51 protein-coding genes and 1 pseudogene (2 of these 52 running past the window's edge) are annotated in these 57671 nt (G+C 30.7%); 37 read left to right on the top strand and 15 right to left on the bottom strand.

Annotated elements, in window-relative coordinates:
* On the bottom strand, positions 1–48 hold the beginning of the coding sequence (locus AC2GW8_RS11860) for a hypothetical protein (RefSeq protein ID WP_440880083.1). It extends 327 nt beyond the left edge of the window; only the first 48 of its 375 coding nucleotides appear in the window; it begins with the start codon at positions 46–48; the stop codon falls past the left edge of the window.
* Between the two features lie 138 nt (positions 49–186).
* Between AC2GW8_RS11860 and AC2GW8_RS11855 the strand changes: the two genes are divergently transcribed.
* The 7 genes from AC2GW8_RS11855 (at position 187) to AC2GW8_RS11825 (ending at position 4609) form a co-directional block, all read left to right on the top strand.
* Entirely contained in the window at positions 187–378 is a 192-nt protein-coding gene (locus AC2GW8_RS11855) for a hypothetical protein (RefSeq protein ID WP_440880082.1), read from the top strand.
* Positions 379–481: 103 nt separating this feature from the next.
* On the top strand, positions 482–1432 hold the full coding sequence (locus tag AC2GW8_RS11850; protein ID WP_440880081.1) for a recombinase family protein: 951 nt from the start codon (positions 482–484) through the stop codon (positions 1430–1432).
* Between the two features lie 530 nt (positions 1433–1962).
* Complete coding sequence (locus AC2GW8_RS11845; RefSeq protein ID WP_440880080.1) at positions 1963–2277, top strand: DUF7222 domain-containing protein; 315 nt, start codon at positions 1963–1965, stop codon at positions 2275–2277.
* 267 nt (positions 2278–2544) lie between these two features.
* Positions 2545–2787, top strand: coding sequence for a JAB domain-containing protein (locus tag AC2GW8_RS11840; RefSeq protein ID WP_440880079.1), 243 nt, complete (start codon positions 2545–2547; stop codon positions 2785–2787).
* Positions 2788–2894: 107 nt separating this feature from the next.
* A complete protein-coding gene (locus AC2GW8_RS11835; RefSeq protein ID WP_440880078.1) occupies positions 2895–3428 on the top strand; it encodes a hypothetical protein in 534 nt (177 codons plus the stop codon).
* A gap of 245 nt (positions 3429–3673) precedes the next feature.
* Positions 3674–4243: a hypothetical protein gene (locus AC2GW8_RS11830; RefSeq protein ID WP_440880077.1), complete on the top strand. Its 570-nt coding sequence runs from the start codon at positions 3674–3676 to the stop codon at positions 4241–4243.
* A gap of 147 nt (positions 4244–4390) precedes the next feature.
* Positions 4391–4609, top strand: coding sequence for a hypothetical protein (locus AC2GW8_RS11825; RefSeq protein ID WP_440880076.1), 219 nt, complete (start codon positions 4391–4393; stop codon positions 4607–4609).
* Here the strand turns inward: AC2GW8_RS11825 and AC2GW8_RS11820 are convergent.
* The gene (locus AC2GW8_RS11820; RefSeq protein ID WP_440880075.1) at positions 4599–4778 is read right to left on the bottom strand and encodes a hypothetical protein; all 180 of its coding nucleotides are present in this window, start codon (positions 4776–4778) and stop codon (positions 4599–4601) included. The genes AC2GW8_RS11825 and AC2GW8_RS11820 overlap by 11 nt on opposite strands.
* A gap of 280 nt (positions 4779–5058) precedes the next feature.
* Here AC2GW8_RS11820 and AC2GW8_RS11815 point away from each other — a divergent pair, with 280 nt between their 5' ends.
* Entirely contained in the window at positions 5059–5814 is a 756-nt protein-coding gene (locus AC2GW8_RS11815) for a ThiF family adenylyltransferase (protein WP_440880074.1), read from the top strand.
* On the opposite strand, the gene AC2GW8_RS11810 is transcribed toward AC2GW8_RS11815, so the two are convergent.
* Positions 5811–6569 (bottom strand): response regulator transcription factor, encoded by a 759-nt coding sequence (locus AC2GW8_RS11810; RefSeq protein ID WP_440880073.1) that lies wholly within the window; start codon positions 6567–6569, stop codon positions 5811–5813. The two genes, AC2GW8_RS11815 and AC2GW8_RS11810, sit on opposite strands and share 4 nt — an antisense overlap.
* A 166-nt stretch (positions 6570–6735) precedes the next feature.
* On the opposite strand from AC2GW8_RS11810, the gene AC2GW8_RS11805 reads away from it, so the two are divergent.
* From AC2GW8_RS11805 to AC2GW8_RS11750, 12 genes are all read left to right on the top strand, one after another.
* The gene (locus tag AC2GW8_RS11805) at positions 6736–7386 is read left to right on the top strand and encodes a hypothetical protein (protein WP_440880072.1); all 651 of its coding nucleotides are present in this window, start codon (positions 6736–6738) and stop codon (positions 7384–7386) included.
* An 84-nt stretch (positions 7387–7470) separates the two neighbouring features.
* On the top strand, positions 7471–8310 hold the full coding sequence (locus AC2GW8_RS11800) for a hypothetical protein (RefSeq protein WP_440880071.1): 840 nt from the start codon (positions 7471–7473) through the stop codon (positions 8308–8310).
* Positions 8310–9224: an aminoglycoside 6-adenylyltransferase gene (locus AC2GW8_RS11795; RefSeq protein WP_440880070.1), complete on the top strand. Its 915-nt coding sequence runs from the start codon at positions 8310–8312 to the stop codon at positions 9222–9224. Before AC2GW8_RS11800 ends, AC2GW8_RS11795 begins: the two co-directional genes overlap by 1 nt.
* Positions 9225–10559 (top strand): MATE family efflux transporter, encoded by a 1335-nt coding sequence (locus AC2GW8_RS11790; RefSeq protein WP_440880069.1) that lies wholly within the window; start codon positions 9225–9227, stop codon positions 10557–10559.
* Positions 10560–10636: 77 nt separating this feature from the next.
* Positions 10637–14749, top strand: coding sequence for an amino acid adenylation domain-containing protein (locus AC2GW8_RS11785; protein ID WP_440880068.1), 4113 nt, complete (start codon positions 10637–10639; stop codon positions 14747–14749).
* Complete coding sequence (locus AC2GW8_RS11780; protein WP_440880067.1) at positions 14742–15683, top strand: pseudouridine-5'-phosphate glycosidase; 942 nt, start codon at positions 14742–14744, stop codon at positions 15681–15683. Before AC2GW8_RS11785 ends, AC2GW8_RS11780 begins: the two co-directional genes overlap by 8 nt.
* Positions 15683–17590 (top strand): uracil phosphoribosyltransferase, encoded by a 1908-nt coding sequence (upp, locus tag AC2GW8_RS11775; RefSeq protein WP_440880066.1) that lies wholly within the window; start codon positions 15683–15685, stop codon positions 17588–17590. Before AC2GW8_RS11780 ends, upp begins: the two co-directional genes overlap by 1 nt.
* A 21-nt stretch (positions 17591–17611) precedes the next feature.
* Positions 17612–18238, top strand: coding sequence for an HD domain-containing protein (locus AC2GW8_RS11770; RefSeq protein ID WP_440880065.1), 627 nt, complete (start codon positions 17612–17614; stop codon positions 18236–18238).
* Positions 18239–20614: a TonB-dependent receptor gene (locus AC2GW8_RS11765; protein WP_440880064.1), complete on the top strand. Its 2376-nt coding sequence runs from the start codon at positions 18239–18241 to the stop codon at positions 20612–20614.
* 23 nt (positions 20615–20637) lie between these two features.
* Entirely contained in the window at positions 20638–22929 is a 2292-nt protein-coding gene (locus tag AC2GW8_RS11760; protein ID WP_440880063.1) for a penicillin acylase family protein, read from the top strand.
* Positions 22930–22938: 9 nt separating this feature from the next.
* The gene (locus tag AC2GW8_RS11755; protein WP_440880062.1) at positions 22939–23310 is read left to right on the top strand and encodes a hypothetical protein; all 372 of its coding nucleotides are present in this window, start codon (positions 22939–22941) and stop codon (positions 23308–23310) included.
* Positions 23311–23442: 132 nt separating this feature from the next.
* A complete protein-coding gene (locus AC2GW8_RS11750; protein WP_440880061.1) occupies positions 23443–24000 on the top strand; it encodes a 4'-phosphopantetheinyl transferase family protein in 558 nt (185 codons plus the stop codon).
* A gap of 23 nt (positions 24001–24023) precedes the next feature.
* On the opposite strand, the pseudogene AC2GW8_RS11745 reads toward AC2GW8_RS11750, so the two are convergent.
* Both AC2GW8_RS11745 and AC2GW8_RS11740 read right to left on the bottom strand, forming a co-directional pair.
* Positions 24024–24596, bottom strand: a pseudogene (locus AC2GW8_RS11745) (type IV secretory system conjugative DNA transfer family protein); the annotation flags it as partial.
* 18 nt (positions 24597–24614) lie between these two features.
* Positions 24615–24770 (bottom strand): hypothetical protein, encoded by a 156-nt coding sequence (locus AC2GW8_RS11740; RefSeq protein WP_440880060.1) that lies wholly within the window; start codon positions 24768–24770, stop codon positions 24615–24617.
* Positions 24771–25443: 673 nt separating this feature from the next.
* Between AC2GW8_RS11740 and AC2GW8_RS11735 the strand changes: the two genes are divergently transcribed.
* The 9 genes from AC2GW8_RS11735 (at position 25444) to AC2GW8_RS11695 (ending at position 38608) form a co-directional block, all read left to right on the top strand.
* Positions 25444–26565 carry an alpha-xenorhabdolysin family binary toxin subunit A gene (locus AC2GW8_RS11735; RefSeq protein ID WP_440880059.1) on the top strand — a complete coding sequence of 374 codons (1122 nt, stop codon included), beginning with the start codon at positions 25444–25446 and terminating at the stop codon, positions 26563–26565.
* Positions 26566–26575: 10 nt separating this feature from the next.
* Positions 26576–29035: a hypothetical protein gene (locus AC2GW8_RS11730; protein ID WP_440880058.1), complete on the top strand. Its 2460-nt coding sequence runs from the start codon at positions 26576–26578 to the stop codon at positions 29033–29035.
* On the top strand, positions 29025–29723 hold the full coding sequence (locus AC2GW8_RS11725; RefSeq protein WP_440880057.1) for a hypothetical protein: 699 nt from the start codon (positions 29025–29027) through the stop codon (positions 29721–29723). Before AC2GW8_RS11730 ends, AC2GW8_RS11725 begins: the two co-directional genes overlap by 11 nt.
* A 10-nt stretch (positions 29724–29733) precedes the next feature.
* A complete protein-coding gene (locus tag AC2GW8_RS11720) occupies positions 29734–30372 on the top strand; it encodes a hypothetical protein (protein WP_440880056.1) in 639 nt (212 codons plus the stop codon).
* A 426-nt stretch (positions 30373–30798) separates the two neighbouring features.
* A complete protein-coding gene (locus AC2GW8_RS11715; protein ID WP_440880055.1) occupies positions 30799–31554 on the top strand; it encodes a porin family protein in 756 nt (251 codons plus the stop codon).
* 13 nt (positions 31555–31567) lie between these two features.
* Positions 31568–33307, top strand: a complete 1740-nt coding sequence (locus tag AC2GW8_RS11710) for a S41 family peptidase (RefSeq protein WP_440880054.1) — start codon at positions 31568–31570, stop codon at positions 33305–33307.
* A 159-nt stretch (positions 33308–33466) separates the two neighbouring features.
* Positions 33467–34150 carry a DUF4377 domain-containing protein gene (locus tag AC2GW8_RS11705; RefSeq protein ID WP_440880053.1) on the top strand — a complete coding sequence of 228 codons (684 nt, stop codon included), beginning with the start codon at positions 33467–33469 and terminating at the stop codon, positions 34148–34150.
* A gap of 328 nt (positions 34151–34478) precedes the next feature.
* A complete protein-coding gene (locus tag AC2GW8_RS11700) occupies positions 34479–38153 on the top strand; it encodes a metallophosphoesterase (RefSeq protein ID WP_440880052.1) in 3675 nt (1224 codons plus the stop codon).
* Between the two features lie 83 nt (positions 38154–38236).
* Positions 38237–38608, top strand: coding sequence for a DUF423 domain-containing protein (locus AC2GW8_RS11695; protein ID WP_440880051.1), 372 nt, complete (start codon positions 38237–38239; stop codon positions 38606–38608).
* Here AC2GW8_RS11695 and AC2GW8_RS11690 read toward each other — a convergent pair.
* The 6 genes from AC2GW8_RS11690 to AC2GW8_RS11665 form a co-directional block, all read right to left on the bottom strand.
* Positions 38592–39452 (bottom strand): hypothetical protein, encoded by an 861-nt coding sequence (locus tag AC2GW8_RS11690; protein ID WP_440880050.1) that lies wholly within the window; start codon positions 39450–39452, stop codon positions 38592–38594. The genes AC2GW8_RS11695 and AC2GW8_RS11690 overlap by 17 nt on opposite strands.
* A gap of 974 nt (positions 39453–40426) precedes the next feature.
* Entirely contained in the window at positions 40427–41221 is a 795-nt protein-coding gene (locus AC2GW8_RS11685) for a TPM domain-containing protein (RefSeq protein ID WP_440880049.1), read from the bottom strand.
* A 6-nt stretch (positions 41222–41227) separates the two neighbouring features.
* A complete protein-coding gene (locus AC2GW8_RS11680; protein ID WP_440880048.1) occupies positions 41228–41665 on the bottom strand; it encodes a TPM domain-containing protein in 438 nt (145 codons plus the stop codon).
* A gap of 5 nt (positions 41666–41670) precedes the next feature.
* Positions 41671–42255 carry a LemA family protein gene (locus AC2GW8_RS11675; RefSeq protein WP_440880047.1) on the bottom strand — a complete coding sequence of 195 codons (585 nt, stop codon included), beginning with the start codon at positions 42253–42255 and terminating at the stop codon, positions 41671–41673.
* A 20-nt stretch (positions 42256–42275) separates the two neighbouring features.
* Positions 42276–42605 (bottom strand): MerR family transcriptional regulator, encoded by a 330-nt coding sequence (locus tag AC2GW8_RS11670; protein ID WP_440880046.1) that lies wholly within the window; start codon positions 42603–42605, stop codon positions 42276–42278.
* A gap of 4 nt (positions 42606–42609) precedes the next feature.
* Entirely contained in the window at positions 42610–43578 is a 969-nt protein-coding gene (locus AC2GW8_RS11665; protein WP_440880045.1) for a M23 family metallopeptidase, read from the bottom strand.
* A 156-nt stretch (positions 43579–43734) separates the two neighbouring features.
* Here AC2GW8_RS11665 and alaS point away from each other — a divergent pair, with 156 nt between their 5' ends.
* Both alaS and AC2GW8_RS11655 read left to right on the top strand, forming a co-directional pair.
* Positions 43735–46347 (top strand): alanine--tRNA ligase, encoded by a 2613-nt coding sequence (gene alaS / locus AC2GW8_RS11660; RefSeq protein WP_440882216.1) that lies wholly within the window; start codon positions 43735–43737, stop codon positions 46345–46347.
* Positions 46348–46448: 101 nt separating this feature from the next.
* The gene (locus AC2GW8_RS11655) at positions 46449–47399 is read left to right on the top strand and encodes a GSCFA domain-containing protein (RefSeq protein WP_440880044.1); all 951 of its coding nucleotides are present in this window, start codon (positions 46449–46451) and stop codon (positions 47397–47399) included.
* Positions 47400–47645: 246 nt separating this feature from the next.
* Here the strand turns inward: AC2GW8_RS11655 and AC2GW8_RS11650 are convergent, their stop codons facing one another.
* The gene (locus AC2GW8_RS11650) at positions 47646–47921 is read right to left on the bottom strand and encodes a rhodanese-like domain-containing protein (protein ID WP_440880043.1); all 276 of its coding nucleotides are present in this window, start codon (positions 47919–47921) and stop codon (positions 47646–47648) included.
* Positions 47922–47955: 34 nt separating this feature from the next.
* Positions 47956–49710 (bottom strand): aromatic amino acid hydroxylase, encoded by a 1755-nt coding sequence (locus tag AC2GW8_RS11645; protein WP_440880042.1) that lies wholly within the window; start codon positions 49708–49710, stop codon positions 47956–47958.
* A 416-nt stretch (positions 49711–50126) separates the two neighbouring features.
* On the opposite strand from AC2GW8_RS11645, the gene gpmI reads away from it, so the two are divergent.
* From gpmI to AC2GW8_RS11615, 6 genes are all read left to right on the top strand, one after another.
* Positions 50127–51644: a 2,3-bisphosphoglycerate-independent phosphoglycerate mutase gene (gene gpmI / locus AC2GW8_RS11640; RefSeq protein ID WP_440880041.1), complete on the top strand. Its 1518-nt coding sequence runs from the start codon at positions 50127–50129 to the stop codon at positions 51642–51644.
* Between the two features lie 17 nt (positions 51645–51661).
* A complete protein-coding gene (locus AC2GW8_RS11635; protein WP_440880040.1) occupies positions 51662–52192 on the top strand; it encodes a TlpA family protein disulfide reductase in 531 nt (176 codons plus the stop codon).
* Between the two features lie 30 nt (positions 52193–52222).
* A complete protein-coding gene (gene map / locus AC2GW8_RS11630; RefSeq protein WP_440880039.1) occupies positions 52223–53041 on the top strand; it encodes a type I methionyl aminopeptidase in 819 nt (272 codons plus the stop codon).
* A 1-nt stretch (position 53042) separates the two neighbouring features.
* On the top strand, positions 53043–53813 hold the full coding sequence (locus AC2GW8_RS11625) for a class I SAM-dependent methyltransferase (RefSeq protein WP_440880038.1): 771 nt from the start codon (positions 53043–53045) through the stop codon (positions 53811–53813).
* A gap of 210 nt (positions 53814–54023) precedes the next feature.
* A complete protein-coding gene (locus AC2GW8_RS11620) occupies positions 54024–54701 on the top strand; it encodes an HAD family hydrolase (RefSeq protein ID WP_440880037.1) in 678 nt (225 codons plus the stop codon).
* Positions 54702–55203: 502 nt separating this feature from the next.
* Positions 55204–55980 carry a nuclear transport factor 2 family protein gene (locus tag AC2GW8_RS11615; protein WP_440880036.1) on the top strand — a complete coding sequence of 259 codons (777 nt, stop codon included), beginning with the start codon at positions 55204–55206 and terminating at the stop codon, positions 55978–55980.
* On the opposite strand, the gene AC2GW8_RS11610 is transcribed toward AC2GW8_RS11615, so the two are convergent.
* Both AC2GW8_RS11610 and AC2GW8_RS11605 read right to left on the bottom strand, forming a co-directional pair.
* Complete coding sequence (locus AC2GW8_RS11610; RefSeq protein WP_440880035.1) at positions 55948–57423, bottom strand: FAD-binding protein; 1476 nt, start codon at positions 57421–57423, stop codon at positions 55948–55950. The two genes, AC2GW8_RS11615 and AC2GW8_RS11610, sit on opposite strands and share 33 nt — an antisense overlap.
* A protein-coding gene (locus tag AC2GW8_RS11605; protein ID WP_440880034.1) for a TauD/TfdA dioxygenase family protein crosses the window boundary here: on the bottom strand, positions 57423–57671 show its 3' portion. The gene runs 588 nt beyond the window's last position; the window shows 249 of its 837 coding nt (coding positions 589–837); the start codon falls outside the window, past its right edge; its stop codon occupies positions 57423–57425. The genes AC2GW8_RS11610 and AC2GW8_RS11605 overlap by 1 nt, the downstream gene beginning before the upstream one ends.

Here is a 57671-nt window from a genome sequence, read left to right as displayed (position 1 = left end):
GTCTTGATACAAATCATCAAAACTTGGTGCACTCCAATAATCTATCATATTAAAAATTGATTAAGAACTAATACCTAAGTTATAACATCGGATATACCTTTTAAAAGGATTTAAATTGTACAATTTTCTTTTGGTGAAAATGACCAGTTACCTGTATGAGTTTAATCTCGTTATTTTATTTTTTTGATGCCTATACAACTTCCACGTAAAGCACTAACTGATTTTATAAAACTGTATAAAGAAGAGTTTGATATTGACTTAACAGAAAAACAAGCGAAAGAAGAACTATCAGATTTATTATACATCTATGCTTTTTCCGAAGGGAAAAATCATGTATTAAATGCTATTAGTTCTTTACAAATTAAAAATAGAGAATAAACTTTACATGCTTCCCCATTAACTATAGCCAAAAACGAGGATTCTGCCAATGATAGTTTATTTGGGAAGCCAGAATCTTCCTTTTTATTGCTTATAAAACTCTATGAATACTATTGATTATAAAAACATACGTTTCTGCCTCTATTTACGAAAATCTCAAAGTAGAGAAGATAGGCAAATTGCATCTTTAGAATCTCAAATACGAGAACTCAAGGAGTTTGATCAGAAAATGAATTTTAAAATTTATAGTATTTATGAAGATGCTGCTTCGGCGCATATTCCAAATAATCGACACGCCTTTACACAAATGCTCTCCTACCTTAAAAAAAGTTCAATTAACGGAATATTAACATGGAAATCAGACCGTCTCTCACGTAACATGATTGACGGTGGCTATTTGATACATCAATTACAAACAGAAACTTTCCAGTTAATACAAACACCGTATTCACGGTATTTGCCAACAGATAATATGCTACCTCTTATTATTGAAATGAGAATGGCAAATCAACACAGTTTAGATTTATCTAAAAATGTGAAACGGAGGAATAAGATTAAAATACAAAATGGAGGATTTTGTAATATGGCTCCTATCGGTTACAAAAATTGTAAGGAAACAAAAACAGTTATCAAAGATTCCGATCGATTTGATAAAGTGCAACAGCTTTTTTATTACTATTTATCAAGGAAATATAGCTTGTCTCAATTAAGTAAACTCTGTAAGGACACGCTTCACTTAAAAGGAATCTTTAGCAATAAACCATTAAGTCTTTCTAGTATACAAAAAGTATTTACCAACCCATTTTATTACGGAAAGGTATATAATGGCTCTCATGAACAACGAGGGAATCACCCACAAATGATTAATTTTAGTCAGTTTGAAAAAATTCAGAAACTATTACAACAATCAGGAAGAAGAAGTGCTACCAATTGTAGTTTTGCTTATACAGGGATGCTTCACTGCGGAGAATGTGGAGCGGGGATTACTGCCGAAGAAAAAGTAAAATATAAATGTCCTACATGCAACAAAAAACAAACAGCGAAACACCCTTGAAAATGTTCCTGTGGTTATCAAATCACAAAAAAAGATATTGCTACAGTCAAGCGATATATCTATTACCATTGTTCTAAATCGAAGCAAAAATGCACTCGAAAATATCTAAATGCAACAAAATTAGTTAGCTTCGAACCCTGTTTTGATAGACGAAAAATTGCAAGTTGAAGCCAAAAAACCGTATTTGACCTTGCAATATATCCGAAATCATAAAAGTCTCCATATCGAACCCCCAAAAAACCACTCTGCAAAAGACCTAAAAGGTGATTTAAAGACTTGCTATACTATGTGGCTGGCGCTCGTGGAGGATTTTGGAACTTTTTTATAAGTATGCTTATTTTTCTTTTTTATAGTGGTGTTTTTGTGAATTTACAGTACAAGTGGTCGGTTACTTAAACTGCAAGGCTATCCCAAGCAATATCACTTTACAAGAATTTTCTCGGCATAAGAGTTATTCCAATTCCTTCTTGTCAAGATGATTGCTTTTGGGATGAAATAGCCTTGTGTAATAACCTTTAACCACTTGTATGATGAAAACACAAACAGCCCAATTTTTAGTAAAAGAAAAATTAGAAGCGATTATTCAAAATGAGTCCAACACTATCAAAGCTCAAGTAGCCAAAGAAGCCTTGGATTACACCTGTGAATATATTGTCAGCTTTTTTGAGTATTTATTCCGTTATGGATGTATCTCCGGTATGGTTACTTCTTTAGTTTATTATGTAGATACACATCAGTTTTATGATACGCACTATAATGAAATTGAACGTATTCGAGAAAACTATGAAGAATTCACAGAGTATCCATTAAGCATTCAAGGCGATTTAAAAAACTTTTTAGCCTGATTTTCTTTTGAACAAACTGCTTATGATGAATTGGCAAATGAATTAGGACTTGAAATATAGTCCTTTTTTGGAGTTTATAAAGAATCTACTTCATCACGACATGCATAATGGAGTTCATTTTCATAAGCATAGTTTCTTATTTGACAAAGTTAATCTTCAAGAAAAAATAACAAAGATTTTCTCGACATAAGCTCTTATTTCAATTGCTCTTTGCTGTTTTTTCTTTTCGATTTGAGAGTGTCAAATAATTAAAACTATTTGATACTTATGAAAACTTCAGCCTTACCATTATTTTCTATCGGAGAAGTAACACTGTCATACCAAAAAAGACAACCATCCCCATTTCAAAAAATTGCAAGTTCAAGCGATGCAGATACATGTTTTAGAGCAATATATCTATGCGAACAGATCAATTATCGTGAACATATGTATGTTTTGTACCTTAATAATTCAAATGAAGTTTTAGGGGGGTATCAATTATTAAGCATAGGTGGAATAACCGTTACGTAAGCGGAAGTGCAGATGCTATAAAAGAAGTAGATAAAGATGGTAAGACATTAAGATTAACCAATACAGTAAATAAAAGATTGTTTATTCCGAATAAAACCCGAACGGAATTGGATGCATTTTTAGCTAAGAAAAATGTTTTAGGAATTACCGCCTGTGAAGTGGGTACGGCAAATGATGTAAATAGTATTTTTGGAAGGGGTATTAAAGGATGTGATGCACAATGTGTGATTACGCCAAATTATGGAGAAAAATGTGTGGTGAAATCTGGATTTACAGGAGAACGATTAGCAACACAAGGACTATGGATTGATAGAACTACAAATTTTGATTGGAATACGCAAGGAATGATTAATTATCAAGGAGATGAAGACAACCATTATTATACTGGAAATGCCAGTAACAAAACTGAAAAACGGCGTTGTAATCCTGCTAATGGTTACAATGTAGGAAACTATGGATACAGACCCACCGCTACAGGATGGCATCTATTTAAATGTGAAAAGTGGGATTGTTTTTTTTTGGGGGGGGTAATTATTGTTAGAGACATAAAACCTTTATCGCCAATCCCTCTAAAAGTCTTTATGAAAATGACAGTTACAAAGAATAGGGATATGGTTATCGATATACCAGACAACTCGTAACCTACTCAGGTAGTTACATAAGTTGGTGTGAAAACAGTAATAATGAAGGATTAGCCAACAATACAAATACTATTGCCGATTTACTAATTCCTTCGGCTGAAGCAGAGGGAATATACAACACACCGTTATCTCCATTAATTTAAGATTCTGAAGGGTATGAGTGTCAAAAGCCATGTAGTGATTACAACTATTACAGAGATCCAAGTGAGACTCCAAGAACCATTGATGAATGTGGAACGGGAACAGTGAATACTAGCAATACGCAGTTAGGAATTTGCTTCTCAGGGTCTATGTGTAACTCGCAGAATAATAATATTTCAAACTGTACCAATTATAATAGTAACTGTCAGGTGGTAAATGAAGGTTCAGTGTCATACACCTATACAGATACTTGTACTTTTGATTGGGATGTCTATACCAGTTCATATACAGATGCCAATGGTTGGAATACCTATAGTAATTTTTCAGGAACACAATATCGTTCAGTAAGTTGCAAAGATGAAGATAACAATTACGCCAGTCACGATAAGTGTGATTCCAATACGAAACCTACTTCTAGTCAGGCGTATACTGCTTTTCGTTGGATAAATGACGATTACTATTCTGGATGTACTGCAAAATATAATGATTTACATTTTTCACAAAACAAACAAGAAACAAACCCTCTTACTTTCATTTTATATAGTGGAGTTGCCGATGCTAAGGATATATATCATCAAATGATTGCTCCTGTAGATGGAACTTATACCGTTTATGGAACAGAATACAAAAAAGCCTACTGCTATAAACTTATGAATACACACAAACCAAAGTAGCAGATAGCTATTGTTCAGGACAATCCAAATATGGATCTTCTAGATCTTTTAGTAGGACGTGTCAAAGTTCTACTGGAGGGCAATGGTAATCAAAATCAGGTAAAGAAATTAATTCCAATAATAAGTCGAACGATAGCATAACCTAAAATGGATATGGCAGTCCCCATACCAAACCAGAATAATCCTTCCTTAGTTTTATCTAGTAAATCAGGATTAAACTCATTAAAAAAGAATAACAATCCTATACAAATAAGTAACGATGTTCCGAATAAAAATAGAAGCACTAAGAAGATGTTGGTTGAGGCGGGGAGCAATTTATTAAGTATATATTTCGCTCCTTCTCCTTCATCTTTTTCTATTTTTTAGTGTTGGGTCCAGGTAACAGCCCTAGTGTATTTCCAACAGGCGGTATTCGGGGTTTTCGAGGATTTTCTTTTTGTTGTGCATATACAATAGGCATTTGATAAGAAGAAATGTTAGGTGTCAAACTTACCATAAGAGCTAACAGATACAAACTTAATTTAAAATACTTCATTGTTGAGTAATCAAAGCGATCAGAAGAGTCATAGCATGTTTGTAAGCAAAAATCTAAGAAATTTATAATTTGTAAGGTTTAGATTTAAAACAAGTAAGCGTGTTGACGGAAACAGTAAAACTGAAGTTTCCGTTACCAACACGCTGACTTGTAAGGGGAATTTCCCCTTAACCCCTTTTAGCGGAATTTTTTCAAGAACTACTAAAATCTACCTTTTAGTGTAGTAATATATTATTATTTTCAATCTAAATTTGATTTGAATAAAACGTTCAAATTAAAGATGGAAGTTAGATATAGTCGGAATAGAATATATGTTAAACCAGAAGAACAAGCACTAATTAAAAATTACCCTATTTTATTAGGAGGGTCTGGAATTGGTAGTGTTATAGCAGAGTGTGCTTTACGCTTTGGTTTTGAGAATATAACTATAATAGATGGAGATTATGTTGAAAATTCAAATTTAAATAGGCAAAATTACGTAGAAGATGACATTAATATAGATAAGGTAGATGCAATTAAAAAAAGATTGTTATCAATTAATAATAAGGCTAATATAAATGTGTATAATTGTTTCTTAACAACAGAAAATGTTGAAAGTTATATTGATAGGCATAAAATAGCTATTAATGCTTTAGACTTCACTTCAGATGTTCCATTACTTTTTGATGAAGTTTGCCAAAGAAAAAATATTCCTGTTTTACATCCTTATAATTTAGGTTGGGGAGGATTAGTAACAGTAATATCTCCAAAAGGTTTATCATTAAAAGCTATTGCAAAAAAAGGACAAAAAATCAATGAACTTCGAGTAGTTGAATACATTTCTAGCTATTTGAAATTCTGGAGAACATCACAATTCTGGATTGATGAGGTATTGCATGAGTACTTAAATGAAAAAGAAAAGTTGTCTCCTCCGCAATTATCTATTGGTTCATGGATAGTGGCAAGTATGTGTACACATCTTCTTTTTAAAATAGCAACAAATAAAGAGTATAAACGATTTCCAGAATTTTATTTTTCCTCTATTAATGCTGATTAGATTAATTTATTATTGGTGGCGTATACAATGGCTTCCGAAATATTAGTAACTTCTAATTTTTCAAATAATTTTCTTCTATGAAACTTAACAGTATCTGGAGACACATACATAGGTTCAGCCATTTCATTAATTGTATATCCTCTTACAGAGAATTTTAAAATTTCTTTTTCTCGATTAGAGAGCTCAACTTTCTCTTCAGTTTTCCAAAAATCACCTTTTAAATCATATTTAAAAATTTTATTTGCTCCTTTTTTATATATTTTAATATTTCCAGAATTTTGTTCGTTGGAAAGAGAAATAATACAAATCGCTTTCCAAATTTTCCCTTCATCCGTTAAGAAAATAGGAGTTAATTTTTGATTAATCAAAAATGTTTTTCCTTCTTGATTTTTTAAATGGAAATCATACGAAATAGAATGGAATATTCTTTCTTTTAATGGTATGTTTTCATAAAAATTAAAGCCAACTGTATTTATTTTAAGTAATAGTTCTACATCCTCAGGAATAACATAATTGAAGTAAAAAAGGTATCCCATTTCTTGCACTTCTTCAGCAGTATGTCCACATAGAAAAAGAGGATTTTCAGAAACATATTCGAATCCTTTTTTTTCATAATCTATTACATAGATACTTTTATAGGTAGCTCTAGCAAAGGCTTTAATTGTTTCTAAATAATTAGCCGTTTGCTTGCGTTCATTCCTAGAAATGTTGGTCACGGTATTTCGTGAAGAAAAAAAATCATTAACATCTGCCATAGCTCAAATGGTTAAAATTCAAATGTAGTCATTTTAAACTAAAATGAGGAGTCTTTATTTAATAAAAAATAGAGTTTTAATTACATTTTTATTACTACTGCTACTACTAATTTGTGTAGTGCTTTGTAAGAGGCAACTATATAGTTTTGTAGCAAAAAAATATACTATGACCTTTACAAGTTACTTAGAAGAATTATCTATAAATGAAATATATAACCTATCAAAATTTGTAGTTGAGGAGAATTTTAATCATCACATAAATAAAGACAGCTTTAAAAGCATTAAAAAAGATATTAAATCTGTTTACGAGGAAGAGATTGAATATATACAAAATTCCAAAATATTTGTTAGCAGAAATAGTTCAGGAAAAATTACTGGGTCTATTAGGGTTTTAAGATGGAACTTTATAGATAAGCTGCCAATACAGAGTTTGTTTGGAATAAATCCATTACTAACTATCGAGGATAAGCCTTTTAATGATATATGGCATATTGGTAGGTTTGCTATTAAAAAAGGAATAAAAGATACCAATCTGTTTAAAAAGTTAATGGTTTGTGCCATCTCTCCAGTGTGTAGTCATGCTGAAAATATTGCTTTTGCAGAATGTGATAGCAAATTATTAAGAGTTATGTCTTTATTCGGAATAAAAACTAAAATAGTCGGTAAATCAATTAATTACTTGGGTTCTGAAACTATCCCTGTAAGCTTTTCATATACTGGTCTTATAGCATTTTATGAAGAGAATAAATACTTAATATCTAATCAAGACCTTCTTGAAAAACAATTCTCATTAAAAACTACACTTTTGTGTAGCTGATGCTTTGTGGTAATTAACCAACTTTGCGTTTGGCATAAATTATTGAATTGTTATAGGTTTTTAACATAAAAAGATTAAAATAATATGAATTTTTTTAAAGTTTTTACAACTCGCTTACTTTTTGTTTTTATTCTACGGTTTCTAATTTATGGCATATCATTAATTCCATTTTGTTATGTATTAGTATCTTATGAAAACACAATAAATAAAATACTATTACTTATAGTGACATTATTACTGGCTCCTATTTTAATTATTTTTTTAACAGGCTTAACATATTACCTAACACCAAAGGTTGTTCCTGGAGCTTATAAAATCTTCTCTATACCTTTTATAAAATGGTTGCTAAAAGACCTTACAGCCAATATTGTTACTACTTCTAAGTTTCTTAATGATATTGCTAATAGAGTAGATTTTATAAAGATTATTTATTATAGACTGCTAGGAGTTACTAATATAAAAACAATGATTATTGCGTCTGATGTGCTTATTATGGATCCTAATAAATTTACGTTTGGTAAAAATATTTTTATTGGAACTTCTACATTAATTAGTGGGCACTTTATTAAAAATAGAAAACTAGTTTTAACTATGGGAGAATTCGGCGATAATGTTCAAATAGGAGCTTGTTGTAAGATTGCTCAAGGCGTAAAGATTGGTAAAAATAGTATTATTGGATTTGGAGTAAATATTGGAGTAGATTGTATTATTGGAGAAAATGTAATTATTCATGATGCTACTTCCTTAGACGAATATTCAGTAATTGGAGACAATACTGTTGTTGGAAAAAAATGTTTGATTGGAAGAAAAACACATATTGGGAAAAAATGCAGGGTAGGACATTATTCATCTGTAGGATCAAAATTAAATATAGGTGACCATGCAGATATCCCTGAATTAAGTACAATTAAAACTGATATGTAATGGTAGAAGAAATTAAACATTTTGCCAAAAAAAATGAGGACATCTGTGCTATTATTTCCTTTGGGTCTCTACATAATGGAGATCTTAGTAATAGTGATGAGTTTTCAGATCTCGATTTATTTGTATTTACAACAGCGCCAGAAAAGTATTTAAACTCTGAAAATATAAAGTGGTTATACGATTTTGGGAATCCTCTTTCCGTACTGGTAATTAATAACCCCGTTGAAAAAAACATGATTAATAGGGTAATGCTAGATAATTACTTCTCATTCGATATTATTCCGATTAGTTACAAGAAGTTTAGTATGGTGAAGTTTTTCTTTCTTTTGAAACAATTTAAACTAACAGGATTATTAAAAAATAAAGGAACTATTATTCATGAGCTTAAAACATTTTATTCGTATCTAAGCAGAGGATATACGATTCTTTATGATAAAAAAAACATAACTGAATTAATTTTTAAAATAAAAACTACATATAAAGAAGATGTTGAAGATTTAGATATTTCAAAAATAGCTTTTGAAGAATGTTATCATGATTTCTGGCAAAATGCGTTTAAATTTTTAGGGAAAATTATTAGAAATGAAGTGTATTATGGAATCGTTAGAATAGATGATGTTTTAAAGAAAAGGTTAATAAAAATGCTAGAATGGGAGGCAAAATTATATTATAAATATAAAGGAGATACATATTTTGATGGAAAAAAAGTAAGTGAATGGGTTTCTGCCGAAACAATGAACGATTTAAAGAAGACAACCTTTAATTTTAATCAAAGGGAAAACATAAATACGCTTCGTAATCACATTGAAATATTCCAAAAAGCTTCAAAAAATGTTGCTGCAATAAAGCATTATAGTCGCAGTGAAAATCTAGAGAAAAAAATTATTGAAAAACTAAACGAATATTCTTTATAAATGAAACAAGTTAAGAATACACTCGCCATTGCTTTTCCAATTATTTTAGGACAGTTAGGTTTTACATTACTAGGATTTATAGACAATGTAATGGTTGGTAAACTGGGAGCTTCATCCTTAGCAGCTATATCACTATCAAACAGTTTTATTTTTATAGGATTAGCCATTGGAATAGGGTTTTCTATTATGATAACACCTTTAGTATCTAACGCCTTAGGTGAAAAAAATTATGATAAAATCTCAAAATTATTTTATAATGGTTTATTGCTTTGTACATCATTAGGGATTGTATTATTTCTTTGTATATGGAACTCAAAATATATTATCTATAATTCGAAGCAATCAGCTGAAGTTGTAAAACTCGCTATTCCTTATTTAGAAATAGTGGCGTTGTCGTTAATTCCTTCTATGATTTTTCAAGGGTTAAAGCAATTTATCGATGGATTATCCAAAACAAAATATCCTATGTTTTGTATCATCATAGCGAACTTGATAAATATTTTTTTAAACTACGCATTAATTTTTGGAGCTTTTGGATTTCCAAAATTAGGGGTATATGGTGCTGGATTAGGAACTTTTATATCTAGGATTATAATGTTGGCATTAGCGATACTATTTATTTTAAAAATAGAAAGTATAAGACAGTATATTAAAAGGTTAAATATTAACGAATTAAATATAACTACTATACTAAGTGTAACCAAAACAGGGGCTTTTTCTAGTATTCAAATACTTTTTAAAATAAGCCTTTTCTCTGCTGCAATATTGCTTTCGGGAATTTTAGGGGAAAACTTTCAAGCAGCAAACCAAATTATTTTAAGCTTGTCAGGACTATTATTTGTAGTTCCTTTAGGAATTGCAACAGCCAGTTCAATACGAATTTCAAAAATGATTGGAGAGAAAAACAAAAATGAGATTCAACTCATTTCTTGGTCTTCCTTAAAGATTATCATAAGCTTAGAGATCCTATTCTTTATAATATTATACCTATGTAAAGATTTATTACCATTAATTTATATAAATGATATTACAGTTGTCCAAATGGCTTCTAAAGCAATAATTTTGTTAGCTATATTTCACTTTTTCGATGGGATAGAAGTCGTTGTATTAGGGTTTTTAAAAGGATTCAATGATACAAAAACTCCAGCTACTTTATGTTTTTTATCTTATTGGGTAATTGGGTTCTCTATTTCTTATTTCACTTATGAATCTTATGGAATGAAAGGTATATGGAGTGGATTAATAATTGGAGTTTTATCTTCGACGATTGTTTTATTGATGAGATATAGAAATGTTTACAATATGTTTTTAAAAGGAGGAAAAGTAATGAAATAAATTTATAAAAGCTCTAAATACTTCAATTAAATCAATATATCTCCAAAAGGAGGAAATAATAAAAAATAAAAAAAGCAATGAGTAAAGAAATATGTCTTACCAATTTACTTTTAAATTATGGCAATGCTAATGCTAGTAAAATTTCTATCATTCAAAATCAAAAAGCGCTAACTTACACTGAGCTTATAGAAAAAAGCAAAGCATTAGCCAATTATTTATACTATATAGGAGCTCCTAATAAACAGTGTATAGGAATATATCTAGAATCATCATTAGAGTTAATGATAGGGGTTTGGGGAGTCTTATTTTCCAATAATGCGTATTTGCCTTTAGCTACTGAATATCCTGAAGCACGTATTAAATATATGATTCAGGATAGCAATACAAAATACATTATTACTAAAGAATCATTAAAATCTGATTTGCAAAATTTAACTTCAAAGAATATTACAATTGTTACTTTAGAAGAAATTGAAATACACACGAAAAAAAAATTAAGCGAATTCACTTTTTTAAACCAAACTCAACCTGAAAATTTAGCATACGTAATATATACTTCTGGAAGTACTGGAGCTCCAAAAGGCGTAATGATTCAACATAAAGCTATTGTAAATCAAATGCAATGGATAAAAGAAGCATATGCTCTTGAGAATAAAATTATACTACAAAAAACACCTATTAGTTTTGATGCTGCACAATGGGAAATCTTAGCCATAGCATGCGGATGTACTGTAGTTATAGGAGAAGAAGGCATCCACAGGGATCCTGAAAGGATTATTGATAAAATTAAAACGCATAAGGTAACTACCTTACAATGCGTCCCTACATTATTACGAGCCCTACTTCACTATGATGAGTTTAAAGAATGTACTTCGCTTACGCAAATATTTAGTGGCGGGGAAGCGTTGTCTAAAAAATTAGCACTTCAATTTATGGACACATTCCCTATATGTGATTTAGTTAATTTATATGGACCAACAGAATGTACTATTAACGCATCATCATATAAGGTGAGTCCAGCAATTAAAAATGAATCTTTTCATACCATTCCTATAGGTACCCCTGTAGCAAATACGAAATTCTATATTTTAAACGAAAATAAAGAGCGAATTTTTAATAATGAGATTGGAGAATTATACATAGAAGGAATACAATTAGCTAAAGGATATTTCAATAAACCTGAAGAAACTACAGAAAAATTTATAGCAAATCCATTTTCAGAAAATAAACAATCAAAATTATATAAAACAGGCGATAGAGCGTTTTGGAATAAAGATGGAACTGTACAATTCATAGGAAGAGTAGATAATCAAATAAAATTAAGAGGGTATAGAATAGAACTCGATGAAATCAGAACAGTTATCGAAAAACATAGCTGGGTTAAAAATGCTTTAGTAACAGTTAAGAAAAATCCAACAACAAGGATTAAAAACCTTATGGCATTTATTGAACTTGATGCAAATGAAGCAGCATTAATGGATCAAGGAAATCACGGGAATCACCATCAATCCAAGAAAAACAAATTACAAATCAAAGCCCAATTATCTAATTTAGGATGTAGACCGTATGAAGAAAACGAAGAAAAAAATATAAAACTATTTTTTAAAGATGCTTCTGTTGAGCAAAAAAGATTCACATTCTCGCGAAAAACATATAGGTTTTATAATGGAGGAGATGTTTCAAAACAACAAGTGATCAATTTATTAAAAACACCACAAAAAGAGCAAAAAATAAAAAGCTTAGCATCATTACAATTTAATGAACTAAGTTCTTTTTTAAGGTATTTTGGACAGTTCAAAAGTAAAGAACGCTTATTGCCAAAATACAGTTATGCTTCACCTGGAGCATTATATGCAACACAAATGTATCTTGAAATACACAATATTTGCGGTTTATCTTGTGGGATATATTATTATCATCCTATTCATCACGAGCTAATTCAAATAAGAAAAATCCAACCAAAAAATTATGCACAAATACAGATACATTTTTTAGGAAAGAAAAGTGCTATCGAGCCTGTTTATAAAAACAATATACAAGAGGTCTTAGAAATAGAGGTAGGACATATGCTAGGTGTTTTTGAAAAAATACTACCTAAATATGGATTATATGTAAATGAAGGCTCTTTTAATCCTAAAATCAAACCCTCTTTAAATTGTTTAGATGAAGATTACTATTTAGGTACTTTTAATATCGTTCCTAATTCCTCTTATACAAATAAAGATGAGGTTTCTATATATGTACAAACACATTTAAATACAATTAAAGACTTAGAAAAAGGATTGTATTCATATACTAACAATGCATTAAAATTTCTTTCTAAAGATATTATATTAAAAAAAGAAGTAATTGCTATAAATCAAGAAGTCTATGAAAGAGCAAGCATAGGAATTTCAATGGTAAGTACAGCAAAAAAATCTTGGAAAAAATTTATTGTACTAGGAAAGAAACTACAGCATTTACAAATGAATCCCTTGTATTTTGGGTTTATGTCTTCTGGCTACAGTTCAAAATCTGGTAATAATCTTCCTTCAGCTAATAAAATAAATAGGATTTTAGAGGAATTAAAGCAGCCTCTAGGAGAATCTTATTTCTGTATTGGAGGGCTTATTAATAATGACCAAATGAATTCACAAAATATGAATGAAGATATTGTTCATATGAAGGGACCTGAAGAAATGTTAAAAGAAGACCTAATGAATACACTTCCCCATTATATGATACCTAACAACCTTATCATATTAGATAAATTGCCTCATACTCCCAATGGGAAATTAGATATGAAAGCAATAAATTTTAAAGCAGATGAATATCTAAAGCATCATAAAAGAGCTATTATTCTTCCCAAAAATAGAACTGAAAAAATGATTGCGAAAATCTGGAAAGAAATCATGGAGGTAGAAGAACTTTCAATTCAAGATGATTTTTTTGAATTTGGAGGAAACTCATTATCAGCTGTTGCGCTTCTCAATAAAATTAATAAAGCTTTTGAAATGACGCTTCCGATGCAAATATTATTTGAATATTCTACGATTGAAAAACTAGCAAGAAAAATTAACGATAAGAAAATAATTAGCCTATCTAGACTAATCCCTTTACAAGAAAAAGGTCATGAATCTCCAATTTTTTGCTGGCCTGGACTAGGAGGATATACATTAAATTTGAAGCCCATGGCATTAAAAATGGGAAAACATCAACCTTTCTACGGAATACAAGCTTTAGGAATAAACAAAGGAGAAAAACCGTATAGTGCTATTTCGTGTATGGCAAAAAAAGATGTAGAAGAAATTCTTAAAAAACAACCTGAAGGCCCATATACACTTTTTGGATTTTCATTTGGTGCTCGAGTCGCTTTTGAAACATGTTATCAATTAGAAAAATTAGGAAAGCATGTAGAGAATTTAATTTTAATAGCCCCTGGGTCTCCCAAAATATGGAGTGAAAAAGAAACAGTAAATAGCCATCAGCCATCCTTTAAAAATCCAGCTTTTGTAACAATTTTATTTTCGGTTTTTGCTGGAAAAATTAATGACCAAAACCTTAAAAAATGTTTAACTACAATAAAAAATCAAAACGATTTTACAACTTTTATCTGCAACACATTTAAATATCTATCAAAAGAGTTAGTTACTAGAATTACAGAAATTGTGAAGCTAACATATGAGTTTAAATACAATTTTAAAGAGCTTAAAGAACGTAAAGTTAAAGCACCTATAACCATATTAAAAGCCAGAGGAGATGATTATTCTTTCTTAGAAGAATCTCCTTTCTTTACCGAAAGAAAACCAAATATAATACACTTAAGCGGAGATCATTACACTATTTTAAAAGAACCTTATATAGAAGAGTTAATTACTGCTATAAATACTAGTATAAAAACAAATATTACAGAAAATACTACACTCAATAGATTGAACAATAAAACGAAATATACCATGCCACATATCGATATAAAGCACTTTCCCGTTGAAATTGATAAGGAAAGAAAAGCGCACTTTATAAAAAAAATTACACAACTAATTACCGAAACATTTTCTTGTGATGAAGATGTAGTATCATTAGCTATTCAACCGATTTCTCCTAGTGAGTGGGATGCATTAGTTTATGAAAAAGAAATTGTAGCTAAACAAATGTGGTTAGAAAAATACCCAAACTATGGATCATTAAAAAGCAAAAAAAATCATGAATAAAAATTATAATATTCCTTTAAAATTTAGTGAAGAAGTAGCTGATGCTTTACACGATGGAAGTCCTATTGTTGCTTTAGAATCTAATGTAATTACTCATGGATTACCATATCCAGATAATGCCTTAACAGCAAAAAAAGTTGAAGAAGCAGTAAGAAAAGGAGGAGCTATTCCAGCAACCATAGGAATAAAAGATGGAGAGATATTAATTGGAATGTCTTTTAATGAAATAGAACAATTTTCCAAGGCTAAAAATATTCCAAAAATAGGTAATAGAGACATTTCAATTTTGCTTGCCCAGAGAAATAGTGGAGCAACTACTGTAGCTTCAACTATTATGATAGCAGAATTAGCAAATATTAATTTTTTTGCTTCAGCAGGTATAGGAGGGGTTCATAGAGGGGCGGAACAAACGATGGATATTTCGGCAGATCTTATGCAATTTACTAAGTCGAAAGTAGCAATGGTATGTGCTGGAGCTAAAAACATATTAGATCTAGGTTTAACAATGGAATATCTTGAAACACATGGAGTACCTATTATTTCATATCAATCTGATTACTTTCCTGCATTTTACTGTAAATCAAGTGGGTTTAAAAGCCCTCATAGAATAGATAACATAACAAAAATAGCAGATGTTATACAAATGCATTGGGCTTTTGGGAACAAAAATAGCATGCTTATTACAAAATCAATTAATGACGAAGATGCTATTGACGAAAGAGAAGTAGAAGATATTTTAAATAAAGCTATTATAAATGCAGAAAAAAAGAAGATTTCAGGTAATGCTATTACAAAATATTTGATGCAAATTATTGATAGAGAAACTCAAGGAAGAACAGCAAGAGCAAACGCGTCTGTACTTATTAGTAATGCAGAGTTTGCTGGGAATTTAGCTTCTGTATATGTAAGTATAACTAAAGAGGCTGTTTTATAATGAAAAATAAAGAAGAAATAAGATTGTCTAAAACCGTTGAAACATTGTTAAATGATGAACAATATCACATAGAGTTTAATGGTCATCTAACTAATCATTCTAAACATGCTGTAATTGCTTTGGCAGGTTTAAATACTAGCGATGAAAAAATTCAATCTTATTATGATAATCATGCAAAAGAGACAGCATATGGTTATGGATTAGAGCTATCTAGGCCATCTTTACATAAAATTACCCATGATAATTGGAAAAAATATCTTGGTAAACGTACTAGTTTTTCTTCATATGTGAGTTTTTTCAAAAGAGAAGAAGAAGAATTAGGGATGATAATACTGCTACAAAAATATTTGCCTGTATTACTTTCTGGTTGGGTAGGAGCTTTTACTCATGCAACTATCCATACTGGTTGGGGAATAAGTGTAAGAAATAGATGTATGATCATAGAAGGTTTAGCTTATATGGCGTATACTTATGTAAACTGTAATGCTACCAATATGCAGTTTGATAAAAAGACCACAGCTACTTCTCCAATTGATTCTATTTTAGGAATAGCTAGATATTGGAAAGAGAATACCAAGGAATTACAAAATTGGGTTAAAGATTCTCAAGATGAAACAATTTCTGATACAGCAAAATATATGCATAGAGAGCTAAAAAGATCTGGATTGCAGTACCGAATAGCTTGTATGGTAGGAAAAGGACATCCATTAATATATGAAACACCAGGATGGTTAATAGAAAAAGGTTCATCGACATTGTGGGAAGAATTATATTATATGGTTACAATACTCTATTTATCTGCTCCTGGTGACTTTGTAATACTTCATCTGATAACGTCATTGCATGCAATGGAAAATATAGCAGAGGTTTTACCAGAAGAACATCAGAAGGACGTGATTAAGCAATTTTGGATAGGGATTTTAGGAATTCTTTTTTCTAAAGGAAACTTTCCTAAAGAAAAAAAAATAGAATCATTGCATAATCTGTATAAAGAAGAATTTGATCAAGTTTTTTATGATTGTTTTTCAAATAAGGAATGGGGAAGAATAATTATAAGAGCAATAGAGGAGGAAGAAGAACATAATCCAAAATTGGTATATGTATTAAAAAAAGTATGGGAAAAAAGTAATAAAAAAAGCCTGTATAGAAATGCTGCAGCTCAATTTACGCAAACACCCGAACTACCTCCATCATTTCAGGAAAAATCTATAGATGAAAATGATATTGTAGCCTATTACCAAGATCAAAAAAAAGTTTCAACTATTAATGAAAACTTATTTCTTCTCAACCAGAGTAAGTATCTTAAATTACTACATACCAATATTAGAGATAAAAGCATAAAAAAAGTAGATTTCCTTTTTTATGCTAAGCAAGTAATTAATAAGCTTATAGAAAAAAGTATTGATTTACTTCCAGTTGAAGAGAAAAATGTAACAACCCCTGTAGGTGAAACTTATGAAGGATTAAGAGTGTCAAATAATGTTTGTGGAGTTTCAATTATGAGAGCTGGCGAAAGTATGGAAATATCTCTCAGAGAAATTATAAGAGATGCATCTATTGGAAAAATCTTAATTCAAAGAGATAAAATAACAAAACTTCCTCATTTATATTATACTGCACTACCTAATAACATATCTAACAGCAATGTGCTTTTAATGGATCCAATGTTAGCAACAGGAGGAACAGCATTAGTAGCAATTAATGTATTATTAGAACATGGTGTGAAAGAGGATAAAATTATTTTTGTAAACCTTTTAACAGTTCCAAAAGGAATTCATACAATACATAAAAAGTATCCAAAAGTTAAAATAGTAACCTCAGCAATCGATAAGAATTTAAATAAAGAAGCATACATGATTCCTGGAATAGGTGATTTTGGAGATCGTTATTTCGGAACAGATATTTAATCGTTAAAATTAAACAAGAAAATGATACATACACTAGAAGCTAATAGCCTTGAAAATATTATTCAATTTATAGTTGAAATTGATAAGTTAAAGGCTGTTACTAGAAAAGTAAAACCTTTACATTGTGAAAATAGGTATGAAAATTCAGCAGAACATAGTTGGCAATTAGCTGTTTTTGTTTTGTCAGTAGAACAATATTGCCCATCAAATATAGACATTTTAAGAGTTGTGAAGATGGTGTTATTACATGATATTGGAGAAATCGACACTGGTGATACTATGTTTTTTGTAGAAGGAGGATGGAAGGAAAGAAAAGAAAAAGAATTGCAAGCGGTGAATAGAATTTTTGGAATCTTACCAGAACCCATTAGAACTAACTTTATAGAATTATGGGAAGAATTTGAATTTGGAAATACTAAAGAATCACAATTAGCCAATGCACTAGACAGAGCAATGCCAGTGATTTTGAATTTAGAAAATGAAGGGCAGAGTTGGAAAGAAAATAATATAAGCTATGAAACAGTTATTAGTAAAATTGAAAAACCTATAAAAACAGGTTTTCCTCAATTATGGGATTACTTAAGCAATAGAATAGCAATAGCAAAAAAAAGAGGATACTTTAAAAGTAATAATCAAGTAGTAAATTAGATGAGGTTTAAGTGTTTTATATTCTTATTGTTATCGCATATGTTGCATGCACAATTTGAAGTAAAAGGAAAGGTGATAGATCAAAATGGAAATCCGTTACCATATGTAAATATTCTTTTATTAGAAGACGAAAATGAAAGTATGATAAAAGGAGAAATAACAGATGATTCTGGCAATTTCATTATTAAAAATATTAGATCAGATAATTATATTTTGAAAATAAGTTTTATAGGTTTTCAAGAGTTAGTAAAATCTATAAATATTAATAAGAATATTCACTTAGAAACATTGATGCTTAATGAAGAGGTAGAAAATTTAGAAGAAGTAGTAATTACATCGAAAAAACCTATTTTTCAGCAAAAGGTAGATCGTTTGGTAGTGAATGTTAAAGGTACTTTAGTGGCAGAATCAGGTACAGCAATTGATGTGTTACAAAGATTACCAGGTTTAAATGTAAGTTCAGACGGAAATACTCTAACGTTAAATGGAAAAGAAGAAGTAGGGATTCTTTTAAATGGAAGGTTAACGAGAGTTCCTATAGAATCTTTATTACAAATGCTAAGTTCTACTAATGCAAAAGACATTGACTCTATTGAAATTATTAGTAATCCACCTTCTAAGTATGATGCTGAATTTACAGGAGGGTTAATTAATATAAAACAAGGTAAGAAACAAAGTATCGGAACCAATGGGAGTATAATGGCTGGAATAGGTTATGGAAGAAGTGATAAGGAAAGATTTGGATTTAATTTTAACCATCGAAAATCCAATATTAATTTCTACGGAAATTTTAATTTTAATAGAAATAATTCACCTAGAACGCTTAACAATGTAACTCGGTTAACATCTGATGCCAACCCTCTTAGTAGCTCAACTAAAAGTAGTAGAAAACCTATTATTACAGGTTATGCAGGAGCATTAGGGTTTGATTACTACCTTTCTGAAAAGATAATTTTAGGGCTTTTAGTAAATGGAAATACAAGTCTCTTTAAACAAGAAGTTTCAGCAACCAATTTTTTTAACGAGAATAATCAAACAGTTGTTACAAATATTCTTAATAATGAAAATAGTGTTAGGGATTTAATTATCACAAATTTTAATACAACTATACAGATGGATGATACTCAAAATTTAAACTTTGATATTGATTATTTAAATTATTATAGTGAGAACCCAACAGATTATAATAACGTTTACCGAAATAGTGATGATGAGATTATTTTTAATGAATTTGTTACAGCATCAAAAGAAACTCCAGTCGATATTTGGATAGGAAAATTCGACTATACTAAGGATTTAGAAAAATTTCAGTTAGAGTTTGGAGGGAAATACACAAACTCATTTTTAAAAAATGGTGTAGATGTAAAAGATTTGGTAAATAATAATTTAATAATAAATGAAGAATTGAGTGAAAAGTCAACTCTTAAAGAACATATCATAGCAGCATATTCTTCTGTAAATTTGACAATAAATGATAATACTAAACTTAATATAGGTTTACGATTTGAATCTTCAAGTCAGGATTTAAAACTCGAAAATCAAGGAACCGTTTTAGACAACAGACTAAACGAATTTTTCCCAAGTTTATTCCTATCTAAAAAAATAAAAGAACATCATGAAATTCAGTTTTCCTATGGAAGGAGAATTACCCGACCAACCTATTTTGATTTAGCTCCGTTTTTATTGTTTTTAGACCCTAATACATTTTTCAATGGTAATATAGAATTGAAGCCTTCTTTTAGCAATAGTGTTTTATTGAATTATAAATACAAGAAATACTTATTAGGGCTTAATTATACGAGAACTACTAACGGAATGGCTCGAGTACAGCCTGTATTTTTAGAGGATACCAACCAACAAGTTTTAACAACACTTAATATTGATCAAATAAATACCTTTTCGGTCAACATATCAGCACCTATTAAAATAAATGATTGGTGGAATATTCGTAACAATGTGGAAACATCTTTTCAAAATCAAAAAAATGATGGAGAAAACAGGAACGATTTTTATTATGTAATTAAATCAAGTCAAAATTTTCAGTTAACAGAAACAATGAAAATGGAACTGTTTGCTCTGTATAATTCTAACAGAGTTTCAGGGGTTAGAGAAATTCATGATTTTCAAAGAGTAAATTTAATTGCTGAAAAAAACATAGAAAGTTGGAATAGTAAAATTCAATTTGGATTCAATAACATTTTTGGTAAAAAATTCGGTTTTGAATCTCTAGATAATGATTTTTATTCAAGAGTAAATTATGATTTTGAACCTAGAGTAGTCACAGTAACATTTACCTATAATTTTGGTAACTCTAAAATTAAAAAACAGCGTAAAAGAGAAATGGGGTCGAGTGAAATTAAAAAAAGAATTAAATAACTCCTACATAAAAACAATTAATATTGACTACACTTAAAATTTGGAAAAAAGTTGGTATACTAATCGTATGCTTGGTATGGATTTTATTAACCTCCTATAAGTTTACTCCTATAAATAGTATAGGGGAATTACTTTCGTACAAATCGGGTTTATTATCGATACCCACTGAAGAAAAAAACCAGATAAAAATACCTAGATTAGCAAATGTTGAAATATTTGTTGATACAATTGGAATTCCACATATATATGCGAATGATGAAAAAGGGTTAGCATATGGTCTTGGTTATATGCACGCCAAAGACAGGTATTTTCAAATGGAACTTACTACAAGAATGGTTTTAGGAGAACTATCAGAAGTTTTTGGGGCTAAAACATTTGGATCTGATTCATTTTGGAAACCTTATCAGTTCCAAAAAAAAGCTGTTGAATTACTTAATGAATATAAAATTACCAATAAAGAGGTTTATGATTATATCATTTCTTATGCAAAAGGTATTAATAACTATCTAGATCAAAATGAGTTAAATGATCCTTTATATAAAATATTTGATACTACTCCTAGAAAATGGAAACCAGAATATTGTTTGTTAATTTCTTGGTATTTAAGTAAAAATCTAACATACCATGATTTTGATAAGGAACAACAGGAGGTTTTTGATAAGCTTCCTGAAGAAATTATTGATGTCTTTTTTCCCTTGCATCCCGAAAATTTGATTACGATATTACCTCAATCAGCACGATATAAAGTTCAAAGTGAAAGAAATAAAACAATTACAAAAAAATATAGTATAACTAAAAAAGTAACAATAAAAGATGATATAGGTAGTAATAATTGGGTAATTCATAAAACAAAAACTAAAAACAAGTATGCTATTATAGCTAATGATCCACATTTGTTTTTAACACTACCTAATACATTTTACGAAGCTCATTTGGTTAGTAATGACAGAAAGTTATATGGTTATACAGTGCCAGGTTCTCCACTGATAGTCAGTGGTCATAATGATCAAGTTTCTTGGGGTGTTACCAATGGTTCATGGGATCTTATAGACAGGTATCTTCTGAAAGTAAAAGAAGATAGTTTGTACTTATATGACGGTAAATGGATACCTTTTAAGAAAAAGTATTACCAAATTTCTATAAAAGGAAAACAACCTAAACGAATTACTGAACAGTTTACTATACACGGAAAAGTAATTAAAGAAGATAGTATTTACTACGCTCAAAAATGGTATCCATCTGAAAAAAGTTATTCTTTCAGATCAATTTATAATGTTAACAAAAGTAAAAATTGGTATACTTTTAAAGAAGCATTAAGAGAATATGATTATCCTCCTCAAAATTTTGTTTTTTCTGATACTAATGACACTATTGGAATTGTTTGTGCTGGTCAATCAATGACTAATAATCTTTTTTATAAAGGAGGGCTTTTAGATGGAGTTAAAAAAATAAAAAATAATGTAAAATTAGACACATTATGGAAAAACGTAAATCCTGAAAAAGGCTATCTTTTTTCGGCCAACCAACAACCTATTCAAAATGACTATTATTTTGGATATTATTGGTTTAAAAATGATTATAGAGTGAGACGTATAAATTCTTTATTAAAAAATAATAGTTCTTGGGATTTAACAACTAGCATGAAAATGCAAATGGATAATGTAGATGTTGCTTATAAAGAATATATTGAACTTACTAAAAATTATACAATTCTCAATTCATATCAATATATTATTGATGGGTTAAGTCAATGGAATGGAGAAATTTCTAGCGAACAACAATTTTCAAAAACTTATAAAATACTTAAAGAGGCTACAAATATAGAAATTGAAAACTATACAATTAATAAGTTGGGGGTACAACAAATTAGTTCTTTAAGATGCTTTTTAGAGTATTTAAATAATGAAAATAAACTTTCTGCAGAACAAAATCTGAAAAAAACTATTGTAAACACCATTTTCAAGAAAACGGATTCAATTTTAAACATAGAAAAGAGAGGGGTTTCTGATGACTTTTTAATTATTCCGAACATCTCTTTTTTACCTGGATTTGGGAAAAAAGTAACAGGTATTGAAGGGAATAATAATACTATAAATTTAAATTCAAAGGCACATTCATCTTTCAGGTCTGTTTTTCAAATGGAAGAAGGTAATATTATAGGCTTTAGCGTTATAGCTGGTGGACAGAGCGGAAAAATAAACTCAAAGCATTATCTAGATCAACTAGAAAGTTGGAAGAAAGGAGTGTATCATCAAACACAGTTTGTAAATAATCCGAAAGAATTAAAAAAAATCGCATATAAAATAAACCTATAACCTCAACAAATGATAAAGAAGTTAATAAAGGATATACCATTGTTGCTAGCAACATTACCCCAAATCATTTTCAATAATTATGGGTGGATTATAGCGATTACTATACTCGTTGGTTTTTCCAGTGCTTTTTTAATTGAAAATAGAAACATTTTTAGAAAAATTATTTGTTATCAGTTTATTGTTTTTAGTATAGTTTTTCTTTTTGAAAAAGAAAATATCTATTACATAGATATGATATTTGATAATTTTTCTTTACCCAAATTATTAAGTTCCATTATTTTTATTCTTTTTAATTTATTGAATATCGTTGTATTATTTTACTCAGGAAGGTCTGTATATTATATAATATTTGACACGTACAATCTTTTTAATAAAAACTAATTACATCAACTTAGAATTTTGTTTTATTTAATTTATTCTTACGTTAAGAAAAAAAAAAGTAACATACTATTTAATAATTATTTTAATTATTGTTCGATTGAGGATCAGAAAAGGCTATTAAACTTTAAATGCTTGAAGAGATCTCAACAATTTATTATAGGAAGAAAGTTGTTATATGAAGGTATAAGACAAATAAAGGAAGTGAATAATAGTTATTATATAAGAGAGAATATTAAGGTTACTAGTTATAATAAACCATATTTTAAAAATAAAGAAGTTGGGTTTAATATTTCTCACTCAAATGATATTGTTGTTTGTCTTATGTCAGATACTTTATACAATATTGGAATTGACATTGAGTTCATAAAAAATATAAATTATGAAGATTTTGAAAAGCATATGCTTGATGAAGAGTATAAAGAAATTAAAAATTCTTCGAATAGTAATATTGCTTTTTATGAATATTGGACTAAGAAAGAGTCTGTTGTAAAGGCTAGTGGAGAAGGAATTTATATACCTTTTAATTCATTTAGAATAAGTAATAATTGTACAAGTGTTAATAATAAAGATTTTTTGATAAGAAAGATTGAGTTAAGCGAAAATTATATTTGTCATTTGGCATATAAAATAAAAAAGTCTATTGATTTAAGTAAAGAAGAAAAAATAATCATTAGAAAAGTAGACTTTTAGAAGGAATGTAATTAATCTTTTGTTCATCTTTTCAAATTATACTGCTTAAACCAAGGTTTTAATGTCAAGATAGTTGGATTCTGATTTCCATGAAGAAAGAGTAGTTGGTTGGATTTTAACGTAAGTATTTCCTGTGCACGGAGCAGTAATTTTCCATACACATTATCACCCTCTACTATGGTTGTATTTACGATAAGATTTTGAGCCCATAAAGCCACTTCTGGGCTTACTCCAGGGTAAATAATGCGGCTTACACAATTATAAAGTACCGTTTTAATAGCCGATGAACCTAGCTTTTCTAGCTGTGAAAAATCCTGAATTACAATCACAATAGAACATTGTTTTTTACGAAGCACTACAAGGTAGTTTTCAATATCAAAATACATAGCGTTAAACTCTTCAAAAATAAACTGAATGGGTAAATACGGTTGTCCTGCTACTTTGGGTTTCATGGCGAACTCTAGTAATTGTTTAATTAGAATACTCAAAACAAATTTTAACTTCGGCATTCGCTGTTCCTCACAATGTATGAACAGAGCTGTAGAGCGAGATCGCAACTGCTGAAGATTTAAACTGTCTTTTTCTAAAACATAACGTAATACAGGAGTATTGAGCTACTCTAAAGCCGACTTTAAGAACATAATAATAGATTGGAAGGTTTTTTCTTCCGAAGCCCCCATTAGCGATAGATATTCATCAAAATACTCCTCTGGTAAAAAACGTCCCATAAAATCATTAACTTCTGGTTGACTTACTTTTAGCTTATTCACAATTTTGATAACACTAATTATGTTTTTAGGATACATATTCTGCTCGGGATGTAGTGATGCAACTATAATAAGTTTTAATCACAATGCTTTGGAATTCTTACAAAATGGATCTTTAGCCGCATTTCCTTAAGATAGGTCTAAAAACAAGGCGATAAAATCCGAAATCCCATATTCAGGATAAAAATGTTCAAAGAAATTGTATTGTAAGCCACCAGTGGTATCTAACGAAATTCCTTTGATGACAAATCCTTGTTTTTGTAGCCAATATTTAGAAGTTTCATAATGCTCATGATTTGGGTCTGCACAAACAAAAGAATGATTGGCTCTTTTCTTAAAAATCCCGATTGTATTAAAACAGATTTCCCACCACCTGCAGGACTGTTCCCGCTACCAAAAGAAAAAAAGCTTCACGGAGATGTGAAGCTTTTTTATTACTTGAGATTAATAAGAAAACTCATTTCTTCTTATTAAAAACTCGTACTAGCATTAAACACACTCAAGCTCCAATTTACTACTTTCAAAGTATAAAATTAAATAGAAATCACTTTAGAACTTTATTTTAGAGAAGAGGATTTTACTCTTCTGATTTATCCGAACAAAAGACAACTACTCTTTCTTTTTTCGAATAAATAGATAACTAAAACTAAATCATTAACTTAAAAACTAAATTAAAATGATAACCACACAATTAAGCATAGGACCAGGAGGAATCGCAGAACCATCTCAAGAAGGAGGACCTGCTTTCGCCTTATCATCAAGCGAATGGTATTCAATTCAAGCTTACGTAACAGATGCATTAAGCAAAGAAATAATGCCACACACTATTACTGACTTTAGAGCGTATCTAGGATCATGTGCTCCAGAAAATTTAAGTGATTTTGAACCTTTAATAAAGGCTTATGACGATATCTTTAACCATGTAACTACCTGGAATGAAGACACATTTCCTAAAAGCATATCTTTAGCATCAGATATCGTTTCTTATGCAAGTCAAGCAGAAACATACTACGCACCACTTATCCCTTTAGCAGATGCGCTAACAGAAAATCCAGATGACGAGAAGTCAAAAGAGAAATTAACTGCAATTTTAGATGTATTAATTAAACAAACAGACAGTTACCGCGCACAAGCAGAAGAAGTATCTAAGCAAATAAGAGAGTTTGCTAATCAAACTAAACAGGACAGTATTACTCTTTCAGGACCAGATGGAGAATCAGGACTCTACAAATATTACAACGAAGAATATGGAGAGACAAGTGAAGACGTAAAACGACTTACCAAAGAAATTGAAGATCAAAAAGCGATCTTAGATGCCGCAAACAAAGAATATGATCATGACGTAGTTGTAGCTGCAACATCTCCTTCATATGCTTGGGTTTTTCCTATAGGAACAATTGCAGCTTCTGTTGTAGCTGGCCTCTATGGAGACAAAGCCACTAAAGCACTCAAAAGAGCAAAAGCCGCACAAGCAGAAATTGATGCTCTTGAAGCTGAACTACAAGTAAACGCCAACTTGATGAAATCATTAACCATTTCTAATCAAGGTTTATCAGAAAACATAAATTCTATTAACGGAGCACTTCCTATCATACAAAAAATTCAAGGTGTTTGGGGCGCTATTTCTGACGACTTAACAAACATCAAAGAACTCGTAATAAAAAACATAGCAGAAGCATTACCTATTATTATGAGTTTAGGTGTAGATAGCGCAATTAAACAATGGAAAGCTGTTGGAAAGGAAGCCGATGCTTACAGAGTAAATGCATATATCACTGTTGAGCAAGAAGCTGCATAACATGAAATCTATGACAACAATTATTTCGCCTCAATCTTCAACAATTGAAGATTGGGCGACCTTTTATGCTGACTTGGAAAAAAAAGCTGCAAATGCCATCCCTAACGCCTCCAACTTTACAAACGAAGGTGGAAAGATAACTTTTAGTAGTACATACCTAAACCTAAAAGAAGTTAAAGATAAGCTATATGATGTAGAGAATATAGTAAATGTTATTCTTTATGCGGATACCTTAGAGATTCCAGAATACACAAACTGGGTAATCAACTCATCTTCACTTTACATTTATGCTCGCAATATTGTTACCCACGGGAATGCATGTATAACTTTAGACTACCAAGATTCGTGTAGTGAAAAGTTAATCGTTTTTGGAAGAGAACTTTCTAGTAAAATTAAAATAAAATGTATTTTTGACACTACAGTGCAACCAGAAATATTTTATCTTGACAAAGATAATATCACTCCGGGGTCATTAATAGGCGCATCTAAAAACAATGCATACATAAAAGAAATCTCATTAAACTCAGGAATAAACCTTTTTCCTAAGCAGGAGTTCACTTATTATATAAATAATTTATTTATTTACGCTTCTCTCTTGTACGATCAAGAACCTGAAATAGCCTTATCAATGTTTCTATGGATTAAAGGATGGGCTAGTGAATCAAATGATTTTCAAGAATTATTTTATAGAAGCACCTCTATCTCTTCACTCCTGAATGCCGAAATGAGCGCAAAGGAAAATGGCGCTAGATTCATTCCTTACCTTACCTCTACCATATATGAAAAACTTTCAGCTGCATTTGCGGAAGCCGCAGCTAAATATGAAAGTGATTATATGATTCTTAGCATGGAAGAAAACCTTACAGAGGAGAATATTGAAATGGCAAAAACAATGGTTGCGAATACGGAAGATGAAATAAACTTCGTTCAAGCACTGTTAGAGCAAGCCAAAGAAAATAGCAACAATGCTAATGAAGCCGCTAAAGCTGCATTAACAAATTTCAATACACAAAAAACAACAGTAGATGCGACTGCTACTAAGTTTGAAACAATTGGTATTCCTGATTATAAAAGAAAGGTAATTATTAGCGGAATGTTTGATATCATTGGCTCTATTGTTACATTTGGAGCCTCCATAGGCCTAATGGCCATTGGAGATCCATTAGCAGCAGGTTCAGCCGCATCCTCTGTGACCAGCGTAAAAAAGGTTGCTGAATCAGGTGTTGAAGCTGCGCAACTCGCTAGTTCACTGGCTGAAACTATGGAAAACTTAAAAGACCTAGTAGAAACCATTGAAAAGGCCATTGAAATAGCTAACGCTGTTAAGTCTGTAATGACTGATATGAGCACAGCAGAAAGTCAAATGTCTACCATTCAAAAATTAGACGACTACTACAATAAAGTAGACATGTCGTCTACAACCGACTGGACGGTTTTTCAGATACAAGCAAGTAATGCGATGAAAGACCCCATTGATCTTAAAATAGAGTATGCAAAAGAATATGACGAAGCAATGCAAATACTGGCTGTTTATGGTCAAGCACTTAGCGCTGCACAATTAGCATCAATGAAGGCTGATCAAGAATTAGCTGCACTCTTTTTTCAATTACATTACACCGAAGAAAAGAAAAAAAATCTTGAAGAATTGATAGCAAAGCTTGAGGTAGGACAAGAAGCTACCCTGGAAGTTATGCAACAGTTCTATCAAAAATACCTTGACAGCAAATGTTCTCTCTTCTCTGCTCTAAAATCTTATCAACAATCATACTTTTTCTGGGCATTGCAAGAGTCAACGATATGCCCAAAAATAATAGATGATGTCGACACATTAAATACTGGATTAAACGATCTAACCCAAATTCAAATTGACAAAGCCTCTGCTTTGGATAAGTTCGATCCTCCTCCACAGGACATGGACAATGCAAAATTTGTTATCAACAACGAAAACATACTAAAAAGTTTAAAAGAAAACAATCAAGCACATTGGACGGTCCCAATAAATGGAGGTGATTTTAATGGTTTCGAAAGAGTTCGATTAGACCGCATTAGAGTTTGGCTCGAGGGCGTGAAATTTGAAAATGGAAATAATAGCGTATCCATTTCCATAACGAATTCAGGTAACTATTTAGACCAATATAATGGCTTACAATATCAATTTAATAGCAAAAGCTTAGAGCGAGCTTTTAAATATTCAGTAGTTCAAGATAGCCTTAACACCGATTGGGTGTTCGACAATGACTCCTATGGACAAGTAATAATTGATGGGGAAATCGATGACGAAGTAAAATATGCTTACTTCAGACCCACTCCATTTAGCGAATGGAAAATTTCAATAAAACCAGAAATAAATCCTGGTGTTGATTTTTCAGAAGTAACTAAAATTACCATGGATTTTGCAGGAACAACCATTTTACCTGCCATTAAAAACCTTAAGTCATTAACTTCAAAAAAGAAAGAAAATGTTAGCTAATAATGAAATTACTGATTTATATACAATATCAAAAAAGAACTGGGAATCCATAAACAGTCGTGTTGGAAATGTTTTTAAATTAAAAAACTTAGAAGATGTCGTGTCTAAAACAATCCCTGGATATCCTGATCTATTAGATTCATCAGAACTATGGTCGCAATCAACATTCAAAAATTTAATTTCGCAATCGATTGACTTGGCTGATTATGCAGACAAAGCAATTGCAAATTTTTCTGAACTAAATAACCAAGTTAAAGAAATCAAAGGTGACGAAGTGCCGATTGCTATTCAAAACCAGACTAAAAGTCTTTTAATATCACTTGCAGATGACACAAAAGTTATTGCAAATTCTGCAAATAATCTAGATAATCAGGTCGAAGAATTTATGAAAGATAACACTATAGTTGATAAAGAAATGTCTCTAAACAGTAGTTCCATTGGTGTTTTCTGGGAACCTTTAGGAGAAATTATTACAAGTGTTGAAATTGCCACCTCAAAAGTAACAGGAGCATGGGAAGCTATAGAAGATGATGTGGCTATTGCCACTAATAAAGACGTAAGCATCACTATGCCTTTTATCATGTCTTTAGATTTAGACGCCTCAATAATTCTCTGGCAACGAGTTTCAGATGAGGCCAAAGCATTTCCTAGTGAAGTAGAGGGTATGGAATCTTTTTGGAATAATTAAAATAAAACAGATGATAAAAAAAGTCACTTTAGAGGAGTTTCCTCTATTTTTCGCAAGAGCCTCAACAGGCACCTCTTTTCAGGCTCAAATATATTCTGTTAAAGGAGGTAATAATGTTCGCGTAAGATGCAATTGGCGTTATTCAGAATTAACTATCGATCCCGATAATGATTCCGAATTTATATGGAATATTACTAAAATAAATGACACACACGTATCATTGTCTCCCCACAATAGTTGCATCAGCAGTACCATTTACGCAAGTGTTAGAGATGATTATGATTGGTCACTTTTAACACAGGCTCCCCATTCTGCAAACTGGATTACCGCTGTAGATCGAAACGAAACGCTTGAAATGCATATTGGTGATTTAATGATTAGTACTTTTAAAGGGTTTAACGGAAAACTCTTACAAAAAGATGATAATATTACATCGCAAGAAGGTCATAAAGGATACAGATTACGCAGTGCTGGAAACAACGAAAGCGACAATACAACATGGTTTTTAAGTGTTCAAAATATCGCTTCAGAAGGATACGAATGGTCTGGAGGAGAGGTTAGCATAAACGAATTGAGAAATTCATTAAAAAAAAGAAACATCTCGCTTCAAAACAATCAACTTGAAGAACTTTGCGGATTAATTAACTAAAAAAATTAAGTTTTATTATTTATTAAAACACAGATTTTATTAGCAACACCTAACAAAAAGAAGCAAGCTAATTATTACAAAGAAGCTTGCTTCCTCTTCCTAGAAAATACTTCTATAAAACCTACAAAAAAGACACAATAATTATTAAAGCGGTCTTTCAATTTTTCAAATAATTACCAAACTACTTCTCTCAACTATTTTAAAATCAAAGCACAATATTTTAACATTTACACAAATGACTGTAAAACAACATGTTAACATCAAAAAACATACCAATTTTATCTTTTCCTTAATATTTTGTTATTTTTTTATTGAAAAATAACTCTTGTTATCATAAATTTGCTGTAATATCACAATGTAGTTAGAAAAATTAAATAATCAAAAATCCTTTTTTTTCAATTACACTAATAGACAAAAGCATTTTTTATGAAAACTAGACAAATGGATGGAAGTATCATTCCATCATTTAAGCACGTGCTATTATTATTCTTAGTAGCTACTGTTTGTAACTTATCGCTCTCAGCGCAAAACAAAGTTCGGGTAAGTCTATCCGGAGGGTTAAATGATAATGATATAACCTATAAAGCAAGTAACCGAATCAATACTGAATATCAAAATGAAAGTGGTAATTACTTCAAAGCAGGTGTAAACTTCAAAGTTTATAAAAATATCAGTATTCAAACAGGATTAACATACCTTAACAAAAACTATCGTTTTAGAAGAACAGAATCTTTAAGTAGCACAACAACACTATACGAAACTAGGTATTTCAACATCCCTGTAATGGTAGGAATTCAACCTTTAGCAAATGTTTTGAAAAACACAAAATTTAATTTTGAAATTCTTGGAGGAACCTATGTTGGATGGTGGAATTCATTAGACAGAGATTCATCTGCTAGAATTTTTGCTGAATACGGCGATAATGTTGATCTAGAAGACACAGTCGCTAGCATTTCTGAATCTTATAACTTTGACACTAATGAAAACCATTTCAATCGTGTAGATTATGGTTTACAAGCCGAAACTCGTTTAGGGTACAACTTCTACAAAAACTTAAGCTTTTTTGTAGAATATTCTTTTATGTATGGTCTATCAGATAATCAAAAGAATCAACTTAGACAAACCTCAAAGTACTACTACACTACCTCTAATTACGGATTAGGATTATCTTATAACTTTTAACCTTTAAATTATTATGAAAAAAATCACTTTTTTTTTACAGATAGTAACGCTTTCCATTGTTTTAATCGCTTTTCAAGGATGCCGTGAAGAATCGCTTGAGATAGCAGAGTTAGATCGATCTTATTTTGATGTGACAAGTTATGATAAATTATTTGAAACCTTTTGGGACACCATGAATAATAATTATAATTTTTTCAATGAACAAGAAACCAATTGGGATAAGGTATATAGAGAATATAGCCCAAAATTTAAAGCCTTAACCACTTTTGGTAGATCAGATGTTAATCCTGCCTTAGCAATGGATGAAGCGGAAATTGCTTTTAAATATTTTGCCGATATTATTAACGATAATATTATTGACGAACATTTTGGACTAACGGTAAATATTCCATTACCTAGTACTACTGGTTTATATGGTAGTGACCAAGTTTCAGAGTTTTTCAGAAAAAACACGAAATATAAATACACTAAAGAAGATGGTTTTGTTAATCTGTTTCAAGAACTAAAAAACCCTAGAATTTTTGTATCAAAAGGAGTAATGTCTAATAAATTAGACCCTGCAACAAGATTTTCTGGAGGACCTTTATTATCAGGTTTTTTAATAGACGATCCTGAAACAATGTATATAAGACTGGAGGGCTTCTCTATAACTCCAATGGGAATCGAAACAAAATTTCCAAGGTTAAATGATATCAATAATCTTAGCGGTATTAACCAAGTATTTTTTAGTGATCTTAAAAAACTAGATAATGAATTTGGTACTTTAATTGAAACTTTGATAAATGATAATTTTAAAGATTTTAAAACCTTAATAAAAAACATCATAGCCTCAGATGAGTATAAAACTTATGTAAATGGACTAGATAAGTTTAGAAACACAGAACTTGTAGATGATCTTCAAGGCAGCCTTCTACCCCTTATCACTTTTATAAGGTCTAATAAAAAAGACTACACAAAAAGTTTTTCTGATATTGATTCTTTAATAAATACCTATTTCGGAGACCCAAATAAAACAAGAGATCAAAAAATTAACCTTGATAACCTCTATTCGGCATATCTAGAAAAAACAGATAAATATAGAACTGTATCTGGATTCGAATTTGAAGGTGAAACTGGCACATTTGATCTAGATATTATATTATCTTTTCTAGACATAAGTTATCCTTTTGAAATTTTCAAAAGATTATTTAATCCTATAACGAACGGTACTGCCAAAAAGATCATTATAGATTTAAGAGGTAATGGTGGCGGATATGTAAATGATGCAAGAATTTTCACTGACAGGTTTCTTACAAAACAGGCTGTTTGGGGGTATCAAAGAACCAAAGAAGGTAATGGTAGGTTTAATTACAGTCCATGGTTTCCTAATGTAACCGCTCCTCACAAATTTGGTCTAAAACAAGATATCCCTATTGCTGTACTTGTTGACAAGGGGTCTGTGAGTATGGCTGAAATTAGTACAATGATGATTAAATCACAAGGGAATCATGTTACTATTTTAGGTGACAATAGTCTTGGAGGTACAGCTGGACTTGGTGGTAATGATGATTATAATGGAGGAAGCAGATCAAATAACTACTATCTTGATTTCTACATGCCTTTAATGGCATTTAAAGATAGCCAAGGAAATGTTATAGAAGGAACTGGTGTTACACCAGACACCAAAGTAATACCAACTAATGAAGAAGCTAGTGCCTATTTCACTACCGGTTTTGATCCCGTGTTTAATGCTGCTTTAGAAGCTTTGAAATAGCAAGTAATATAAATAGAAACATATAAAAAGTGAGAAAAACAGTTTTGTTTTTCTCACTTTTTTAATTAAAGTATACCAAAATCAATAAAACTTTAATCATTACGTGAGTCATCAAAATAAATTATATATTTTTAGTAAAGTCCTTTAATTATAAAATTTATGTTCAAATTACTCCGTTTCATACTATTCTTAACACTTACCTATTGTAGCTCTCATAAAAAAATACCACATCAAATTATCTGGATAAATAGCCAGAAAAAAACTTGTAAAACTCTTACTTCTTCTAAAGTATGTTTAGAAATTCAAAAAAGTGATAAACTAGATCAAAACAACTGGAATATATTCTATGAACATATAGAAGATTTCGATTACAAACCTGGCTACATTTATAAACTACTGGTTTCTACTATTCCAAATAAATCGAAACTAAATAATGAGAACTCTAACAAAAGAAAATATAAACTTATTCAAATATTATCGAAAATACCCGATAAAAAACTTAATTTAAATGATATTTGGATACTTACACATCTAAACAAAAATACCACTTCCACTTTATCCAATAAAGAAAAACCAAGAATTGAGATTAACCTTTCTCTAATGAAAATGATCGGTAAAAGTAGCTGTAATAGGTTCCAAAAACTTATTAAAAAACTAACTAACAACACATTAATATTTGAAAAAAAAATAATTAGTACAAAAATGATGTGTCAAAACATAAAATTTGAAAATTCTTTTTTTAAGACACTAGGACAAACAAACTTCTATGAGATAAAACACAACCAATTATATTTTTTTGACTCAAATAAAATTGAAATAGCAAGATTTAAAAAGATAGATTAAATAGAATAGATTTTCGTGTAGAATTAAATAACAATATCTCTATTTTAAGTAAACCGTCATTTAAATGATCTAAACAAAACAGATCGTTTAGGTTTATTGTCTAAATACTATATTACAGTAGTTAAAGTTATTCTTTATTTATTTAATACTTTTACTATAAGTTTATTGTGTAATTCTTTCATAACTTTGCTAACTGTAGAATATGAAAAATCTGTACAAATTCCCCTCTATGTATTTCATAAAAACAATTCTACTTTGGCTCCTTGAGCATTTTTAAATTTCTATAATTACGACAATACTAACACTAAAGCACTTAAACATCAACATTATGAATAATAGAAATAACAAACCAATTGCTTTCTTTTTATTTATATTTTTATTTATATCATGTGCATCATACAAAGCAAAATACAAAAATAAAGAAGATTCAAAATCACTAAAAGTTGATAAAGAATTAGATCACTCTTTTTACTTGATTGGAGACGCTGGAAATGCCGAAATGGACGAGAAGTTACTCCCTCTAGATTTATTTGAAAAAGCACTTAATCAAGCAAGTAAAAATTCAACTGCAATTTTTTTAGGAGACAATATTTATCCTGTTGGGATGCCTAAAAAAAATAGTCCTGAGAGACCTTTAGCAGAATATCGATTAAAAATTCAATTAAATGCCCTGAAAAAGTTCAAAGGAAATCCAATCTTTATTCCAGGAAATCATGACTGGTACAATAATGGTGTTAAAGGTTTAAAGCGACAAGAAAAAATAATTGAAAAAACTTTAGGTGAAAATAGTTTTCTCCCTAAAGACGGATGCGGTATAGATAACGTCAACATTAACGATAATCTTATACTTGTGACAATTGATTCCAAATGGTTTCTAACAGATTGGAATAATCATCCAACAATAAATGAGAATTGTACAATCAGAACTCGTGAACGATTTCTTAATGAATTATCGAAAATCTTTAAAAAAAATCGTTTCAAAAACATCATTGTCGCTATGCATCACCCTTTATACAGCAACGGGCCTCATGGAGGTAGTTTCTCTTTTAAAGACCACATGACTCCATTTCCAATATTAGGCACACTAAAGAATACACTTAGATCTCATGTTGGAATTCAAACTGATAATTTTAATAAAAATTATCATGATTTCATTAATAAAATTCAGCTAGTTGCTGAGGACTTCAAAAATAATATTGTTTTCGTAAGTGGACACGAGCACAATTTGCAATATATTGAAAACAACGGTTTCAAACAAGTCGTAAGTGGCTCTGGATCAAAGCAATCTCCTGCACTAATTGGTTATGGTGCATTATTCACATATGGAAACCATGGTTACGCAAAATTAAATTTTTACAAAGATGGCTCTGCTGTACTAGAATATTACTCAGCTAATAAAGAAGATAAAAACAAGTTGTTATTTAGCAGAAAAATAATAGAAGCAAGAGCTGACTTTTCTAAAAAAGAATTCGATTTTTCTGAATATAACGAACAAAACGATTCCATTACGACCTCAATATACCCAACCGAAAACACCAATGTTAATGGTTTTCATAAGTTTTTTTGGGGTAATTTACATAGAGAAAAATACGGAACAAAAGTCAAAGTTCCTGTTCTTGATTTGAAAAATACTTTTGGTGGATTAAAACCTATTCGCCGTGGTGGTGGCAATCAAACAAATTCTTTACGATTAGAAGACAAAAATGGAAAACAATATGTTTTAAGGTCCATGGTAAAAGACGGTAGTAGAATAATGGGGGGCATTTTAAAAGGAACTTTTCTAATTAACGTTGTTCAAGACATCTTTACCATGTCTCACCCATACGCCGCTTTCGTAATTCCTGATATGGCAAATAGCATTAACATATACCACACAAATCCAAGAGCCTATTACATGCCTAAACAGCCAATGCTTGGATCTTATAATAACTTATTTGGAGGTGGAATGTATTTACTAGAAGAACGTCCTGCTAAAAATCGTGACGATGTTGATAGCTTTGGAAACTCAAAAAAAATCATAAGTACCTTTGATATTCTAGAAAAAATCCGAAAAAATGGCAAACATCACGTAGACCAAAGATGGGCAGTTCGCTCTCGTTTGTTTGATATGATTATCGGAGATTGGGATAGGCATGAAGATCAGTGGCGTTGGGCCTCGTTTAAAACAAAAAAAGGCACAACATACTATAGACCAATACCTAGGGATAGAGATCAACCATTTTCAAAATTTGATGGTATAATGATTCCGATTTTCAAACAATTTACTCCACTTGTTAAAAATATGCAAAGTTTTGATTATGATATTAAAGACATGAAATGGTACAACAATTATCCTCGTTTCTTTGATACTGAATTTTTAAATAAATTAGATTTAAAAGATTGGTTAAAAGAAGCTATATATATTCAGGAAAAATTAACGGATTCAATAATAGAATCTTCAATTAAAAAATTACCAAAAGAGATCTTTGCTATAGATGGGAAAGAAATAGTTAAAAAAATTAAATCTCGAAGAAATAAGCTAAAAGATATTGCTAAAAGATACTACAATAAGCTTTCTAAAACTGTTCAAATTGTAGGAACTGACAAAAATGACATCTTTGTTGCAAACCGAATAAATAATCAAGAAACTAGAATAACCGTAATCCATAAAAAAGACACAATTTATAAAAGATCTTTTTTTCTAAAGGAAACTAAAGAAATTCAATTATACGGACTTAAAGGAAAAGATTTATTTAAAATTAATGGTAAGGTTAAAAATGGCATACTCATTCGTTTAATAGGTGGCCAAGATAACGACACTTACATTGACAACTCTTTAGTATCTGGCTGGAATAAAAAAACTAAAATCTATGATTTTAAATCTAAAAAAAACAGCATCCAAAAGAGTAAAGAAACAGCTGATTTAAGCTCAAACAATTATTATAAAAACACCTATAACCACAGAGACCTAAATAATAATACTACGATAGTTTTACCTAATATCGGAAGTAACCCTGATGATGGAATATTTTTCGGAACTAAACTAATTTACACTCGACAAGGCTTTAAAAAGAGACCTTTTGCAAGTAAACATGACTTCTCTGCAAATTATTATTCTGGTATCAGTGGTTATGATTTCGAATATAACGGAGAATTCAATGAAGCCATAGGCAATTGGAATTTGGTTTTAAATGTTAAAGCAACTAGCGACAACTATGCAATTAATTTTTTTGGATGGGGTAACCTATCAAGATTTAATCAAAATCATGATCTTGATTTTTATCGTGTAAAAAGAAGTGAAGTATATTTTTCTCCCTCTTTATTAAAACGCTTTCGAGGAGGAAACAGTGTTGAACTAAAATCATTAATTGAAGGTATTGAAGTACAAAACACACTAAATAGGAATATCTATGGGTTTAACCAAAGCTCTTTAAATATTTTTAGACCTAATTATTTTATAGGTAGCGAAATTAAAATTAATCATAATCGTATTGATCAAGTCGGCTTTCCTACCAAAGGGATGAACTTTGAAATGACTATAGGAGCCAAAGGTAAATTAAATGAAATTAACAGAGGGTTTGGTTATTTTAAAAGCGCTTTAGCAATTTATCAAAACTTAATAAGTAATCGATCACTAGTTTTTGCTTCTGAATTAGGAACTCAAATTAACATCGGTAATCAATTTGAATTTTATCAAGGAGCGACATTAGGTGGAGACAGAACCTTAAGAGGTTTTAATAGACAACGATTTACAGGAAAAGAGAGTTTTTATCACAGTAACGACCTCCGTTTACGTTTTGGTGACATTAAATCAACTTTTTTACCCCTAAAAGCGGGTATGACTTTAGGTTTTGATTACGGTAGAATTTGGACCCCACTTGAAATAAAAAATACAAAATGGCACACAAGTTATGGTGGCTCTCTATGGTTAAGTGCTATTGAGTCCTTTACCTTAAACTTATCTTACTTTAAAGGTAATTCTGATGAAAATAGAATTTCATTTAGCCTTGGATTTAACTTTTAAAACCAAAACTTTTTTTAATGCAATAAAAAACTCATAAAATTTAGCATAAGACAAGATGTTTTTGTTTTTTTGCTAAAAACAATATGATAAATAAAATCGTTCTTGTGTTTTCTGCTACGTTTGGAATGCTAGCAATAATTCTAGGAGCCTTTGCTGCTCATGCACTTAAAAAAAAGCTTAACAAAAATCAAATAAAGTCATTTGAAACTGGTGTTAAATATCAAATGTACCACGCAATTGTACTCTTAGTTATTGGTATGAACCTACCTAGTGTCAGTTCTTCTTTAGCTTTTTGCTTTATTCTAGGCACCTTTCTATTTTCATTTAGTATATACGGACTGGTTCTTTCTGAATACAAAAAAAGAAAATTACGATTTCTTGGACCTATTACACCGATCGGTGGTTTGTTGCTGACAATTGGATGGGCTTTACTTTTATTTAATTTCTTAAATTAAATTTATATAAATTCCCCCCCTTACCTCTAGATTTTTCATCCGTAATAAAAACAGTATTATTATCTTTAAAGATCACTCCTTCTTTTTGAGATACGTGGTTAAAATCATATTTCACAAGGCTTCCTTCAAAAAAGTTATCACCTTTAAAATCACTAAAAACGTAAATAGACTTATGATTTAATAAAACTACTTTTTTCTTATCTGGAGAAATATCTGCGGCTGTTATTGAGCATGTATTATCGTCATTACATGTTTTAAACGTTCCTACAAGAATTGCTTTATGTTTTCCTGGTACTGCCCTAATCTTATAAAGCGTTGTTTCTCCATACCTATTTTTAACCCTACTTTTTGAGAAAACATATAAATAACCATTATTATAAAAAAGTGATTCTGCATCGAAAAAACGTTCTTTTTTTGGAGGTGGAAAACTACTTTGATCTGGATATGAAAAATCAATCTTAATGACATTTATTTTTTTCTTTGATTTTAAATCTTCTTTTAAAACTTTGTAAATAGACAAATCATTTCGTTTATTATTGTTATTTCCAAAATCTCCAACATATAAGTTCCCCTCCTCATCTGAAGTAATATCCTCCCAATCTTTATTTTTTACATTTAACGCTATTTTATTCAATATCAGCCCTGTGGTGTCAATTGCATATAAGTGAGATTTATTTCCACTATCATTATGCATCCATAATAAATTAGAATTATCTGATAGTTCCAACCCTGAAACTTCTGCTAAACTATTTGGTAAACGACAAATAAAAATTAATTTCCCATAGTCTTTGGCACAATTAAAAAAAAGGAAACAATTAAGTAAAATTAAAACATAATTCTTCATTATACAAAATGTGTTAGACTAATAGAACTATATCAAAAGTAAAATTATTGTTATTGATAATAAATTTTATAAAGTATAAATTATTTATTAGTTAGTTTGATTGTGATTATTTTAATATTTTTCAAAAAAATACTACTGCCTGCTACATAAAAAATGCAGCAGGAGTAGTTTTCGACAATTAAAATTTCCCCTAAATAATTGTACATAGTAAATATAACTATTTGAGGCCAAACAACTTTACGGAAAACCGTAATAATTTATTTTTTTTTAACATTTTTTTTAAAAACAAATAGATATTTCACTGTAACTTGCACTCGCTTATGATAGTATAAAACCTAAAATAATAAGCTTATAGTTCACCTATTAATTAACATAAAAATAAAGTGTTGAGAAGTTAACAATGTTGTGAATTATAAACTAAAAATATAATCACTATTTTTTTAGTGAATAAGAGATAATTAGTACTCTATAAGAGTAGTTTTTATGTAAGTTTGGTTAGTAACCCGTAATTTATTACGGGTTTTTTTATAGACCATGATTAGCAATAAACACTATCAAACACCTTTTTTAAGGTATAAAAAATGAAACCGCAATTAATTAATTGCGGCTTCTTTAGTAGTAATTATATATACTACGCTTGGTTAGTAGGTTAAACTAGGTTAAGTTAAGTAGTTTTTATACCACAAAAATATATAAGTTTTCATGTTGAATTATAAAAAATACCCTAAACGACGCATATTCGACTATAAACGTCTTTTTTCTTGAATTAAATGCAAGAGTGTATCAATTTAACATTTTAATCAAGAAATCTTAAATAGTTTACAGAATTAAATATACAATTCATGCTATTAAGAATATTTAGTCAAAAAGCAAATTAATACAAAATAAGAAGTTTGTTTAATTAAAAAATAGGCAAAAAATCTTTGAAAGATATTTGAACACTATTAGAAAGAGATCTTTTAAAGTAAAATTAGCTACCAACTTCCGGTAGCACCACCACCACCAAAGCCACCACCGCCAAAACCACCACTGAAACCACCTCCATTAGAAGGTGCTCCTTTACTAAAACTGCCACGTCCAGAATTACTTAAAATAATCGTATCAAAAATATTTCTTTTTGGGCTGTTGCGATTTCCTCTACCTCCACCTCTATTATTTTTATTACCATTGAAAACAGTGATAAAAAAGATAATCAGAATAATAATGAAAATAATTAATCCAGGATCAAAATCCGATAAATCGGATTTCTTTCTCGTTTCTTTATATTCACCTTGAAGTACTCTAAAAACAGTATCAATCCCCTTATCAAAACCTTCATAGTAATTTCCTTCTTTAAAATAAGGTAGCATATCATATTCAATAATTTGCCTCGACAGATAATCAGTTAACAGATGCTCTATACCATAACCTGTTCTAATGGTAATTTTTTTATCTTTTTTTGCTAATAAAATAAATACGCCATTGTCTTCCTTTTCTTGACCTACTCCCCATTTATGCGCCCAATTTGTAGCCAAAAAACCAATATCTTCTCCTTTTGTTGAATTAATTGTAGCTACTACAATTTGAGTCGATGTTGTATCAGAATACTTTATTAACTTTTTCTCTAACGAGGATTTCTCATAAGAGGTTAATAAGTTGATATAATCATATACCCCTTTTTGATTTTGAATATTTCCTGGTTTTTCGGGAATTTGAAATCCTTGAGAAAAGGCATTTAGAATACTACAAAATGTAAATAAAAAGACTACAGTAAAAGTTGTCGTTTTCAATTTTTTTTAAGCTTTAGATATTTCATTTGATAACTCATCTACATCATCAATTTTTCTTGGAAAGTAGTTTTTTAACTCTTCGCCTGCTTTTAGAACTCCATCAATAATTCCTTGTTTAAAATTTCCTTGTTTAAAATTTTCTTGTACCGATTCTTTAGTAGCATTCCAAAAGTTTGGATGAACAACTTTATTAATTCCTTTATCACCATAGACGACGAACTTTCGATCTTCAACAGCCACATAAAATAAAACACCGTTACGTTCACTTGTTTTATACATATCTAAACTTTGAAAGACTTCCTGAACCCTTAAATAATGAGATAATTTTGTAGTTTTCTCAATATGTACTCTTATTTCTCCTGAAGTATTTCGTTCTGCTTCCTTTATGGCTTGTACAATTTCTTTTTCTTCTTTTGCTGAAAGGAAATTTTCAACTTTTGACATGAACCTTAAAATTTAAAGTCTACGTTTGGTGCTTTTTCAGCTCCTGAATCAGACTTATATCTAGGCATTTGATCAAAACCAAAAACACCAGCTAGTACTACTCCTGGAAACTTATCTATTTTAGTGTCATATTTATTCACCTCATCATTATATCTATCTCTTGCAACGTTAATTCGATTTTCCGTTCCTTCCAATTGACTTTGTAATTCTAAGAAGTTTTGATTTGCTTTCAATTCTGGATAGCGCTCTACTGACACCAATAACTTAGATAAAGCACCAGTTAAACCTTGTTGCGCTTGTTGGAACTGTGCTATCTTATCAGGAGTAATATCTCCAGCATTAATCGTTGTCTGAGTTGCTTTTGCTCTAGCATTTACCACTTCTGTTAAGGTAGATTTTTCAAAATCTGCAGCCCCTTGAACAGTTTTCACTAAGTTCCCTATTAAATCATTTCTTCTTTGATAAGAACTTTCTACTTTGGACCAAGCTGTTTCTGCATTATTTCTTAGACCTACTATTGAGTTGTAACCCGATACAGACCACAAAACGAAAATTACTCCAATAACAATAGGTAACATCCATTTTTTCATGATAATTTGATTTTTTGTGCTTACAATTGATTTTTTATTTTTATCAACTCCGCTTTCACTGATTCTAATCTACTAATAATTTCGTAATTGTTTACTACTTTATCTGGATTTTTCTTTAGCTTTTGTTTTGCCCCATCCAATGTGAACCCTCTCTCTTTCACTAAATTAAAGATCAATTTAAAATTTTCAATATCTTCTTTAGTAAATAATCTATTTCCTTTTTCATTTTTTTTTGGCTTTATAATATCAAACTCTTTTTCCCAAAAACGAATTAGAGATGTATTAACACCAAAAGCCTTCGCTACCTCTCCGATTTTAAAATACCTTTTATTTGGCAGGTCTACATGCATTCTTTTAGTCAAATGATTGTCCTTTCTGTTGAGATGCTTTTTGCATAGCAATAAACTCCTCGGGAGATAAATCTCCATAGTAATAGTAAATAGGGTTTACAGGTCTATTATTTTTATGTACTTCGTAGTGCAGATGAGGAGCTGCAGATCTTCCTGTATTTCCTACATAACCTATTAGGTCACCTCTGTTAACTCTTTGACCTCGTTTTGCAATGATTTTACTCATGTGTGCGTATATGGTTTTATAGCCATAGCCATGTTCTATGTAAACCACATTCCCAAAAGAAGCACTTCTCGCAGCTCTTATAACTTTTCCATTTCCTGATGCGTAAATAGGAGTCCCAGTGGGAGCGGTAAAATCCATACCGTTGTGCATCCTCCAAGATTTAAGTATTGGATGTAAACGCATACCAAACCCAGAAGCCATTCTTTTCAAATCTTCATTTTTTAAAGGTTGAATAGCTGGTATTGAAGCTAACATCTTTTCCTTTTCCTTTGCTAAAGCAACAATCTCATCTAAAGATTTTGATTGAACTACCATTTGTTTAGATAAAACATCTAGCTCTTTTGTAGCATTTTTAATCATATTACTATTTTCGAAACCATCTAAATGTTTATACCTATTAACACCACCAAAACCAGCTTTTCTTTGCTCTTCCGCTATTGGTGTTGCTTCAAAGTAAGTTCTATATATATTATTGTCTCTAGTTTGTAATTCAGTTAATATCTGAGAGCTTTCTTCCATTCTTTTTGATAAAAGTTCATAGTGCAATTTTAAATTTTCAAGCTCTCTTTTCTGAGATCGCTCTTTGGGTGTTAACAGAAACTGACTGAAACCTATGAATCCTAAGAAAGCTATCAAAAAAAAACCTGAGACAACTAAAAAAGCTTGCTTATACTTTTCACTAGTTCTCTTTTCTATTTTTCTGTAAGATAGAGTATCTGGATCATAATAATATTTTACTTTCGCCATAATGGTAAATATACTATTTTTGTGCTCTTTAACGAACAACATTTTTATTAGGTTATCAAATCGTAGCAGCCAAATTTACAAAATGTTTTAAAACTCTATTTTTTTTCGAGTTTTTTTTTAGACAAAGATTAACAATTTTATGATATGGGTAGTGGTATGAAATCACAAGAAATAAGGACTAAATTTTTAGATTTTTTTAAGTCAAAACAACACGATATAGTTCCTTCAGCACCAATGGTACTAAAAAACGATCCTACTTTGATGTTCACGAACTCAGGGATGGCACCGTTTAAAGAATTTTTTTTAGGTAACGCCACCCCAAAAAACAACAGAATATCTGACTCTCAAAAATGTTTACGTGTTTCTGGAAAACATAATGATCTAGAAGAAGTTGGGTATGACACCTACCACCATACCATGTTTGAAATGCTTGGAAATTGGAGTTTTGGTGATTATTTTAAAAAAGAAGCTATTAGCTGGGCATGGGAACTTCTTACTGAAATTTATAAAATTGACAAAAACATTTTATACGTCACTATTTTTGAAGGAGATGAAAAAGATGGTACGAAGATGGATCAAGAAGCCTATGATTTTTGGAAAGCTATTATTCCTGAAGATCGAATTTTAATGGGTAATAAAAAAGATAATTTTTGGGAAATGGGAGAACAAGGTCCTTGTGGTCCATGCTCAGAAATCCATGTAGATATCAGATCTGAAGAAGAGAAATCTAAAGTTGATGGAAAATCATTGATTAACGAAGATCACCCTCAAGTTGTTGAAATTTGGAATCTAGTTTTTATGCAATACAATCGTAAAGCTGATGGTTCTCTTGAAGAACTTCCTTCAAAGCATATTGATACAGGAATGGGCTTTGAGCGTTTGTGTATGGTATTACAAAATGTTCAATCTAATTACGACACTGATGTGTTTACTCCTTTAATTAGAGAAATAGAAACTATTACTGATGTTTCTTATGGCAAAGATGAAAAGGTTGATGTAGCAATTCGTGTGATTGCAGATCATGTTAGAGCCGTTTCTTTTGCCATTGCTGATGGGCAGTTACCAAGTAATACCGGAGCTGGATATGTTATCAGAAGAATTTTAAGAAGAGCCATTCGCTATGGATTTACTTTTTTAAATCAAAAAGAAGCTTTCATATACAAATTAGTGGAAACGTTATCCCATCAAATGGGGGATGCTTTTCCTGAAATTAAAAAGCAGAATACTTTAATTCATAATGTAATTAAGGAAGAAGAGCAGTCGTTCTTGAGAACTTTAGACCAAGGATTGTTGTTATTAGATAGAGTTATTGAAACCACTGAAGGCAAAACTATTTCAGGTAAAAAAGCATTTGAACTATACGACACCTTTGGGTTTCCTTCAGACTTGACAGAGTTGATTGCTAGAGAAAAAGGGTTTCTTGTTGATCTTAAAGACTTTAATACCGAGTTAAAAAAACAAAAAGATCGTTCTAGAGCTGCTTCAGCTAGTGAAACTGGAGATTGGATTGTTTTAATAGAAGATGATATCGAAGAATTTATAGGTTATGATACCTTGACATCAAACATAAAGATTACTCGCTACAGAAAAGTCACAACTAAAAAAGATGGAGATCAATATCAATTGGTATTCAATTTAACTCCTTTTTATCCAGAAGGAGGAGGGCAGGTAGGAGATAGAGGCGCCTTAGAAGCACCTAATGGGGATGTTATCTATATTACTGATACTAAAAAAGAAAATAATGTAATTATTCATTTCACTAAAAACCTACCAAAAAATCTACATGAAACCTTTAAAGCAGTAGTAAACGATGAATATAGAAAATTATCTGCTAGCAACCATTCAGCAACACATTTACTACATCAAGCTTTGCGTGCTATTCTAGGAGATCATGTCGAACAAAAAGGTTCGTTAGTAAATCCTAAATACTTACGTTTTGACTTCTCTCATTTTTCTAAGATTGATAGCGATCAATTACAAGAAATTGAAGAGTTTGTAAATGCTCGTATTCGTGAAAACCTTTCTTTAGAAGAAAAAAGAAGTATTCCAATGGAGCAGGCTGTTGAAGAAGGTGCTATTGCTTTATTCGGTGAAAAGTACGGAGACTGTGTTCGCACGATTCGCTTCGGAAAATCAATGGAATTATGTGGTGGAACACACGTGCAACAAACTGGTGATATTTGGTACTTTAAAGTAAAATCGGAAGGTGCTGTTGCTGCAGGCATTAGAAGAATCGAAGCAATTACCAATATTGCAGTTGGAGATTATTTCGAAGATGTAGAACGCACCTACAACAATATAAAGCAACAATTAAAAAACCCAAAAGATGTTGTAAAGTCAATTAGTTCTTTACAGGATGAAAACACCAAACTTAAAAAGCAAATTGAACAGCTTTTAAAAGACAAAGCGAAAAATATAAAAGGTGATATTAAAAATCAATTGAAAGAAGTTAATGGTGTACAATTTTTGGCAACTCAAGTTGACCTAGACTCCAATGGAATCAAAACTTTATCTTTTGAATTGGGTGGTGAAATAGACAACTTATTCTTGTTATTTGCTACAACTCCATCAAAAGAAAAAGCTATGTTAACCTGCTATATTTCTAAAGATTTGGCTAACGATCGTGGTTATGACGCTGGTAAAGTTGTAAGGGAACTAGGAAAATTAATTCACGGTGGTGGTGGTGGTCAAAACTTTTTTGCAACAGCAGGAGGTAAAAATCCTGGAGGAATTCCTAAGGTATTAGAAAAAGCAGTTGAGTACCTATAAAAAAATTCAATTTAAATATAAAAAAGGCTCAGAGGATTATTTCTTTGAACCTTTTTTATATTTAAATTACAGTTTAAGTTACATTATCAGGTTTTACAAATATGATTCTTCAAACGCAAATACCTCTAAAACAGCAGCAATACAATACAATTAATTATCAATCAAAATTATTATTACTGGGTTCATGTTTCTCTGAGAACATAGGTAATAAACTTTTTTATTATAAGTTTCAGGTGGTTCAAAACCCTTTTGGAATTTTATTTCAACCCAAAGCTATTGAAAAGCTAATACTGAATTCAATTAATGGAAAGCAATACAAAAAAAATGAACTCTTTTTTCAAAACGGACAATGGCATTCCTTTGATGCACATTCTAAATTGAGCTCTCTATCCCAACAAAAACTCATCAAAAACTTAAACAAGTCTATCTCTATAACCAATAAAGCCTTGACAGATGCTTCTCATATCATCATTACCCTTGGCACATCATGGGTATATCGATTTATTGAGAACAATCAAATCGTAGCAAATTGTCATAAGGTTCCTCAGAAAAAATTTTTAAAGGAAATTTTGTCAATACATAATATTATTGAAAGTTTAAATGCGTTAATTTCTTTAATAAGATCTGTAAAGTCTGATACAACTATCATTTTTACTGTTTCACCTGTTAGACACCTAAAAGATGGTTTCATAGAAAATCAACGAAGTAAATCGCATCTCATCGCTGCTATTCATGAAGTGATCAATGCAAAAAAGAATCTTTATTATTTTCCTTCTTACGAAATAATGATGGATGAACTTCGAGATTATCGTTTCTATAAAGAAGACATGATTCACCCAACTCCTGTTTCAGTCGATTATATTTGGAATTATTTCAAAAATGTATGGATCTCAAACGAAACTAAAGGAACCATGAAAGAAGTAGAAAGCATTCAAAAAGGGTTAGACCACAAGCCATTTAACATTAATTCTGAGCAACATCAAGCTTTTCTTGATAAGTTATCTCTTAAAATGAAAAAATTAAAACAGCGTCTCCCTTTTATTGAGTTTTAAGGAGCTAATTTTAATACAATTTATTATAATGAAATTTTCTTTTTACCTTAAAGAAAAGTAATACAAAAGACAATCAAACAAACAACTTTTCAAAAGATTTTTGTGATATAAACATTAACCCAGAAATGGAGTTATATCTCTACAAGAGATCTTAAATTTAATTGTACTAATCAATTTTAAAAAAATAATTAATAAAAAAAGTCGTCTGAATATATCTTGACGACCTTATTTTTATGTTACCGAATATTATAGATGCTTATCAACATTCTGCCAAGGACCTCCGTTAATGACATCAATTCCTTGGGTACTTAAAAACTCAGTAGCTTGACCACTCCTTCCTCCACTTCTACACACAGCAATTACTGGTTTATCCCAAGACTTAATTTCTTCTACATGCTCAGGAATCGTATTTAAAACGATATGTTTAGCTCCTTCTGAATGTCCTTCATTCCATTCTTGAATTGTTCTAACATCTAAAACAACCGCTCCTTTTTCTATATATTGTTTAATTTCGTTACTCATATTTTTATTTATAAACAAGTTAAGTAACCTCATATCAATTCACTTCAACGTCGATTAATTTCAAACCGTTTTCAATTAATACTTGGTGTTCTTTATTATTTTTTAGTCTTTCAAGATAAGAAAGAATATTGTACTTAATTTCCAAATTATTTTTTACTGCTAATTCTAAAAGTTCTATTGGTAAAAGCCAATCATTTTTGAAATCCGAAATAAGTTTCAATAAAATTCTTTCAATATCACTTTCTACAACTTTATCTTCGCTTCGCATATCTCTCACTTTCTGATATAGAGAATAAAGCTCTAGGTCTGACTTTGAATAATCTATTTTATGAGTCTTAGTTTCGGAAACCTGACCTAAATTTTCAAAAGAACATGGATCAGCTGGGCCCGCAAATGCAGAAACTACTTCAACTCCTATCGCCATGTCATAAATTCCCCAATCAGGATGAAATAAAACTACATCATGATATGTCACTTTACAATTTTTAAAGGAAATTAATAAAATTTTACCTTTCAGATCTCTTGTTCCTGTAATTACCTCTCCCTCAACTTTAATTCCACCATCAAAATCGAGTGTTACTTTTTTACCTTCATAAATACCATAGGCTTCCAAATCACGTGGACTCATATTTTCAATAGGAATATTAATTCCCTTCAACTTTCCTATGGGGCTTCCAAATCCTTCGGAGTGATAATTAATACTATGCCCAATCAACTCTTTATCTCTGTTAGATAAGGCTGTAGGTCCTTTTGTTTGTATGTACAAAGGATGGTTATGTTCATTTGAAATAATATTGGTAAAAACTCCTGAAATTTGTATCCCTGTACTTAATTCAATAGTTCCTAAATTTTTTGAATCAATTAATTTCTTGATCCCTTCATAGCCTCCACTTCGAACCCCCATTTTATTTGCAAACTGTTCCAATACTAGACTAAGATTAGCAAAGTCTGGTGTAACAAATAGCTGTGGTTGTGGCTTAGTAATATCAAAACTTACTTCTGCTGCCTCAATACTATAAAAACGCTTTTTGACTTCTTCCTGTAAACACCATTTACTTTCCCCTATTGAGGACAACAAACCTGCTCCATAAATTTTAGGATTCTGTAATGTTCCTATTAAACCATATTCTACTGTCCACCAATGTAAATTACGAATCTTGGCCATTTCAGAAAGTTCTCCCAAGTTATTTTGCAACCACTCTACCTTTTCATTGGCTTCATTGACTTCCTTAGGTTTTGAATTGGGATTTTCTTTTAAAATAGATAAAAGACGAATGGCTTCATACATTTCGTAATCTTTCGAAGATGAAATCGCTTTTGATCCTATTTCTCCAAATCTTCTAAGATATTCGGCATATTCAGGGTTTGCTATGATAGGAGCATGTCCTGCTGCTTCATGAATTATGTCAGGGGCTGGCGTATACGCTATATGATTGATAGTCCTCATATCAGAAGCTATAACCAAAACATTATAAGCTTGAAATTCCATAAAAGCATTTGGAGGTATAAAACCATCAACAGAAACGGCTGCCCAGCCAATTTCTTTTAGAATTCGATTCATTCCTTCCATGTGAGGAATCTTATCAAGTGAAATTCCTGTTTTTTCAAGCCCTTTTAAATAGGATCCGTGAGCCACCTTACTCAAATAATCTACATTCATCCTCATTACATACCTCCAAACAGACTGATTTTGAGCAGTATATTCATGATACGGCTGTTTAACAACGAATTTATGTAAATGCTTAGGCAACCTCTTGGTTACTTCATTTAATTCAAAGTGAGTGTTCATAAGATAACCATTGAAAGTAAGCAAAGTTAAGTTTTTTTATGTATCTCAAAAAATTGAGACTTATGAAAAACTTTATTATTTAAATTTAATTAAACAAGAACAAGCTGGACCTAATAGGTAAAATCGTTCTAAGAATACCTCTTGATTAACAATAAATAAAGGTGATCGAGCGTATTTAATAACGAAAAAAGTAAATATTATTCAGACATAATTAGAGGTTTGTTTATAGGCTAGTAAAATATATTTATTTAAAACAAACAATATCTTTGTTTTTTCAACCACTTACTTGATTATTTTTCATCGTAATTTTAACTTGTGTCTCTTTTCTTATTCGCTTTAGAATCTCAAATTGGATTTGGTATTTTTTTATACTTGACCAAAAATCTTTATTACTTTTACCAATCAATTAAGTCGAAATGAATAAAAAAGTTATCTTAATGATTCTTGATGGCTGGGGAATTACTCAAGATCCTAAAGTTTCTGCCATCTACAATGCTAAAACACCTTTTATAAATTCACTATATGAAAAATTTCCGAATGCAGAACTGAGAACTGATGGGGAACATGTAGGGCTTCCTGAAGGACAAATGGGAAATTCTGAGGTTGGTCACATGAATTTAGGTGCTGGTAGAATTGTTTATCAAAACCTAGCTAAAATAAATAAAGCTGTTTTCGAAGGAACTTTAGCCAAAGAACAAGAATTAGTTAATGCTTTTGAATATGCCAAAACAAATGATAAAAATGTTCATTTTATTGGGCTTGTTTCTGATGGAGGAATTCACTCACATATCAGTCACCTAAAAGAATTAATTTCAGCCGCAAATGACGCTAGTTTAAAAAATGTATTTCTACATGCCTTTACAGACGGGCGTGATTGTGATCCTAAATCTGGAAAGTTTTTCATCAAATCTATCGTAGATCACATGAACCAAACCACTGGTAAATTAGCCTCAGTAACGGGACGTTATTACGCCATGGATCGTGACAAGCGCTGGGAAAGAATTCAGTTGGCATATAATGCACTTGTAAAAGGTGAAGGCTCAATGTCGAAAAATGCTGAAGAATGTATTCAAGCTAGTTACAATGAAGGAGTAACTGATGAGTTCATTAAACCTATCATAATGGTTGATGAAAATGGACAACCATTAGCTGTCATTCAAAATGATGATGTTGTAGTGTTCTTTAACTTCAGAACAGATAGAGGTCGACAGTTAACACAAGCGTTAAATCAGGAGAATCTTTTAGATCATAGCATGAAAAAATTACCTTTATACTTCGTTACGTTGACTCGTTATGACGATACGTTTAAAGGTATAAAAGTAGTTTACGATAATAGTAATATTAAAAACACTCTTGGAGAAGTTCTTGAAAAAGCTGGTAAAACCCAGATAAGAATAGCAGAAACTGAAAAATACCCACATGTTACTTTCTTTTTTTCTGGTGGACGAGAAAAAGAATTCAAAGGAGAAACAAGATTGTTATGCCCTTCCCCAAAAGTAGCTACCTATGATTTAAAACCTGAAATGAGCGCTTTTGATATCAAAGATGCTATTATTCCTGAATTAAAAAAAGGGATTGTTGATTTTGTATGTCTAAACTTTGCTAATGGTGACATGGTTGGACATACTGGAAATTTTAAAGCAGCAGTTAATGCATGTGAAGTAGTAGATCAATGTGTAAATGAAGTTATCTCAAATGCTTTGAAAAATGATTACACTACTATTTTGATTGCAGATCATGGAAATTGTGAAACAATGATAAACCCAGATGGAACACCACATACAGCACATACGACAAACCCTGTTCCATTTATAGTAATTGACAACGAAATAACCTCAATTAAAAATGGCATTTTAGGTGATATTGCTCCGACAATACTTCATTTACTTGGTATAGAAAAGCCTACAGAAATGTCACAACACTCGTTAATCTAAAGCAAATTATAATCCAAATGAAAAAACTTCTACTTACCCTAAGCTATTTTATGCTAACTTGTTGTGCTTCTACAACTAATTTTTACGCTAAAAAAAATAAAGATGGTGATTTAATTGGTATTGTGACTAAAAACCACTTTGAACAAGAACCTTATTCGAGTGAATGGTATAATGACTTCTATTCTTATTATGAGATTGATAAATCAATTCTGAATAGCTTGAAAGATGCTTTAAAGGAAATTACTATCATTGGCTTTGTTGGAACTTGGTGCGGCGATAGCCAAAGAGAAATACCTAATTTTTACAAACTCCTTGACGGAGCTAATTACGATTACAAAAAATTAAAACTAATAGCTGTTGATAAAAATAAGCAAGCAAAAGGTTTAGAAAAAAATTATGATATAATACGAGTTCCAACCTTTATCTTCTACAAAAACGGCAAAGAAATAGGAAGATTTGTAGAACATCCTATTGATGAATCTACAATTGAAAAAGATATATTAACAATTATTTCTGGTAATCTCTATAAGCATCCATATCAAAAATAAGCGTAAATTTGTATTACAATAATATTATCGATGATTAAACCAAAAACTAGAGAAGAGATAGAAATTATGCGTGAAAGCGCTTTAATAGTTTCAAAAACATTGGGAATGCTTGCCCATGAAGTAAAACCAGGTGTAACAACTCTTCATCTTGATAAGCTTGCTGAAGACTTCATTAGAGAACAAGGTGCTATTCCTGGTTTTTTAGGTTTGTATGACTTCCCGAACACACTCTGTATGAGCCCTAATTCTCAAGTAGTCCATGGAATTCCCAATAATACACCTCTAAAAGAGGGAGATATAATCTCAATCGATTGTGGAGCTTTAAAAAACAACTTCTATGGTGATCATGCATACACATTTGCTGTAGGAGAAGTTACTCCTGAAACACAAAAATTACTTGATGTAACAAAGGAAAGTTTATATGTTGGTATACGGGAATTTAAGGCCGGTAATAGAGTTGGTGATGTAGGACATGCAATCCAAAGTTTTACCGAAAAACATGGATATGGAGTCGTAAGAGAACTCGTTGGGCATGGGTTAGGAAAAAAAATGCATGAAGACCCGGAAATGCCAAACTACGGAAGAAGAGGTAGAGGCAAAAAATTTGTTGAAGGAATGGTCGTTGCCATAGAACCTATGACTAATTTAGGAACACACAAAATAAAACAACATAAAGACGGTTGGACAATTACAACGCTTGACAATAAACCAAGTGCTCATTATGAGCATAATATTGCTATTGTTGATGGAAAACCCGAATTACTTTCAACATTTAAATACATATACAAAGCCTTAGGTATCTCTAGTACTGAAGAAGATGAATTTAGAAAACAACCTTTAGTTCTTTAGAGTGTCAATTTTTAAAACTATTCTCAACACCATACCTAGGCCACTTTTAATTAAAGTAAGCTACTGGGTACGCCCAATAATTGCTTGGTGGCTGAAGGGAGATAACTTTACTGACCCTATTGATGGTAGATCTTTTAAAAAATTTCTTCCTTATGGTTATGAAGCTCAAAGAGAAAATGCCCTTTCCCCGTCTACGTTATCATTGGAAAGACACAGACTTCTTTGGTTATATTTAAAAAATGAAACTGACTTTTTCTCCTGTAAAAAAAGATTAAAGGTATTACATATTGCTCCTGAACAATGTTTTTTAGATGTTTTCAAGAAACAAAAAAATCTTAATTATATTACATCAGACTTGGAATCTCCGATTGCGGATGTTAAGGCAGACATTTGTAATTTACCTTTTAAAAATGAAGAATTTGACGTTGTTTTTTGTAATCATGTTTTAGAACACATTCCTGACGATACAAAAGCTATGGAAGAATTGTATCGCGTTTTAAAAAATAATGGATTAGGAATCTTTCAAATACCCCAAGATATAAATAGAGAAATTACTTTCGAAGATGATTCAATAACCGATCCAGAAGAAAGAACTAAAGTTTTCGGGCAATATGACCATGTTCGTGTATATGGTCTGGACTATTTTGATAAACTTAGATCAATCGGTTTTAAAGTAAAAGAAGTCCATTATGCGAAAAAAATGAAACCTGAACTTGTAAAGAAGTATGCACTTGCTCCTAATGAAATCCTACCCGTTTGTTATAAATATTAAAATATCAGGAAATATAAATACTTTTAAAATAAGCCTGAAAAAACTTTCTTTAAAATTAAGTTTATGTTCTTGTCTTAGTTGTCTTGGAATTAAAAATAAAAAGTCACTCCCCTTACCTCAAAGATAATTTAATTGAAATTAAAAAGCTACTAGACAATTATTTTCAACTAATTAAGTTTTCATAACAGAAAACCAATAATATAACTCTCAATGAGCATCGAAAAAGTATATAAAGGGGTTGTTTTTGACCTTGATGGAACCTTATTAAACACTATAGAAACGTATAGCAATATCATGAATGAGCTTCTCTCAAGAAAAAAATTTCCGCTACATGAAACTTCCTTATACAATACTTTTATAGGTAATGGAGCAAAAAACTTTATTAGATTGTCACTTCCTGAAGAGAAAAGGCAAGAAACCGTAATCAATAGCATGCTTCATGATTTTCACAAAATATATGAAGAAACATACAATAAGCATTCTAGAAGCTATGAAGGAATTACATCACTTTTGCTAAAACTACAAGCTTCGGAAATTAAACTTGGTATACTTTCAAATAAACTACACCATTTAACTATAAAATGTGCAGATTATTTTTTCCCTAAAATTAAATTCGAAAAAGTTCTAGGGCAATCAGAACAATATAAAAAACCGAACCCTGAAGGATTACTAGATATATCAAAGTCTTTAAATCTGGATTCTAAAGACATTCTTTTTGTGGGAGATACAGAAGTTGATATAAAAACTGCTCAAAATGCAAAAACACATTGCGCTGCTGTTACCTGGGGATATAGAACAAGAGATACATTAGCACTTTTAAAACCTGATTATATTATTGAATCCCCAGAAAACCTATTAAAAATAATTCGTGAGCCAAAACTGTTCTAATATCTCGAAATTTCAGTAGTAGAAATTCATTGTAACCTTTATTTTATTAACCTTTTTATTTTATTAACAATGGGGAGTCTAAAACTTCTTTTTATTTAATCTCTTACTTGTTAAGAGTTGTTTTTTATTCTCACCTAAATGGAACTCTTTATCTCCTTTTAGTAAACTACCTGTTGTTGCCCCAGCTTTTTTGTAAGACCTATCCCTTGATAGGGTATCTAACTTTTTGACTTCATTAGCAACTAATTTTTTCTCAAAATGATCACCTAGCGATTACTTCTTTTAATGAAAAATCTGTATTGATTATTTTTTAATAATCGTAAAACTACAATAGTAAAATATCTTATTGATTTAGTGTTTTAAGAAACTACTCATATCAACTATCCGTCAACCACATAAATACAAAATAACATTTCTTAAAGCTTCTAACAAAAACCTTGTTAAAAACTTAATATTTCATTAAAATTGCAAAATAAATACTAAAAAAATAACCCTTCATCAAATGAATAATAAAATTAATGCAAAAAAATATCACGAAGCAGTAAGCTCATATGATGAGTCAACAATATCAAGAATGGTTTGTGAAAACTATATTCAACATAATTTAAAGGTTCCAACAGGGAGAGCTGCTTTTATTGCCATGATTCCGAAGTTAAAAAAACATGGAAGTAAAATTGAAAATATTCGTATGCTTCAGGATGGCAAACATATTATTATGCATCATAAATGGTCGAATGCTCTTCCTTTTGGATTTAACGAGACAGCAGCTTTTCATATTATACGTTTTGACAACGATAATCTTATTTCAGAGCACTGGAATGTTATGACCAACTTAGGCAAGCCCAATACTTCTGGCAGGACATTAATAGACGGTAAAAAAGAAATAAAAGATACTGAAAAAACAGAAGAAAATAAATCTATTATAAAAGAGTTAATCAAAAATTATATAACTCTTGACAAATCTGGTATAGTAAAAATTATACCTTTATTTTTCGAAAAAAATTTTCATCAACACAATGAAAATTTTTCCGATGGGATTGAAAATATAATTGAAAATATAATCGAAGAGACAAAATTCCCTCATTATCAAGAGCAACATGCTGTTTTCGGTGAAGGAAATTTCATATTATCAATAAGTGAAGGGATTTACTTGAAGAAAAATTCAGCGCTATACGATCTATTTATGCTTGAAGAAGGAAAAATAGTTGCTCAATGGAATATTTATCAAGAAATCCCTACTGAGAACTTAGCTAACCAAAATACTATGTTCGACTTTTGAATATTTTCGAACACATGATTTCAATAGTAAGGCAGCTTCACTAGCTTTACCTGCTGATTCAATATATGAATCTGGCCTAACGATAATAACCTGATTTTCATATTGGTCGTAATCGGTCCAATAGGCTTCTTTTAGATTTTCTGAATGAATTTGAATAAAGTTTACATAAGTTGGCATCACAAGATCAACTGAATCATTACCAAAATAAAGCATTGTAAACTTAGTATAATCTAAAAGTGTATATAATCTTTTAACTTCACTTCCTTTGTTTACTTTAAAATCATGGATTCTTGTTCCTTCAATGCCATGCTCTCCATATCGAATTCCCATCCCTGTAATATTACCAGCTTTTCGTTCAACAATCTTCACATAATCTTTTGCATGAGTTCCTGTATCAGAATATTTTGTTGAGCGAACTAACTCTCCAGAACTCTCTATTACACTTAATGCTACAGGCTTTCTCTCATCCTCATAAGATTGAATTAACGACTTGTCAGTTCCGTAATTTTTAATCATATTTAATTTCCAAATTAAATTAAATGCATCGGAAAGCCCTGTATTTAAGCCTTGTCCTCCATTAACAGAATGAATATGACATGCATCTCCAGCGAGTATAACACGATTATCGATTAGAAATTTTTCAGATACTGATTCTTTTACTGAAAATTGAGAAAACCAAACTAATTCCTTAATTTTAATAGTATGAGGTGCCATTGCAATATTAATTCTTTCCATCGCTTCTTCAATCGTAAAATCTTTTCTATCCATTCGGATATAAAATCGATCAATATTACCTTCTCTTGGAATCCAGGCAACATCAGATGTTTCTGCTTGAAAAACAATAATTTCAGGAACTCGTGTGAAACTAGTTTCGAATACAGCATCAATTACTGCCCAAACAATCTGAGGCCTTGTTATTTCAAAAGGGATATTAAAATGATTCCTAACAAATGATCTTGAGCCATCTGAACCAATCACATAATCAGACTCAATAACATCCCCATTTTCAAGTGTACTAACACAACCTTTATCTGTAACAACTATATCTTTTACAACTGTCTGTCGAAGTACAGGAGCATCAATAGCCGTTAGTTTTTGATCAAGTGATTGCTCAATAAATGCTTGACCTAACATTAAAAAATGTTTATGGAAACATCCCTCAAGAGCGTCCCACCAACCTGATTGTCTGGACACAAACTCTCCTTTCTCCCAAATAGAACTTGTGTTACAAGGCAAGCCGAGAGGATATATATCCTCAAATAAATCTGCTACTTCCAATAACTGTAAAGTTCGTCCATTTAGAGCATCTGCTCTTCCAACCTCTAAAGGAGCTTCAGATTTATCGATAATAATTGTTTTTAAACCTGATTTTTCTGCTAAATATGCTGATAACAGACCTACTGGGCCAGCTCCAATAATAAATATATCTGTTTTTTGTTTCATTATTTTGTATGTATTAAATGAGGATTGTTTAAAGGCTTTTTATCTAGTAACTGTACTCTCCGAATATGTCTTGGGGCATCTTTTGTAAAAGGTTCTCGACCATGCAATAAAGTATGGTTATCAGAGAATACAATATCTCCTGTTTGCCATTGATGAGTATACATATTCTCCGGAGAGTATAAAACATCATTAAGTTTTGATATAAAACTCTTAATTTCTTCTTTTGGAATACCTTCGATCTCAAATCC

Source organism: Tenacibaculum profundi (genome assembly GCF_057162725.1).
Note: the sequence above shows the minus strand (reverse complement) of the source record. Positions and strands in the feature narration are given on the sequence as shown.

Excerpts from the sequence above, each read along its gene's own strand:
- AC2GW8_RS11650 (WP_440880043.1), bottom strand. The coding sequence starts at position 47,921 with ATGAGTAACGAAATTAAACAATATATAGAAAAAGGAGCGGTTGTTTTA.
- AC2GW8_RS11765 (WP_440880064.1), top strand. The coding sequence starts at position 18,239 with ATGAGGTTTAAGTGTTTTATATTCTTATTGTTATCGCATATGTTGCAT.
- AC2GW8_RS11620 (WP_440880037.1), top strand. The coding sequence starts at position 54,024 with ATGAGCATCGAAAAAGTATATAAAGGGGTTGTTTTTGACCTTGATGGA.
- AC2GW8_RS11770 (WP_440880065.1), top strand. The coding sequence starts at position 17,612 with ATGATACATACACTAGAAGCTAATAGCCTTGAAAATATTATTCAATTT.
- AC2GW8_RS11615 (WP_440880036.1), top strand. The coding sequence starts at position 55,204 with ATGAATAATAAAATTAATGCAAAAAAATATCACGAAGCAGTAAGCTCA.
- AC2GW8_RS11645 (WP_440880042.1), bottom strand. The coding sequence starts at position 49,710 with ATGAACACTCACTTTGAATTAAATGAAGTAACCAAGAGGTTGCCTAAG.
- AC2GW8_RS11710 (WP_440880054.1), top strand. The coding sequence starts at position 31,568 with ATGAAAAAAATCACTTTTTTTTTACAGATAGTAACGCTTTCCATTGTT.
- AC2GW8_RS11820 (WP_440880075.1), bottom strand. The coding sequence starts at position 4,778 with ATGAAGTATTTTAAATTAAGTTTGTATCTGTTAGCTCTTATGGTAAGT.
- AC2GW8_RS11670 (WP_440880046.1), bottom strand. The coding sequence starts at position 42,605 with ATGCATGTAGACCTGCCAAATAAAAGGTATTTTAAAATCGGAGAGGTA.
- AC2GW8_RS11725 (WP_440880057.1), top strand. The coding sequence starts at position 29,025 with ATGTTAGCTAATAATGAAATTACTGATTTATATACAATATCAAAAAAG.
- AC2GW8_RS11665 (WP_440880045.1), bottom strand. The coding sequence starts at position 43,578 with ATGGCGAAAGTAAAATATTATTATGATCCAGATACTCTATCTTACAGA.
- upp (WP_440880066.1), top strand. The coding sequence starts at position 15,683 with ATGAAAAATAAAGAAGAAATAAGATTGTCTAAAACCGTTGAAACATTG.
- AC2GW8_RS11735 (WP_440880059.1), top strand. The coding sequence starts at position 25,444 with ATGATAACCACACAATTAAGCATAGGACCAGGAGGAATCGCAGAACCA.
- AC2GW8_RS11705 (WP_440880053.1), top strand. The coding sequence starts at position 33,467 with ATGTTCAAATTACTCCGTTTCATACTATTCTTAACACTTACCTATTGT.
- AC2GW8_RS11655 (WP_440880044.1), top strand. The coding sequence starts at position 46,449 with ATGATTCTTCAAACGCAAATACCTCTAAAACAGCAGCAATACAATACA.
- AC2GW8_RS11720 (WP_440880056.1), top strand. The coding sequence starts at position 29,734 with ATGATAAAAAAAGTCACTTTAGAGGAGTTTCCTCTATTTTTCGCAAGA.
- AC2GW8_RS11780 (WP_440880067.1), top strand. The coding sequence starts at position 14,742 with ATGAATAAAAATTATAATATTCCTTTAAAATTTAGTGAAGAAGTAGCT.
- AC2GW8_RS11825 (WP_440880076.1), top strand. The coding sequence starts at position 4,391 with ATGGATATGGCAGTCCCCATACCAAACCAGAATAATCCTTCCTTAGTT.
- AC2GW8_RS11850 (WP_440880081.1), top strand. The coding sequence starts at position 482 with ATGAATACTATTGATTATAAAAACATACGTTTCTGCCTCTATTTACGA.
- AC2GW8_RS11675 (WP_440880047.1), bottom strand. The coding sequence starts at position 42,255 with ATGAAAAAATGGATGTTACCTATTGTTATTGGAGTAATTTTCGTTTTG.
- AC2GW8_RS11730 (WP_440880058.1), top strand. The coding sequence starts at position 26,576 with ATGACAACAATTATTTCGCCTCAATCTTCAACAATTGAAGATTGGGCG.
- map (WP_440880039.1), top strand. The coding sequence starts at position 52,223 with ATGATTAAACCAAAAACTAGAGAAGAGATAGAAATTATGCGTGAAAGC.
- AC2GW8_RS11840 (WP_440880079.1), top strand. The coding sequence starts at position 2,545 with ATGAAAACTTCAGCCTTACCATTATTTTCTATCGGAGAAGTAACACTG.
- AC2GW8_RS11810 (WP_440880073.1), bottom strand. The coding sequence starts at position 6,569 with ATGGCAGATGTTAATGATTTTTTTTCTTCACGAAATACCGTGACCAAC.
- AC2GW8_RS11695 (WP_440880051.1), top strand. The coding sequence starts at position 38,237 with ATGATAAATAAAATCGTTCTTGTGTTTTCTGCTACGTTTGGAATGCTA.
- AC2GW8_RS11610 (WP_440880035.1), bottom strand. The coding sequence starts at position 57,423 with ATGAAACAAAAAACAGATATATTTATTATTGGAGCTGGCCCAGTAGGT.
- AC2GW8_RS11700 (WP_440880052.1), top strand. The coding sequence starts at position 34,479 with ATGAATAATAGAAATAACAAACCAATTGCTTTCTTTTTATTTATATTT.
- AC2GW8_RS11680 (WP_440880048.1), bottom strand. The coding sequence starts at position 41,665 with ATGTCAAAAGTTGAAAATTTCCTTTCAGCAAAAGAAGAAAAAGAAATT.
- AC2GW8_RS11795 (WP_440880070.1), top strand. The coding sequence starts at position 8,310 with ATGGTAGAAGAAATTAAACATTTTGCCAAAAAAAATGAGGACATCTGT.
- AC2GW8_RS11855 (WP_440880082.1), top strand. The coding sequence starts at position 187 with ATGCCTATACAACTTCCACGTAAAGCACTAACTGATTTTATAAAACTG.
- AC2GW8_RS11755 (WP_440880062.1), top strand. The coding sequence starts at position 22,939 with ATGATAAAGAAGTTAATAAAGGATATACCATTGTTGCTAGCAACATTA.
- AC2GW8_RS11800 (WP_440880071.1), top strand. The coding sequence starts at position 7,471 with ATGAATTTTTTTAAAGTTTTTACAACTCGCTTACTTTTTGTTTTTATT.
- AC2GW8_RS11805 (WP_440880072.1), top strand. The coding sequence starts at position 6,736 with ATGACCTTTACAAGTTACTTAGAAGAATTATCTATAAATGAAATATAT.
- alaS (WP_440882216.1), top strand. The coding sequence starts at position 43,735 with ATGAAATCACAAGAAATAAGGACTAAATTTTTAGATTTTTTTAAGTCA.
- AC2GW8_RS11635 (WP_440880040.1), top strand. The coding sequence starts at position 51,662 with ATGAAAAAACTTCTACTTACCCTAAGCTATTTTATGCTAACTTGTTGT.
- AC2GW8_RS11815 (WP_440880074.1), top strand. The coding sequence starts at position 5,059 with ATGGAAGTTAGATATAGTCGGAATAGAATATATGTTAAACCAGAAGAA.
- gpmI (WP_440880041.1), top strand. The coding sequence starts at position 50,127 with ATGAATAAAAAAGTTATCTTAATGATTCTTGATGGCTGGGGAATTACT.
- AC2GW8_RS11785 (WP_440880068.1), top strand. The coding sequence starts at position 10,637 with ATGAGTAAAGAAATATGTCTTACCAATTTACTTTTAAATTATGGCAAT.
- AC2GW8_RS11715 (WP_440880055.1), top strand. The coding sequence starts at position 30,799 with ATGAAAACTAGACAAATGGATGGAAGTATCATTCCATCATTTAAGCAC.
- AC2GW8_RS11790 (WP_440880069.1), top strand. The coding sequence starts at position 9,225 with ATGAAACAAGTTAAGAATACACTCGCCATTGCTTTTCCAATTATTTTA.
- AC2GW8_RS11845 (WP_440880080.1), top strand. The coding sequence starts at position 1,963 with ATGAAAACACAAACAGCCCAATTTTTAGTAAAAGAAAAATTAGAAGCG.
- AC2GW8_RS11690 (WP_440880050.1), bottom strand. The coding sequence starts at position 39,452 with ATGAAGAATTATGTTTTAATTTTACTTAATTGTTTCCTTTTTTTTAAT.